This window comes from Mesorhizobium sp. WSM4808 (assembly GCF_055811675.1).
Window position 1 is genome coordinate 247,352 of record NZ_JBVVQX010000006.1, and the last position, 54,461, is coordinate 301,812.

Here is a 54,461-nt window from a genome sequence, read left to right on the forward strand (position 1 = left end):
ACCGGCTGGAACCGGATGCGGGCCGCGGCGTTCTGTCGGCTCAGTTTGTCGGTGCAATTGGGGGATGATGACATGGCGGACAGAAAGCCGATTGTGACCGCGCCGACAGACGGCTCCAAGGTCTCCGTCACGTGGAAGGATAGCGACGGCGTGATCAACGAATCCATCGCGCAATATCGCGACGATGGCTGGTGGGTCTATATCGACAGTCACACCCAAAAGAAGGTCGAGCCGACCAGCTGGCGCCCTGCCGCAAGCGACGATGACGACTAGAGCAGTTCACCGTTTCACGGAAACGGCGAGCTGCTCTAACTCTTTGTTTTGACGCAATTTTGGACGGAAAACCGCTTTACACTTTTCCTAGAATTGCTCTAGTGATGGCGCCGCTGGTGAGACCGGCCGCTTTCGAATAGCCTGAAGCCGTTGATATCGAGGCCGATTCGGAGCTTTCCGTTCCGCCGTCGCCCTCTTGCTCGGAGGAACTCTCTATGGGTGTCGAAAGCCTGCTCGTCTTCATCATCATCGGTGCCATCGCCGGCTGGCTCGCCGGTCTTATCGTTTCCGGTTTCGGCTTCGGCCTTATCGGCAACATCATCGTCGGCATCGTCGGCGCGTTCATCGCCGGCTGGCTGTTTCCGAGGATCGGATTTTCAATCGGCGGCGGCACTCTCGCCGCGATCATCCATGCCACAATCGGCGCCATTATCCTGCTGGTGCTGGTCAAGGTCCTGAAACGAGCCTGAGGCTCGACAACGCAAAGAGCGCGCCATGAAACAGAATACGCTCTATCTCATCATTGGCGCGCTCATAGTCGTGGTCATTGCGCTCGGCATCTACGTCTATCGCGAGCAGACCAAACCCAAGGGCGTCGAACTCAAGATCGACGACAAGGGCATTTCGATCCAGCAGAACTAGCCTGCACCGTGGGGCAGATGCAGGAGCGCGACATGGGGGCTTCCGACGCGCCGGAAGATGACGATCCGCCCAGAATTACCGTCGCGGAATGGGAGAGGCTGAACAGGCCGCCAAGGCGCGAGGCGCTGTTGCGTTATCATTGGCGGGTGTTTCGCTTCCTGAGAGCATCCGCGCCGGTCTTCGATCTGCAGGGGCAAGAGCAGGTATTTCGCGGTGGCATAGTCGCCACCGTGGCCTTCAACCGGCCAGACGTGATCGAATGGCAGATCCACCTGGTGCGCCGATACCTGGCCGAGCACGAAAGCTACATCGTTTTCGACAACAGCAACAAGGACGATGCAAGGGAAGCGATCCGCGATCTCTGCCGTCGCCAGCATGTCCCCTATGTCGCCTTGCCGAAGAACAGGCTGGTCGTCAGCAGATCGCACGGTCAAGCGCTCAACTGGATCGTGCGGAATTTCTTGCCTGGGTTCGGGCCGAAGCTTTTCGGCTTCATCGATCATGACATCTTTCCGACTGAGCCATTTTCGATCCGCGACCGGATGGAGGGCAAGAGCCTCTACGGCAGCGTGCGGCGCGATACGCCGACACCAGGCGGCTGGTTCTTGTGGCCCGGCTTCTGTTTTTTCGATGGAAGCCTGTTGCGGCGGCGGCTGGATTTCGCCCCGAGCTACAAGTTTCATATGGATTCCGGCGGCGGCAACTGGCCGGTGCTCTACAGGTCGATGGACCCGGCGATGGTTCGGTTCGCTGAAAACAAATCGCTTCGCTTCGGCGCGGGACATGACCCATCCGAGGATTTTTTCATGGTGGTCGATGGCTGGCTGCATGTGACGAACGCCTCCAACTGGAGACGACAGCAGGTTGACAGGGGCGAACACATTCTCGCGCTGTTGCGGCAAGCCGGCGGTCCTGACCAGCCGGATGTGAAGTTCGAGCCCATCTGAAATCAGGTCTGAGGCGGGTGGTGTTGACAGAAGACGCTGAGGGGCCTGTTGCATTGCGGCCTGAAATCCAGGGGCTGCGTGGCATTGCCGTTGCCCTGGTGGTGGTTTTCCACATCTGGCCCGCGGTTCTTCCTGGCGGGTATGTCGGGGTCGATGTGTTCTTCGTCATCTCGGGCTATCTCATCACCGGTCTGCTTGCCCGCATGGCGCTGCGCGACGGCCGCATCTCGCTGATGGCCTTTTATTCGCGGCGAGTGCGGCGACTGCTGCCGACTGCGATCCTGGCCCTTCTTGCCACGCTCGCCGGAACGCTGGTCTTCCTGTCCATGGCACGTTGGGAAGAGACGGCGATCCAGGTCGCCGCCAGTGCGCTCTATGTGCAGAACTGGCGGCTTGCCTGGCAGGCGGTCGACTATCTCGGCGCCGAGGAGGCGGCGAGCCCGGTGCAACATTACTGGTCTCTATCGATCGAGGAGCAGTTCTATATCGTCTGGCCATTGCTGATGGTGGCAGGCCTTTGGCTGGCGCGCCGTCTCGGGCGGCCAGCGAAAGACGTATTCCTCGTGGGGCTGACCGCGGTTTTTGCCGGGTCGCTGATCAGCTCGGTTGTCATCACCCGGAGCGATCCGGCCGCCGCTTATTTCGTAACCCATACCCGTCTGTGGGAGCTGGCGCTTGGTGGCCTGCTGGCGCTGACGGTCCATCGGTTCAGGGCAGGGCTGCCATTGCGCGCCGCAATGGCGATGACCGGTATTGGCGCCATCGGGTTTTCAGCGCTTTTCTTTTCCGCCTCGACGTCATTTCCTGGCGCTCTTGCGTTGCTGCCGACCCTGGGAACGGTGCTCATCATTGCCGCCGGCGGCATCAAACTGGGCCGGTTTCGCGGGCTTAACGCCAGCATCCTTTGCTATGTCGGCGACCGGTCGTATTCGATCTACCTCTGGCATTGGCCGCTGGTTGTTTTCTATTCGGCGCATCGCCCCGCCGCCGGGCTCCTTGCAGGTGTCGTGCTGATCGCCCTGACGCTGGCAATCTCGGATTTGTCCTACCGATATGTCGAACAGCGCTGCCGGCAGCCGCGGTCGGATACGGAACGGAAACCTCTGGCCTATGCCACTGCCGCCGTTGCCGTATGCGTGATGGTGTCGGGTGGGCTCGGCTATGCGCTCGACAGGCAAGACGTCGATATCAGCCTGATCGGAACACCGAATTATCCAGGGCCGGCAGCGCTGCTTGCCAACGCTTCGGTTCCGCGCGACGTGCAACTGCTGCCATCCCTCGGCAAACTCAGGCGTGACGTACCGATCGTCTATCGACTGAAATGCCATCAGGAGCAGGACAGCACGCAAGCTGTGGGCTGCCAGCTCGGCGATCCCCAGGGAACCAGGACCATTGTCGTCGCAGGCGATTCACACGCAGCACAATGGATCCCTGCCATCGACAAGATTGCCAGGGACCGCAAGTGGAAATTGGTCACCTTCACCAAGGCTGCATGCCCTTTCACCCTTGCCGCTGTGACGGATGACGGTAAGCCGTATGAGGCCTGCGCAACATGGCGCGACAACGTTCTCGCCGAGATCAGGAAATTGCGGCCAGACCTGATGTTCACCAGCCAGTCTCGCTATTCCGACACACCGGAGCCGGCAATGATCGACGGTTTGCGCAGCATCTGGAGCGACTTGAACAGTGCCGGCGTGCGCATTATCGCCATTCGTAACACGCCTTTCGTCAAGTTCGATCCCGGTGATTGCCTGGCCGCCGATCCCGACAAATGCGTCAACGCGCGACAGGAGGTGGAGACGAGTGATGTCTTCGCCCTCGCCGCGGGGACATTGCCGGGGGTCCGTGTCGTTGACATGAACGATGCCTTATGTGGCAAGGACAGCTGTTCGGCCGTGGTCGGCAACATCATCGTCTGGCGCGACCATCACCATATGACGGCCACCTATGCGCTGGCGCTGGCGCCCTATCTGGCGAAGGCGGCGGGTCTCTAGCGAGATATCAAGGCGTAGCGGCTTTTTCGCATCAACATCGTTGACCAACGCCAGGGCCGGCATTCGAACACGACTTAACCCGCCTTTAAACCGCCGCATCTACTCTTCAACCCGAACGCCATAGGCATCGGGGATATCAAGCACAGCGCATGGCGAACCGCAGGGACAGTCGCATCGAACCCAATTTCGAGGGGCCGCCGCAGGCGCGGTCCTCGGCGGGTCTTTCGGTGAACGAGGAGGATCGCGTCGTGCCGAGCAATCGCAAAGCCTCCGCAAAACGCAAGCCGGCCAAAGGGAAATCGTCGCGGGCCAAGCGCGGCAGAAGCCGGCGCGGCCTGTTCGGCGTGCTCGGCCGGCTGTTCTACTGGTGCTTCGTGTTCGCCATCTGGGGCGGCATCGCGGTGGCCGGCATCGTCGTCTACTATGGCGCCAAGATGCCGGCGGCGACGACCTGGTCGATTCCCGACCGCGCCCCCAACATCAAGATCGTCTCTGCCGACGGCCAATTGCTCGCCAATCGCGGCATGAGCGGCGGCGAGGCCGTCGGCCTGCATGAAATGTCGCCCTATATCCCGGAAGCCGTCATCGCCATTGAAGATCGGCGCTTCTACTCGCATTTCGGCATCGACCCGATCGGTCTGTCGCGCGCCATGGTCACCAATGTGCTGGGCGGGCGTTTCTCGCAGGGCGGTTCGACGCTGACCCAGCAATTGGCGAAGAACCTGTTCCTGACACCCGACCGCACGCTGGAACGCAAGGTGCAGGAAGTGCTGCTGGCGCTGTGGCTGGAGCACAAGCACACCAAGGACCAGATTCTCGAAATGTACCTGAATCGGGTGTATTTCGGTTCCGGCGCCTATGGCGTCGAGGCCGCCTCGCGCCGCTATTTCGGCAAGAGCGCGCGCGACGTCACCCTGTCGGAAGCCGCATTGCTTGCCGGCCTGTTGAAGGCGCCGTCGCGGCTGTCCCCGGCACGCGATCCGAAGGCCGCCGAGGAACGCTCGCAACTGGTGCTTGCCGCCATGCGTGACGAGGGAAAGATCAGCGCCAAGGAAATGACCTCGGCGATGAGCGCGCCGGCAACGCGCGCGCCGTCCTACTGGACCGGCTCGGAGAATTACGTCGCCGACACCATCATGGAGGAATTGCCCGACCTGATCGGCGACGTGCGCGGCGACATCGTCATCGACAGCACCGTCGACCTGAACCTGCAAAAGCTCGCCGAACAGTCGATCCGCAGACTGATCGACGAGAGCGGCAAGAAGCTCAACGTCACCCAGGGCGCGCTGGTGTCGATCGACGATTCCGGTGCGGTGCGTGCCATGGTCGGCGGCTACGACTATTCGACCAGCCAGTTCGACCGTGCTTCGGAGGCACGTCGCCAGCCGGGCTCGGCGTTCAAGCCGTTCGTCTATATGGCCGCGCTCGAAGCCGGTCGCACGCCCGACAGCATCCGCAACGATGCGCCGATCAAGATCGGCAACTGGACACCCGACAATTACGGCGGCAAGTATTTCGGCAAGGTGACGCTGGCCACCGCGCTGGCCAAGTCGCTGAACTCGGTGGCCGCGCAACTGACCATGGAGGTCGGGCCGAACGCGGTTGTCGAGGCGGCGCACCGCATGGGCATCCAGTCCGACCTGATAGCCAACACCTCGATCGCGCTCGGCACTTCGGAAGTGACGCCGCTGGAGCTGACCTCGGCCTATGTCCCCTTTGCCAATGGCGGCTACAAGCCGGACATCCATTTCATCCGGCGCGTGACGACCACCGAGGGCAAAGTGCTTTACGACAGCGGCGGCGGCAGCGCGCCGCGCGTCGTCAAGCCTGAGATCGTCGGCATGATGAACTCGATGATGACGGGCACGGTTGAGATCGGCACTGCCCGGAAAGCGGCTTTCGCCTGGCCATCGGCCGGCAAGACCGGCACCAGTCAAAATTCGCGCGACGCCTGGTTCGTCGGCTACACCGCCAACCTCACCACTGGTGTGTGGTTCGGCAATGATGATGGCAGCGCGATGAAGAAGGTCACCGGCGGCGCACTGCCGGCGCAGGCCTGGCACGAGTTCATGGTTGCGGCCCACGAGGGTGTGCCGGTGCGGCCGCTGCCCGGCACCTGGAAATCGACGCCGGCCGACACAATCGTCCCCGACGAGATACCCTCGGCGAACAACACGGCGCCGGTTCCGTCGACGTCGGTCGGTCAGCAGGCACCGGCGCGGCCAGCAGCGCCGGTTGCCCAAGCGCCGGTCCGCGCGGCCCGTCCCGCCCAAACTGTCGATGCCGACAGCCCCTCCATGCCGGAGGATGACGGCGCCACCGCGTCGGTCAAACATCCGGTGCCGCCAGGCGACGTCGGCGGTCCGCGCAAGAAGCGGCAGACCTCGATCCTCGACCTCCTTGGCGGCTGATCCGATCCGCTAATTCCGTGGCTTGGCGCTGCCCAACTTCTTGCTGTCAAAGGTCAGTTTGTCGCTGTGAATCTTGCCATCGCTGATGGTGAGGTGCTTGGCGCAGGAAAGCGCGCCGGACGACTTTGTCACCCAATCATACATCAGCAGCGCCTGATGATCGTCTCCGAAGGCCGCGATCATGCGCACACCGGTCACATCCTGTGATAGTTTGGTCAGGCCCTCGAGATAGGGTTTCTTGCCGGTCGATTGCTGCATCGGCCCATCAAAGACGACGTCGTCGGCGACCAAGGATGCTGCCTTTTCGAGGTCGTGGCTTGTCCACGCCTTGGTGAAGGCGGTGGCTATGTCGAGGGGTGCTGTCTGTGTCATGGCTCTGTCCCGATTGATTGATTCAGAACCCCGCGCCCTTTCCGCATTCACGGACCAACGGCGAGCGGGCCCGCCAGTTCCCTCATCGAGGCGAATGGTGACATTTCGGCCTCTCGCCACCTCGGCGGCGTTCGGCTACATCTGCCGGTCGGAGACCTTGAAATGACTGAGCTCGACACCCGAAAGACCATCGTGCTGACCGGCGCCAGCCGCGGCATTGGCCACGCCACCGTCAAGCGTTTTTCGCGCGAGGGCTGGCGCGTCATCACCTGCTCCAGGCAGGCTTTCGCCGAGGATTGCCCGTGGCCGGCCGGGCCGGAAGACCACATCAAGGTCGATCTCGCCGATCAGGAGGATGTCGGCATCGCCGTCTCCGAAATCCGCCACCGGCTGGAAGCGCATGGCGGCCAGTTGCATGCGCTGGTCAACAATGCCGGCATTTCGCCGAAGCTCAAGGACGGCAACAGCCGCATGGATTCGATCGACACGCCGATGCATGTCTGGCGCGACGTGTTCCAGGTCAATTTCTTCGCGCCGATCATGCTGGCGCGCGGCCTGTTCAAGGAGCTGGCGGCGGCCAAGGGCTCGATCGTCAACGTAACCTCGATCGCCGGAACCCGCGTGCATCCCTTCGCCGGCACGGCCTATGCCACATCGAAGGCGGCGCTCGGCTCGCTGACGCGCGAGATGGCACATGATTTCGGCCCGCACGGCATCCGCGTCAATGCCATTGCGCCCGGCGAGATCGACACAGCGATCCTGTCGCCGGGCACTGACAAGATCGTCGAGACCATTCCTCTCAGGCGCCTTGGCACCACGGCCGAAGTCGCCGACATCATCTTCTTCCTGTGTTCGCAGCAGGCGTCCTATGTGACGGGCTCGGAAATTCACATCAATGGCGGCCAGCACGTGTGACAAAACAGGATGCTCATCCTGTTATGGTGAGAACGGCCTTGCCGCTGAAGCTGCGCTGTCGCAGTGCGTCCAGCGCTTGGGCGATGTCTGTCCACGGCACGGTCAAGGCCACGCGCGTTTCGAGCCGGCCGGCCGCGACCAGAGCGAGCAGCGAGGCGATGTCCTCGCCAATGCCTGGACCGGACGTGTAGTACGCAAAAGTCTGAAGCCTTGCTCCCTCATGATCCGGAACGAACTGGCGGAACCCGACAGGCGTCAGTTCGCCGCTGCTCGAACCGAACATGACGATGGTCCCGCCAGGTGCGATGCGTTCGATCGCGTGTGCGAGGCTTTTGCCGCCCACCGACTCCGTGATCAGCGAAAACGGTCCCTCGGCCAGCTCGATCGCTTCGACAATCTGCTCGGCGCCGAGGCCGCGGAGATCCTCGGCGTGCCGGGCAGCGGCGATTGCCGTCACCGAGGCGCCCTGCTCGCGGGCAAGCTGGACCTGGAAACGACCGACCGCGCCGCTTGCGCCGGTGATCAAGACCTGCTGGCCGGCGAGGTCCCCGCCATGGCGTAGAGTCCTCAGCGCCGTCGTACCGGCGACAGGAAGCGTGGCTGCGGAAACGAAGCTGACGTCATCCGGCAGGACGGCGAGACGGTCCGTTGGGACTGCGATGCGTTCGGTCCAACCAGCCTCGTCGACCAACGCGACAACCCGGGCGCCGACGGTTGGCCCGGAACCATCGGCTGCTCTCCGTTCGACAATCCCCGCAATGTCCTGGCCGGGTATCCAGCCCTTGGGGCGTATGGCAAGCAGGCGCAGTTCGCCGCGATTCAACGAAGTGGCGTGGACCGAGACAAGCGCTTCATTCGAGGCCGGTTGAGGCTCGGCGACGTCGGCGAGCCTCAACCCGGTCGCACTTTCGGGAGAGATGACCAGGGCGAGCATGGCGTACCTTGTTGCTGGCTTGCCGGTGCCAGCTTGCGTTGGAAAGCACGGCAAGCTGAGTACCCATGTGGGTAGCGAGCCATACCGGCGACGGCGCGCAGCCTCACACGATCAACCCTGCGCGAACCGGAGCCTATCGACTTCCGCGGTTAAAGAATTTAGCTATCATGGCGGTTCATCGCTTATAACAGTCAATCATGAGACAGCCCCTCAGCTACCCCTGGCTTGATCTCGATGTGGATGACCCTTCCGCGTTGTCGATTGCCGTGCGCGTCGACATCCCCGACACCCGAGCGGAAGTCCCCGCCCACCGGCACCGCAAAGGCCAGCTCGTCTTCGCGCTCGGCGGCGGCGTCACATGCCGCGTCCCAAGCGGTCTATGGATGGTGCCGCCGCATTGCGGGGTGTGGATCCCCGGCGGCATGGAGCACAGCAATGTCGCGACCGCCAACGCCCGGATTTTTTTCGTCTACATAGAGCCGGGAGCCGCCGACCTGCCGGAGCGGTGCTGCACGCTTTCGATCTCGCCACTGCTGCGCGAATTGATCATCGAGCTTTCCGATCGGCTGCAGGACGACGAGGCGAGGGGCGAGCTCTTGACCAAGATACTGCTCACCGAATTGTCACGCATGCCTGTCCAGCAATTGCACCTGCCGATCTCATCCGAGCCGCGCTTGAACAGGATCGCCGAAGCGTTGGCGCAAGACCCTGCCGACCGCAGTACGCTGGCGGACTGGGCCAAGCGCATGGCGCTCAGCGAGAGCAGCCTCGCCCGCCTTGTGACAAAGGAGACAGGTCTAAGTTTCGGGCGCTGGCGCCAGCAATTGCACTTGATTGTTGCAATTCGGGAACTGGCTTCCGGCAAGAGTGTCCAGCAAGTCTCGGGCGATCTCGGCTATGGTTCGGTCACGGCCTTCATCACCATGTTCAAGAAGGCGCTTGGGAAGCCGCCGGCCAAATACCTCAGTGGTATCGCGCAAAATGGCGGCTCTGCATTCGTGGCGTAATGCTCACTTGAAGGCTGGGTCGAGCCGATCACGTTGCCAGCGCGCGAGAGTGCAGCTTGGGCTTGGGACTCAGGCCACCGATGGCTCGGCGGTTTCGCGCCTCAACTCCGGTTTGGAACCGAGAACTTCTTCCACAATCCCGCGCGCAATCTCGCGTTCACCCATGATCACCGTATCGGCGCCCAAACCCTTGAGATGTTCGACCTCGGCATCGGAATGGGCACGGGCGATGACGTTGATGCCAGGATTAGCGGCGCGGGCTCGGAGAACGATCTGACCGGCTTCGAAGGCATTGGGGATGGCAAGGATCAGCCGGCTGGCGCCTTCGGGATTGGCGGCGGCGAACACTTCGGCATTGGCCGCATTGCCGGCGACGGTCTCGATGCTGTCCGCTTTCAGCTTGGTCAGGGTCTTGTCGGCGTCCTCGATGACCAGGAAGGGCAGTGCCGCGTCTTTCAGCGCCGAGCCGACCAGGCCACCGACACGGCCGTAGCCGATGAGGATGGCATGGCCGGTGAGTGCCGTCTTTGGCGGCGGCCCGTCCTCCCTTTTCGCCGTTGTCGCGACAGAGGCCACCTGGCCCGGCTCCGTCGCCGGACCAACCGGTTTTGCTTCGACCGGCGGTGCCGTCCTGGCGGCGCGCCGTTCCAGCCACGGCTTCATCCAGTCGATGGCCAGGAACATCAGCGGGTTGAGGACGATCGACAGGATGGCGCCGGCCAGAATGAGGTCGCGACCTTGTTCGGGCAACAGTTTCAGCCCGACGCCGAGCTCGGCCAGGATGAAGGAGAATTCGCCGATCTGGGCAAGGCTTGCCGAAATCATCAATGCGGTGGCCAGGGGATAGCCGAAGGCAACGACGATGACGAACGCCGCCAGCGATTTGCCGATGACGATGATGGCCAGCGTTGCCAGGATCGGCCAGCCATTGCTGATCAGGCTGAACGGGTCGAACAGCATGCCGACCGAGACGAAGAACAACACGGAAAAGGCATCGCGCAGCGGCAAGGATTCTTCGGCGGCACGGTGACTGAGTTCGGATTCGCTCATGATCATGCCGGCGAAGAATGCGCCCAGCGCCAGTGAGACCCCAAACAGTTTGGCCGCGCCAAAGGCGACGCCGAGCGCTATGGCAAGCACCGCCAGCCGGAAGAGCTCGCGCGAGCCGGTGTGGGCGACATAGTGCAGGATCCAGGGGATGACCCGGCGGCCGACCACCAGCATGACGACGACGAAGGCGGCGACCTTGGCCAGCGTGATGCCGACGACGCCCCAGATGCCGTAGCTGGCCGGCAGCGACAGCAGCCCGCTCGCATGGGCGTCGGTCTGCTCCTGGCCGCCGAGCACGCCGGCCAGCGCCGGCAGCAGCACCAGCGCCAGCACCATGGCCAGGTCCTCGACGATCAGCCAGCCGACAGCGATGCGGCCGCGCTCGGTCTCAATCATCCGCCGCTCTTGCAGAGCGCGCAGCAGCACGACCGTCGAGGCGACCGATAGTGCCAGGCCGAACACCAGTCCCGCGCCCATCGACCAGCCGAGCATCCACGACAACCCGGCACCGAGTGCGGTGGCAAAGCCGATCTGGACGACGGCGCCCGGCACGGCTATGGCGCGCACCGACAGAAGATCCTTCAACGAGAAGTGCAACCCGACGCCGAACATCAGGAGGATGACCCCGATTTCGGCCAGTTCGTTGGCAAGGCCGGCATCGGCGACGAAGCCAGGCGTGTTCGGCCCGACCAGCACGCCGGCTACGAGATAACCGACCAGCGGCGGGATACGGAAGCGGTTGGCGAGAGCCCCGAAGATGAAAGCCAGCCCCAGACCGGCGACGATGGTGGCGATAAGGGGCGTGTCATGCGGCATTGTCTATGGAGCGCCTTTCAAAAACAGCGATGTTGGATGAGCGCCGCCCAAAGCCGCCGCCTGTTTTGCAATATGGTGGATGGTATGTCGGCGATGCAACCCGCGAAGCCGTGAAATCGACGGCGCCGCCGCAAAAATTTGACCGGCAGCTGAGAAGCTGCCGGCCGGATCGGAATTTGTGCGGTGCTATTCGTCTCGATCCGTCAGGGCCGATCGACAATATCAGCCTGCCCGCAGCAGGGCCTCGATTTCCGGTATGGCATGGTTGGTCAATGTCTTGGGAATTTCGGCGGTCACCTTGTCCTCGACCTCCTTGTGCAGCTTTTTGCGCATTGTCCCAAGCACCACTGGCGGTGCGACGAGCACGATCTCGTTGAATTCGCCGTCATGCGCGAGCTTGTAGAGCCGGGCGGCGATTTCATCGGCGAAACGCTCCTTGCCGATGCGGTGCCAGTCCGTATCCTCGACTGCGCTGCGGTGTACGGAGGGACCATCATTGTACCGGCCCGGGCTGTCACTGCCTTGCTCGCGGGTGGGCGGGTTGTCCTGCTGCATTTCCTGCACCACCTCGAGATTCGGATATTTGTTGTCGCCGGCGTTCCTGAGGAAAAGCGCCTTCTCGCCATCGGCCACCATGACCCAGATACCGTGCTTGAGTATGATTGTGTTCATGATGACAGGCTCCTTTTCAGCCGCGTGGTGGCCTTTCGTGGCGTTCCGCAGCCGGGGTTTCGATCCGATATGCAGGCCTTTTGAGAACGCGCCCCGAGCCACTAATGTTCCAGTCGGCCGCCGCGTCGGCGTTGGACATTCTGGCTATCCAGAGTTCGCGGCTTTAATCTACTAATTTGATAGAATTTAGAAAAAACAGTTTTGCGGCTTTTCTCCCCGGGCGCTAAAAGACCCGGAAAACAAGGCCTGCGACAGCAGCTTGAATCCGCTCCATCTGCAAACGAGAAATATTTTTCTCTTGGCTGGGATGCTTTCAGAAAAGCAATTGCATCCCGATAAGGGATGCGCGAGTGCGTGCCTTCTGGTTTCTCGCGCCCGCGCGTAGAACTGCAAGCTCATTCAGGATTCCGCTCGCGTCCATGTCGCACACTGCTCCCAAGCTCAGCGCCTTCCCCGTGTTCATGCGGGTCGAGGGCGAAGCCGTGGCCATCGTCGGCGGCGGCGAAGAGGCACTCGCCAAGGCGCGGCTGATCGGACAGTCAAGCGCGGTCCTGCGGATAATCGCGGAACACGCCGAGCCCGATCTGCTCGCCTTCATCGTCCAGGCCGGCGCGAGCCATTTTGCCGCCGCTTACGACGCATCGCAGCTCGAAGGCGCGATCATGGTGTTTGCCGCCAGCGGCGACGAGGAACTCGACCGTCGGGTGGCTGCGGATGCGCGCCGCCTCGGCATTCCGGTCAATGCCGTCGATCGGCCTGAGCTTTGCGATTTCTTCACCCCGGCGCTGGTCAACCGCGCGCCGGTCGCCATCGCCATCGGCACCGAGGGTGCAGGCCCGGTGCTTGCCCAGATGTTGCGCGGCCGCATCGACCGCATGCTGTCGCCGTCGCTCGGGCCGCTGGCAATTCTTGCGGCGTCGTTTCGCGGGGCTGCCGAGAAGCTGCTGCCGAAAGGCAATGCCCGCCGCCGCTTCTGGAATGATTTCTTCTCTGGCGCTCCTGCGCGCGCGGCCGAAGCCGGCCAGCTTTCGCAGGCGCATGAAGCTGCCGTCGATCTTCTGCTGTCGGACACGCCCGCTTGCGGTCACATCGCGCTGGTTGGCGCCGGTCCGGGCGCCGAGGATCTTTTGACCTTGCGGGCCCATCGTCTGCTGATGGAAGCCGATGTCATCGTCCATGACGCGCTGGTGCCCGAGGCGGTCGTTGCCATGGGGCGCCGCGATGCCGAGCGCCTGCCGGTCGGAAAACGTAAGGGCTGCCACACCAAGAGCCAGGCTGAGATCAATGCGCTGCTGGTCGAGCTTGGCCGTGAAGGCAAGCGTGTCGTGCGGCTGAAGTCAGGCGATCCGCTGGTGTTCGGCCGGGCGGGCGAAGAGATGGCTGCACTTCGTGATGCCGGAATCGCCTATGAGGTGGTTCCGGGCGTCACCGCGGCCTTTGCTGCCGCCGCCGATTTCGAACTGCCGCTGACCTTGCGCGGTGTCTCCTCGTCGATGGTGTTCACCACCGGCCACGACCTCAAGGGCAATTCGCTGCCCGACTGGGCCAAGCTCGCCATTTCCGGCGCCACCGTCGCCGTCTATATGGGCCGCTCGGTGGCCGCCGAGGTTGCCGGACGGCTGATCGAGGCCGGTCTGTCGCCGGACACCGCGGTGGCCGTGGTCGAGAATGCCAGCCTCGCCAACCGGCGTCGCTTCCACGGCACGCTTGCCGACCTGCCGTCGCTGGAAGCGCGCGCCGATCTTTCCGGCCCGGTCATGACCATCATCGGCGATGCGGTCGCCGGCGCCAACTTTGAGCGATCCGAGCCGCTGGCGGCACACAGGCATGAAGGCGCGTCCAGTTCGATCGCCGAAGGAGTTCAGCAATGAAGATACTGACCGCCAACCGCCTCACCGACGGCATTGCCGTCTGGTACGCCGATGGTGGCTGGGCCGAGACGGTGGACCATGCCGACCTCGCCCATGACAAGGCAGCCGAGGACAGGCTCGAGGCGATCGGCGCCAAGGCCTATGCCGCCAACGAAGTGGTCGACGTGAATTTGATCGATGCGGACGTCGTCAAGGGCGTCGTCGAGCCGGTGCGGTTGCGCGAGAAGATCCGCGCTGCAGGTCCGACCATCCGCAACGATCTCGGCAAGCAGGCTGCGCGGGCAGCATAACCAAGACACCAGGCATGGGCGGACGCGCCCTGAAAGACGAAGCATGTACCGTTACGATGAGTTCGACCACGATTTTGTCCAGGCCCGCGTCGCCGAGTTCAGCGACCAGGTCCAGCGCCGGCTGTCTGGCGAGATCACCGAGGACCAGTTCCGACCGCTCAGGCTGATGAACGGCGTCTATCTCCAGCTGCACGCCTATATGCTACGCATCGCGGTGCCTTATGGCACGCTGAACGGCAAGCAGTTGCGCATGCTTGGCCACATCGCCCGCAAATACGACAAGGGCTACGGCCATTTCACCACGCGCCAGAACATCCAGTTCAATTGGCCGGCGCTGTCGGACATTCCGGCGATCTTGGCCGATCTGGCAAGCGTCGAGATGCATGCCATCCAGACCAGCGGCAATTGCATCCGCAACGTCACCGCCGACCATTTCGCCGGTGCCGCGGCTGACGAGGTCGCCGATCCGCGGCCCTATGCGGAAATCCTGCGCCAGTGGTCGTCGGTGCATCCGGAATTCTCGTTCCTGCCGCGCAAGTTCAAGATCGCGGTGACGGGGGCCGAGCGCGACCGCGCCGCCATCCAGACCCACGACATCGGCCTGCACCTGAAGAAGAACGCCGCCGGCGAACTCGGTTTCGCCGTCTATGTCGGCGGCGGCCAGGGCCGCACGCCGATGGTTGCCCGCAAGATCCGCGACTTCCTGCCGGAAGCCGACCTCCTGTCCTACTGCACGGCGATCCTGCGCGTTTACAACCTCTATGGCCGCCGCGACAACAAGTACAAGGCGCGCATCAAGATCCTCGTCCATGAGACCGGCGTCGAGGAGATCACCCGCCAGGTCGAGGCCGAGTGGCTGGAGTTGAAGGACGCCGAGCTGAAGCTGCCGGAAGCCGACGTCCGCGCCATCGAGGCCTATTTCGCGCCACCGGTGCTCGCCGGACGGCCGGAAGGCGACCAAGCGGTCAAGCTGGCGCGGCTCGATTCCAAAGGGTTCTCGGAGTGGCTCGACCAGAATGTCGTGACGCACCGCCATCCCGACTATGCAGCGGTGACGATCTCGCTGAAGGGCATCGGCGAGGTGCCCGGGGACGCCTCGGACAGCCAGATGGAAGCGATCGCCGACATCGCCGAGAAATATGGCTTTGATGAACTGCGTGTCAGCCATGAGCAGAACCTGATCCTGCCGCATGTGGCCCGCGCCGACCTCAAGGCAGTCTATGATGCGCTGGTCGGCATCGGTCTGGCGACAGCCAATTCCAATTTGATATCGGACATCATCGCTTGCCCGGGCCTCGACTACTGTGCGCTGGCCACGGCGCGCTCGATCCCGATCGCGCAGGAAATCTCGCGCCGCTTCGCCTCGCTTGAGCGGCAGCGCGAGATCGGCGAACTGAAGCTCAAGATCTCCGGCTGCATCAACGCCTGCGGTCATCACCATGTCGGCCATATCGGCATCCTCGGGGTCGAGAAGAAGGGCTCTGAGCTCTATCAGGTGACGCTGGGCGGCTCGGCCGACGAAAACACCTCGGTCGGCGAGATCATCGGCCGCGGCTTCTCGTCGGAAGAGATCACCGACGCCATCGAGCAGATCGTCGAGACCTATCTCGGCCTCCGGCTCGGCCCACAAGAGAAATTCATCGACGCCTACCGCCGAGTCGGTCCCGCGCCGTTCAAGGAGGCGCTCTATGCTGGCGAAGCCAAGGCCGCTTGACCCTATTGGAGACGTCGATGACGGTATCGCCGCCAAAGCGGCGGGGCTCGATGCGCTCTATGGTCATCTGAAGCCGATCGAGATCATCGAACGCTCGGCCCGCGAACTGTTCCTCGACGAGATCGCGGCGGTGTCGTCGTTCGGCGCGGATTCGGCTGTGCTGCTGCACATGATCGCCAAGATCGACCGGACGCTGCCGGTCATTTTCCTCGACACCGGCAAGCATTTCGAGGAGACGCTCGGCTATCGCGACGCGCTCGCCGCCGATTTCGGGCTGACCAACATAAGGGTGATCAAACCCGAGGAAGCAGCACTCGAACGGATCGATCCGACGGGCAATCTGCATCAGAGCAACACCGACGCCTGCTGCGACGTGCGCAAGGTGGAGCCGCTGGCGCGCGGTGTCGCGCCATTTAGAGCCTGGCTCACCGGCCGCAAGCGTTTCCAGGCCGCGACGCGGGCAGCGCTGCCGGTGTTCGAGGCGGTCGGGCCGCGCATCCGCATCAATCCGCTGGCGCATTGGACGACATCGGACCAGGCGGACTACATGCGCGCGCATGCGCTGCGCGAAAATCCGCTGGTCGCCTATGGCTATCTGTCGATCGGCTGCTTCCCGTGCACGCAGCCGGTGCAGCCGGGCGAGGACGCGCGCAGCGGCCGCTGGGCCGGTCATGCCAAGACCGAGTGCGGCATTCACCTGTCGGGGCTGGAGAAGTCGCTGACCGACGCATCCCTTTAGGATATGCTGATATTCAGGTGAGGCTGGCTTGCAAACGGCAGCTTCCTGCGCTTCCGGTGCTCACGTACTTCAAGTACGCTCCGCTCCGGTTCTCGGAAGCCGCCATTTTCGACTCAGCCTGACCTGAATCTCAACACATCCTTGGTTCGTTTGACTATTTAGGAACTTTTTGATGACTGGACCGACGACACCGGAGACCCGACTCTGGACCCCTGCGGGTTTTCACGAGGATGAGTGGACGCATGGCGAAAGCGCCGATGCGCTGTCCGGCAACGGCCGCTTCATCCTGCCGTTGCAAGTCTTCCTCGATCTGGATCCGGAGGTGCGCCGCTCGGCCAAGGAACGGCTCGGCGTCCTGCTGCAGCCGGGTGATCAGCTCGAGAAGATTGCCGAGCTGCTCGACCAGCTGTCGCTGGTGGCATTGGCCTTCCCGGCCTTCAGCGACGGCCGCTCCTTCTCCAAGGGAGAACTGCTGCGCGGCCGCTACCATTTCGAAGGTGCCGTTCGCGCCACGGGCCAGGTGCTGGTGGACCAACTGCCGCATATGCTGCGGCTAGGCTTCGACGAGTTCGAGATTTCCAATGCGGTGCTGTTGAAGCGCCTGGAGGAGGGCCGCACCGGCGGATTGGGGCTCTACTACCAGCCAGCCGCCGTGCCGGAACCAAAAGGCCCGAAATACTCCTGGCGGCGCGTTCGCAGCAGCTGACGTTGCGGTAATTCCGCGCGTCTTTACATCAGCCGTGTTCAGGCCTTCTCTTGATCATCCGGATGGAAAATCCGTGGACGATCGGGGAGGGGTCTTCATGCGTTACGACTATGTCATAGCCGGCGGTGGGTCCGCCGGCTGTGCGCTTGCCGCACGGCTTTCGGAAGATCCCTCGAAAACGGTCTGCCTGATCGAAGCTGGCGGCGGGGGCAGGGATATGCTGATCCGTGCTCCGGCTGGCATTATCGGCATGCTTTCCGGCCGGCCCAGGATAAACAACTGGGCCTTCGAAACCGTGCCGCAGCAAGGTCTTGGCGGCCGCAAGGGCTACCAGCCGCGCGGCAAGGCGCTGGGCGGCTCCAGCGCCATCAATGCAATGCTCTATGTCAGGGGCCATCGCAGCGACTATGACGAATGGGCAAATCTGGGCTGCGAGGGCTGGTCGTGGGATGAGGTTCTGCCCTATTTCCGGCGCGCCGAGTGCAATGAGCGCGGCACCGATGCCTTGCATGGCGGGGACGGCCCGCTGAAAGTGTCGAACCAGCGCTCGCCGAGGCCGATCGCCAAGGCCTTCATAGAGGCTTGTGCCGAAAACCAGATTCGCGCCTCGGATGATTTCAACGGACCGGAACAAGAGGGCGCCGGCTATTTCCAGGTGACCCAGTTTGCCGGTGGCGCCCGTAATGGCGAGCGCTGTTCGACTGCCGCCGCCTATCTCCATCCGGTGATGCAGCGGACCAATCTGACTGTGATCACGCGGGCGCACGCCACAGGCATCGTCCTTGACGGCAAGCGCGCCACCGGTATCCGCTACCGGACACGCAAAGGCGAGGCCGTGGCACAGGCGTCGCGCGAGGTGATCCTCTGTGGCGGTGCCTTCGGTTCGCCGCAGCTTCTGTTGCTGTCGGGTATCGGCCCGGCGGCCGAACTTGCCGTGCACGGCGTTCCCGTCGTCCACGAATTGCCGGGCGTTGGCAAGAACCTGCAGGACCACCTCGATTTTATCGTCGGCTGGAGATCGAAGGACACCGATATGCTCGGTATGAGCCCGCGCGGCGCGTGGGGTTTCCTCAGGCACATCGCGCAGTGGCGGCGGGATGGGACCGGCCTGATCGCCTCGCCGTCGGCCGAGAGCGGCGCTTTCGTCAAATCCGACCCGGCGCTTGAGCGCCCTGACCTGCAGCTGCAATTCGTCATCGGCTTGGTCGAAAACCATGCGCGCACGCTGCACTACGGTTTCGGCTTCTCCTGTCATGTCTGCATATTGCGGCCGCACTCGCGTGGCGAGGTTGGGCTGGCCAGCGCCGATCCACTTGCCGCGCCACGCATCGATCCGCGCTTTCTCGGCGACCAGCGCGATGCGGAACTGCTGCTGAAAGGCGTGAGGATCACCCGGCAGGTGCTGGCTTCGCCGGCGCTGACGCGCTACCGGCACAAGGAAATGCACATCGCCGGCGAGCCGAGCGATGCCGATCTGATGACCCATATCCGTACCCGCGCCGACACGGTCTATCACCCGGTCGGCTCCTGTCGGATGGGGGTCGACGAGATGGCGGTGGTCGATCCGCAACTCAAGGTGCGCGGGCTTGAAGCCTTGCGTGTCGTGGACGCCTCGGTGATGCCGACACTGATTGGTGGCAACACCAATGCCCCAACCATCATGATCGCCGAAAAGGCCGCCGACATGATCAGGGCTGCCTGATCGGAGCTCCAGGCCGCGGCGCCCATGGCGCGGCGGTCTTTTTGTTGTGACGCAATTGCCCAGGGAAAACGCTACGCGTTTTCCCTGGAAAACCGTTCACATTTCTCCTGGAATTGCTTAAGCCGCCGCCCGTGCCTCGCGGAACGACACCAGCTTGCGGCGGTTTTCGTCCCACAATGCCAGTTTGACGCAGCGCAGGCTTTCGAGCAGCGTAACCCGGCCTATGTCGCGCAACTCGGGATAATCCCGCAGCACTTCCTGCAACCGGTAGCACGGCACCTTGGCCGAGAGGTGATGGACGTGATGGACACCGATGTTGCCGGTGAGCCAGTTCAGCACCGGCGGAAGGTCGTAATACGACGATCCGTGCAAGGCGGCGTGCTGGAATTCCCAGTCGGCATCCTTCGCCCATTCTGTTTCCTCGAACTGGTGCTGGACGTAGAACAGCCAGATGCCGGCCGAACCGGCGAGGATGACGATCGGCAGGTGAACCACCAGGAAAGCGCCCGGGCCGACGAACCAGATAAGGACGGCTGCTGCGACCGCGATGCCAAGGTTGGTGGTCATCGACGACACCCAAGGGGTCAGGCCGCCGCGCATCATGCCGACGGGTAGCCTCTGCTCGAAGATGAAAAGCCAGATCGGACCGAGCCCGAACATCACCAGCGGATGGCGATAGAGACGATAGGCGAGGCGGCCCCGCCACGACATCTGCCGGTATTCCGCAACGGTCAGCGTCCGGATGTCGCCCATGCCGCGTTCGTCAAGATTGCCGGCGCTGGCGTGGTGCGTCGCGTGGGCGCGCCGCCAGCAATCGTAGGGCGTCAGCGTCAGGATGCCGAGCGCGCGGCCAATCCAGTCGTCCGCGTAACGATTGGCGAAGAAGGAGCCGTGGCCGCAATCGTGCTGGATCATGAAGATGCGCACCAGAAACCCGGCCGCGGGGAGGATGAGGACCAGTCCCCACCAATGGCCATAGGCATAAGCCGCCGAAGACAGCCCCCAGAGTATGGCGAATGGAATGAGGGTGATGGCGAGCTCGACGGCGCTGCGCCGCCTGTCAGGCTTCTTGTAGCGGGCGAGAATCTTCAACCAGGCGCGCTTGCTGTTGGCGACCGCCTCAGGGGAAATCATGTTCATCAGGAAGCATAGGCGGGGTGCCTCGCCGCCGCAAGGCAACATCACGCAAAATTACTGTGCGTAATTGTCGCGTGGCTTGGCGATCGAGCCTGCCAACCCGCCAAATCGACCTGCTGATGGCTCTGAGCGTCGGTTTTCCGCTGGTCGATCGCTATTCGCGATCGAGGATAGGGCAGCCGCGCTCGGTGCCAAAAGTCACGCGCACGCGGTCGCCGCCCTGTCTGCCGCGGACCGTGATCTCCCGGCGGCCGACGGACTCTATCCTTGCGCGGCGGATGCCCATTCGGTCTGCCTTGTCGAGAGCCCGGTCTTCCGTGCAGCCTCGTTGACGGCGGTCGCGCCGATCGTCGCGACGGGGGCCTTCGCAATCGTCGTAGGCGGGGTCGCAATCTTCCATGAGCTTCAGCCGCGGGCCATGTTTGCCCAATTGCAGCTGAAGATTGTCTGCTTGTGCCGGAAAGGCCGCCAAGGTGATGGCGCCGAGGCCGACAAACGCTATCAGCGATGAGGTGATCGAAACCTTGCGCATTTACGTCCTCCATTGAACCACAACACATCTATCCTTAGATGGTTCGGCTCTCCCCGGCTATTGCCGATAGGAGGTTTGCTGCCAAGATCGATTGTTGCGTTACGGCCGGCGCCAGCCGATGTCACCGCGCTCCGCCCCATCGAGGCGGTCGAGCAGTTCTCTGAACCGATCGGGGATGTCGGCCTCGGTGCGGAAGGCCGGCAAGGTGCGCAGAAAGCGGGTCACCGCCTCGGCGCCGAACTGGCGCCTGATCTCGATGGCCAGCCCCTCTGCCTTTTCGCCCATGTTGCGGGTCATCATCTCAAAATCCTGTGTCGGCTTCGAAACTCCTGCAGCAAGAGAATGGTTCCCCCATCATGCCTGTATGGCAAGCAAAGCCCGCGGTTAAGGTAAAATTTGAATTAAAGTCGAAATGTCTTGCCTGTCATTGCCCGGCCTTGGCCGGCGGCTTCCATAGTCGCTTACCCCTTGATTTTTGGCCGCCAAACATCGATATCGGGCACAAAATCCACATCATTCGAGATTGACGGGAAACGGCGATGAGCGACCAGGCAAAAGACGAACGCGCGCCCGATGAAGTCGAGGCGACCGAGCCCGCAGCCGAGCGCACGGAAGGCAGCACCGACGGCGACTATGAAGCCCTTGTGCGGCTGCTGAAGGAAAATGAAGAGCTGAAGGACCGCGCGCTGCGCGTGGCGGCGGAGATGGAAAACCTGCGTCGCCGCACGGCGCGCGATGTGCACGATGCGCGCACCTACGCGGTCGCGAATTTCGCCCGCGACATGTTGTCGGTGTCGGACAATCTGCGCCGCGCGCTGGATGCGATTCCCGCCGAGGCCAAGGCATCGGGTGACGCCGGCTTCAAGGCGCTGATCGAAGGCGTCGACCTCACCGAGCGCGCCATGCTGTCGGCGCTGGAACGGCATGGGGTCAAGAAGCTCGCGCCTGAAGGCGAGAAGTTCGATCCCAATTTCCACCAGGCGATGTTCGAAGTGCCCAATCCGGATGTCCCGGCCAACACCGTGGTCCAGGTCGTGCAGCCGGGGTATTCGATCGGCGACCGCGTGCTGCGCCCGGCCATGGTCGGCGTCGCCAAGGGTGGTCCGAAGTTCGCCGCCGCTGAAGCACCGGTTGAGCCGGGGCCGGTGAACGAGCAGGCTGAGAAGGATGCGTAGTTAGGGCAGTAAGGGAGTAAGGGAGTAAGGGAGCGTACCAACGGTGCGGCTTTGTGATAAACATACTCTCCTATTCTCCTCTTCCCTTACTCCCCTGGTCTGCATGAATGCCATCGCGCTTCTCGACTATGCCGGTGTCGCCGTCTTCGCGGCGACCGGGGCGCTGGCGGCTTCGCGTAAGCAGCTCGACATCATCGGCTTCCTGTTCCTGGCCAGCGTCACCGGGATAGGCGGTGGCACGCTTCGCGACGTTATCCTCAACCTGCCGGTTTTCTGGGTCGCCAACTCCGGCTATGTGCTGGTCTGCGCCGCGGTTGCGGTGCTGGTCTTCTTCAGCGCGCATCGTGTCGAATCGCGCTGGAAGTGGCTGCTCTGGCTCGACGCCATCGGGCTCGCCGCCTTTTCGGTGATGGGCGCGGCCAAGGGGCTTGCGATTACCGGCTCGCCGGTCGTGTCCGTCATCACCGGCGTGCTCACCGCCACTTTCGGCGGCATTTTGCGCGATCTCCTGGCCGGCGAGCCATCGGTGCTGCTCAGGCCCGAAATCTACGTCACGGCGGCCCTTGCAGGTGCCGGGCTTTACACGCTTGGCGATCTTGCCGGACTGCCGCCGCTCGCCTCGAACCTTGCCGGCTTTGCGGCGGCGTTCCTCGTGCGCGGTGGTGCGCTCAAATTCGGCTGGTCGTTTCCGTCCTACAAGAGCCGACCCGGCAGGCGGCCGGAGGATATTTTGTGAAAGGAAGCGAATAGCGAATAGCGAGTAGCGAATAGGGGTTGAGCGAGATAGCTCCCGCTATTCGCTATTCGCTATTCGCCAGCGTCACGCAGCGAAGCGCTGGGCTTCGCCGCCATAATAGTTGACGTAGCGTGCGCCGATCTCCTTGACCGGCATCACGACGAATACATCGACCGTCGAGAATTCGCGATCGATGACGCAACCATCGCCGATACGGGCACCGACGCGCAGATAGCCCTTGACCAAAGGCGGCATCGCGGCGATCGCCGCCTTGGCATTGACGGCCTCGATCGGCATCAGATCCATCGAGCAATAGCGCCCGGACACCGCGCGCACGTCCCAGGCCGAATTCGTCCGGCAGTGGTGGGCGAGATAGGTGAGCGCTTCGGCATGCGCCGCCGGCACGGTGCCGTGAAAGGACGCGCAGCCGGTCATCACACCGATTTCGTAATGATTGATGTAAGCCCAGATGCCTTGCCACAACGCCTCGATGGTGCGCTTCGAGCGGTATTCCGGCAAAACGCAGGAGCGGCCGAGTTCAAGGAAACGCTGGCCGGGGTGGCGGGCGATGAGCTTGGTCAGCTCGAATTCACCTTCGGAATAGAAGCCACCGGCCGTGGCCGCGATTTCTTGCCGCAGCAGCCGATATGTGCCGACGATGCGGCGATGTTCGGGACCGGAAAGCGTGGTGTCCAAAACCAGCAGATGGTCGCAGAGCGGATCGAACCGATCGGCGTCCCGGCGGTCATGGGCCTGGAACAGGTCCTTCCTGGCGCCAAGTTCGTCGTAGAACACCCGGTAGCGCACTTCCTGCGCGGCCGCGATCTCGGCCTCGTTGCGAGCGAGCCGCACTTCAAGATTGCCTATACGGCCCAGCGCAGCGCCCTTTATGACGGAATCGACGTTACGTCCGGCAAGCAAGGCGCTGCTGGCGTTCGGCCGAGTGTCACATTCCGGCATAACTGTATGCACGAGTGATTCTCCTTCGAGCCATCCCTCTTGGCACGGGGATACGGTGTAGGTGCAACAGGATTGTGACAGTACCGTGATACGACGTCATGGGCAATACTTCGTCGGCTGGCGAATACGATCAACCGGCTACGTTTAAGTGATCGCCTGTGCCGAATGGCGGTGGAAAGCTCAGGCCGCGACGACCTGCCCCTCGACGGCATTGACCAGCGCTTCGGGGTCGAGCGGTTTGGTGACAAAGCCGCTGGCGCCATGGGCCAACACCGCATGACGGGTCTTTTCCTGGCTGTCGGCCGACAGCACCATGATCGGCACCGGCCGCACGGCACTTTCTTCCTCATGGCGGCGGATGGCGGCGATCGCGTCCAGCCCGTCCATGACCGGCATGTGCAGATCCATCAAGACCACGTCGAAGCGGTCCTTGTGCGCGGCGCCGGTGACAGCCTCGACGGCGGCCTTGCCGTTGCCGACCACCTTGACGCGATGCCCGGCCTTCAGCAGCGTGGCGCGGGCCAGCATGGCGTTGATGTCATTGTCCTCGGCGATCAGCACTGACAGGCCGCGCTGGCGGTTGCCGACGGCCCGCAGCGACGGTGCGCCGCGCTTTTCCGGCGGCGGCGGGCCGAGGCTCGGAGCATGGCTGCTCAGCAGAACACGCAGAAGTGTTCCGCCACGCACCGGCCTGGCCAGGAAGGTTGCGTAGCCGCTGGCACGGAACTCGCCAAGCATGCCGCGATCGGTCGGCGCGATCAGCGTGATCGCCTCACAGTCGGAGAAACCGCTCTGGCGCAGGCGCTTGAGCAGCCTTCCGTCGCCTTCTTCCATCGCTGCATCGACCAGGATCGCATCGCAGCCGGCGGCGAAAGGCGCGGCCTGTGCTGCAGTGGTGGCGATGTCGACCGCTCCGCCATTGGCGCGGATGGTGCGGGCGATGGCGTCGGCCTCGACGGCGTTCTTCGACAGGATCACCGCGCGTCTGCCCGAGAGAGCATTCTGGTGGCCCTGCGGCGCTTCGGTGGCAGCTGTCGCAGGGATTTCGAAGACGAATTCGGATCCCTGGCCGAGCCGGCTGGATACCGAGATCGTGCCGCCCATGGCGGCCACCAGGCGCCTGGAGATGGCAAGGCCGAGGCCGGCCCCGCCATGGGTGCGTGTCGACGTGCCGTCGGCCTGCTCGAATTCCTCGAAAATGCGCTCCAGGTCGGCGTCACGCAGGCCCGGACCGGTATCGGCGATGGTGAAGCATATGCGGTCGCTGGTTTCGGTGCGTGCGCGTGCTATGCTCACCAGCACGCCGCCGCTGTCGGTGAACTTGATGGCGTTGCCGATGAGGTTGAGAAGCACCTGCCTGACCTTGCCCGGATCGGCGGTGATCAATTGCGGCACGTCGGGTTCGACATGGCAACCCAGTCCGATATCCTTGGCGAAGGCGCGCGCTGCCAGCAATTCGATGATGTTGTCGGCGATCTCGCGCACCGACATCGGCTGCGGCTCGGGGTCGAAACGCCCGGCTTCGATCTTGGAATAGTCGAGAAGATCCTCGATCAAGGCAAGCAATGCGCTGGCCGAGGTCGAGACGGCGCCGACATAGGTCTGCTGCTCCGGCGACAGGCTGGTGTCGGCGAGCAACCTGGCCATGCCCATGATGCCGTTCATCGGGGTGCGGATTTCATGGCTGACGGTGGCGAGGAAGCGCGATTTGGCCTGGCTGGCATATTCGGCCCGTTCGCGTGCGGTGATCAGCGACGATTCGGCGCGTTTGCGGGCGGTGATGTCGCGGGCGATGGCGCGGTGTGAAACGGCGCCGCTGTCCTTGTCGCGCACCGACAGTTCGATCCAAGAGAACCAGCGCTGCCCGCTCGGCGTGCTGATGGAGACATCGGTGGAACTCAGACACTCATGGTCGGAAAAGGCGGCATCGGGAACCATGCCGACCTCGATGCCCAGTTCTGCCAGGGTCTTGCCGGCAAGGTCGCGCTGGTCGACCTCGACGAGATCGGCGAAGACCTTGTTGGCATAGACGATGTAGCCGTCGCGGTCGCGATGGATGACGAGATCGCCAAGCGCGTCGATCAGGCCGCGAAAGCGCTCGTCGCTCTCCTGCATCTCCCACATGCGGTCGGCCAGCGTCTCGATCTCGGCGCGGCTGCGGGCAGTGGTTTCGTCAAGAAGGGCGGAGGTGCGATGTTCGCTCCGCCTGGCGCGCAGATGCAAGGCAAGGCCGGCAAGGCCGGTTGCCAGCAATGCTACGCTGATGAAGATCGGTGCCCCGGTCAGATGCGCCAGCCCGGCCACCAACACGATGGCGACGAATGTCAGAAAGGGCAGGCTTTCGCGCCTGGAGAATTCCGGCTCGGGCACCAGCGGCGGCGCGGCGACAAAGCGCCGCGTCGACGCCGGCGGGGGCACCGCATCGACGTCGTCGCCAGTGTCCGCCTGTTGGCTGCCGGATTCCGCGATCATGCGAAATCCTTGCCAGACAGAGATTATGGAAAATTGCGGCGGATCGTTCGAATTTTAGCGGATGAGCGCTTTTTGCCGAGGCGCGGCGGGTTTGCCACCAGATCTGGCGATTCCATCCCTTCCGGCAGTTGGGCGGAGTCACATATCCACGACGACGCGGCCGCGGATCTTGCCGTCGACGATGTCGCGCGCGGCATCGACGATGCCGTCGAATCCGATGGTGCTGGACAGGCTGGTGAGCTTCCGCAGATCGAGGTCGGTGCCGATGCGGCGCCATGCCTCGAGGCGGACTGCTTTCGGCGCCATCACTGAATCGATGCCGAGCAATGAGACGCCGCGCAGGATGAAGGGCGCGACGCTGGTCGGCAGGTCCATGCCGCCGGCCAGGCCGCAGGCGGCGACCGCACCGCCATAGGAGGTCATCGACAGCACATTGGCCAGCGTGTGGCTACCGACTGCGTCGATGCCGCCGGCCCAGCGCTCCTTGGCCAGCGGCTTGGCCGGCTGGGCAAGCTCGTCGCGCGATATCACTTCGGCGGCGCCAAGGTCGATCAGAAAGGGGCTTTCGGCATTGCGGCCGGTGGAAGCAATGACATGGTAGCCGAGGCTGGACAGGATCGAGACCGCTACCGAGCCGACGCCGCCGGCCGCCCCCGTCACCACCACCGGGCCGCGATCGGGCAGGATGCCGTGCCGTTCCAGGGCCATGACGCAGAGCATGGCGGTGTAGCCTGCGGTGCCGACGGCCATCGCGTCATGCGGGCTGATGCCTTGCGGCAGCGGCACCAGCCAGTCGCCCTTGACGCGGGCACGGCCTGCATAGGCGCCGAAATGGGTTTCGCCGACGCCCCAGCCGTTCAGAATGACCTTGTCTCCGGTGCGCCAGTCGGGATGCGAGGACGAGACGACGGTGCCGGCGAAATCGATGCCCGGCACCAGCGGCCAGTGGCGGATCACCGGCGCCTTGCCCGTGATCGCCAGGCCATCCTTGTAGTTCACCGTCGTTGCCTCGATCGCGACGGTGACATCGCCTTCCATCAGGTCGGCCTCGGTGAGATCGGTTACGTTGACCGACTGCTTTTTCTCGGCGTCACGCGAAACGAGGATGGCTTTGAAGGTTTCGGACATGTCTTTCTCCGAGATCTTGTTTGGCGACATGAACTGTGCGGCGATGGCCGCACGGGGTCAATCCTTGGAAGGCCTGGCTTTGGGTTCGCGTCCCCAGCCGAACAGCTCGTCGAAGACGACCAGTGCCGCGCCCACCGAAATGAAGGCGTCGGCAAGGTTGAAGACGGCGAAGGACCACACCGGCGTGTGGAACAGGATGTAGTCGATGACGTGGCCGTAGACGGCGCGGTCGATCAGATTGCCCAGAGCGCCACCGACGATCAGCGCAAAGCCGGTGCGGGCAAGGATCTGGGACGGCGCGATCCGCGTCGCCAGAAACAGCACGAAGGCAACGACGACAAGCGAGATGACGATCAACCCGGTGTCGCCGAAGGACGAGAACATCGAGAAGGCGATGCCGGTGTTGTAGGTGCGGAACAGCGCCAGGAAGGGCAGCAGATCAACCTTCTCCTGAAAAGGCAGATCGGCCTCGACCAGGTATTTTATCCACTGGTCGAGCGCGATGGCCGCGACGACGAGCAGTGCGTAGGGAGACCATGATCTCACGGGCGGGCAACCTTCATTGCTGGTCCAGGATTGGCTCGAGCTTGAGCGCGCCGCGCCGAATCTCGAACAGCATGATGCCGGTGGCAACGGCCAGATTGAGCGAATCGGCACGACCGGCTTGCGGAATCCTGAGCAGCCTGTCGCAGCTCGCAGCCAGGCTTTCGGGCAGTCCCTGCTGCTCGTTGCCCATCATCAGCAGCACGGGCCCGCGTGAAAAATCGACCGAGCGGTAGTCGACGGCGCCTTTCAGGTGGGTGCCAGCGACGAGCCCTGAGAAGCCGCCTCGCCAGGCAAGGAAAGCCTCGGTTGTCGCCTTGGCCACCGGCACGGCAAAGATCGAACCCATGGTGGCGCGCACCGTTTCCACGGAGAACGGATCAGTGGTATCGCCGACCAGGATGACGCCTTTGGCGCCGACGGCATCGACGGTGCGGATGACGGTGCCGAGATTGCCGGGATCGCGCACCCGGTCGAGCGCCACCCAGACGTCGCCATTGTCGGCGCGGACATCCTTCAAGGCGAGGAATTTTTGGGAAAAGACGCCCACCACCATTTGGGGATTGTCGCGACGGGTGATGGCCACCAGCACCTTTTCCGACACTTCGAGCACCATGCCGCCGGCGGCAACCGTGCGTGCGGCCACCTTCTCCACCGCCGCGTTGCCACGCCCGGCCTTGGCGAAAACCAATGTCCTGATCTGCCAGCCGAGATCGAGCGCATCGATAACCAGCTTCAACCCTTCGGCCATGAAGGCGTTCTGCTGGTCGCGGAATTTCTTCTGAGCGAGCGCCTTGATGTCCTTGACCAGCGGATTGGCGAGGCTGGTGACCTCCTTCACCTGGCCAGGTGCGCCTGCATGCCGCTCGTTCATTCAGCCACCCAACGCGAAAACAATGAAGTCGAGAGCGCCCGGCCGGCGGACTTTTCACGGATGATCAGCTCACCCGATTCAATCTTGCCGCCCATGCCGGCAAAGGTATCGCGCATCAGGGCGTGGATGGCGAAGAAGGAGGCGCGGATCGAATAGGCGGTCAGCACCACGGCAAGCGGCTTCGGCGTCAGGATCGCCCGGCAGAGATCGGTCAAATCGGGCAGGTCCTCGAACAATTGCCAGACCTCGCCCTTGGGGCCACGGCCATAGGCCGGCGGGTCGAACAGGATGATGTCGTAGCGGCTGCCGCGGCGCTCCTCGCGCTCGGCGAATTTGACCGCGTCGTCGACGATCCAGCGGATCGGCTTGCTGCCGAGGCCGGCCATCTCCTGGTTTTCACGGGCCCAGCCGATCGCTTTCTTCGAGGCATCGACATGGGTGACCTCGGCGCCGGCGCGAGCCGCCACCAATGAGGCGAGACCGGTATAGCCGAACAGGTTCAGCACCTTGACCGGCCGCTTCGCCGCCGCGATCAGCCCGGCCATGTGATCCCAATGGGAGGCCTGCTCGGGAAAGACGCCGACATGACGAAACGAGGTGAAACGGCCGAGATAGTCGATGCCGTCATGCTTCATCGGCCAGGTCTCGCCGAGCGGCAGCTTGGGAAAACGCCAGCGGCCGATACCCTCCTCGTCCGTGTCGCCGGTGAAGACGGCGTCGGCGCGCTCCCATTCCTTTGTCGGCAAGGCCTTTTGCCAGATCGCCTGGCCCTCGGGCCGCACGATACGGTAGGGGCCATATTGTTCGAGCTTTTGGCCGGTGCCGCTGTCGAGCAGCGCATAATCGGCATTGGGCGCCACTTCCAGGATCACGGGAAGATGTTCGGTGGGCAGGGCGCCTTCGCGGCGGGCCAGGATGCGCGGGGCCGAGTTCGGTTCGGAACGACTTTCCGTCTTCGACTCATGGCGCTCGCGCGGTGGTGCTTCCGGTCTGGCAGGAGCCTGGCCGGGACGCGGACGTGACACGTCCGCCGCACCCTTCGCGGATGGATGTGGACGGTTGTCGCGGCGTTTGTCGCGAAAAGACTTCAAGCGGGGGCAACTCCGAACGGCGTGGCCGCTTTTGACATAGGGCAACCGGCTTCGCAACCAACTCCGACAGGTCGGCCTCTCCGGTTCAGGTTGGCCGTGGTGGACCAATGTCAAGGAAACAGGCAAATCTAGCGGATGTCCCGCTCCGAACGCCTACTCGACCTCATACAGTGCTTGCGCCGGCATCGCCGGCCGGTGAGCGGGCACATGCTCGCCGACGAGATGGGCGTTTCGATCCGCACGCTCTACCGCGATATCGCGACGCTGCAGGGCCAGGGCGCGCCGATCGAGGGCGAGGCGGGTGTCGGTTATGTGCTCAAGCCCGGCTTCATGCTGCCGCCGCTGATGTTCAGCGACCAGGAGATCGAAGCCATCGTGCTCGGCTCGCGCTGGGTCGCCAAGCAGCCCGACCAGCGTCTCTCTGCCGCCGCGGCCAACGCGTTGGCCAAGATCGCGGCGGTCCTGCCGGACGATCTGCGCGAGGATCTCGACGCGAGCACACTGCTGGTCGGCCCTCCCGCCACGGCCATCGAGACCATCGACCTTGGCCTCGTACGGCAAGCCATCCGCAACGAGCGCAAGCTCGGCTTTCTTTACCGCGCCCCCGGCGGCGCTGCGTCCGAGCGTGTCGTGTGGCCATTTGCGCTGGGCTTCTTCGACAAGGTGCGGGTGGTGGTGGCGTGGTGCGAGATGCGGCACGATTTCCGGCATTTTCGCGCCGATCGCATCGCCGAACTCCAAGCAACGGACACGCGCTATCCGCGTCGTCGCCAGGCGCTGCTCAAGGAATGGCGGGCAACGCTCGACAAGCCGCGTGGTTCGAGATGACTGCTGCCATAATCTGACAGTAGCCCATCTTATGGTCGCCAAGTCGAAGCACCGAACCTTGGAGAGCAGATATGGCCATCCCGAATTTCGTCATCCTCTATGTCGACCAGCCGCTTGAGAGCGGCGCCTTCTACAGCGCGCTGCTCGGCCGTGAGCCGGTTGAAAGTTCGCCGACCTTCGTGCTGTTCGTGCTCGATGCCGGCTTCAAGTTCGGCCTGTGGTCGCGCCATACGGTGGAGCCGGCAGCCGCCATGTCAGGCGGTGGCGCCGAAATCGTCTTTGCGCTGGATACGCCCGATGCGGTCGATGCCACCCATGCCGACTGGTCCGGGCGCGGGCTGACAATTCTGCAGACGCCAACCGACATGGATTTCGGCCGTACTTTTGTCGCGCTCGATCCCGACAATCATCGCCTGCGCGTCTATTGGCTGTCCGATGGCGAACAGGCCAATGGTGACCAGAAATGAGCGCGTACTGGATCGCGGTGGCATCGGCCGAACATGTCCGGCGGGGTCGCGCAGCCGGCTTCATGCAGGTCAACCACGGCAAGGCGGCACCGCTGCGTCGCGTCAAGCCAGGCGATGGCATCGTCTACTACTCGCCGAACACTGTTTTGGGCGAGAAAGATGGCCTGCGGGCCTTCACCGCGATCGGCATCGTGCGGGAAGGCGAGCCCTATCAGGGCGATATGGGCGCCGGCTTCACGCCCTTCCGCCGCGATGTGGCGTGGGCCAAGGCCGAGGAAGCGCCGATCAAGCCGCTGCTCGACAGGCTGGACTTCACCATGGCCAAGTCGAACTGGGGTTATCAGCTTCGCTTTGGCCTTTTCGAAATCGGGGATCACGATTTTCGTGTGATCGCCGACGCGATGAGCGCCAAAATGGCTGTACCGGCGAACTAGGCCGTGAGCGCCTTGTAGACGGCAATGCCGGCGGCAAGATCCTCGAGCGCCGCGCCGACCGACTTGAACAGCGTGATCTCCCCAGCGCTCCCGCGACCCTTCTTCTGGCCGCGCGCTAATTCGTGCAGATCGGCGACGATGGTTTCCGGCTTCAGCACGCCGGAGGCCAGCGGTTGGACGATGTCGCCGGCTTCCTTGGTGGCGCCGGCGCGGGTGTCGACATAGACGCGGGCAAGCCTGATCGCGTCGTCGTCGCTCTCGCGCATCGTCGGCGTAAAGCCTCCGACCAGGTCGACATGGGTTCCCGGCCGCAACAATGCGCCCTTGATCAGCGGCGTCGTCGTGATCGTCGCCGAGGAGACGATGTCGGCCTGCCCAAGCTCGGCATCGAGATCGCTCGCCGCGCTGGCTGCAAAACCCTCGGCGCGCAGGTCGGCGGCGACTTTCTCGGCATTGGCCGGGGTGCGGTTCCAGATGCGGATGGTCTTGATCGGCCGTACGGCCGAGTGCGCCTTGGCGAGGAAGGGCGACAGCGCGCCGGCGCCGACCACCAGCAGCCGCGAGGCATCGTCGCGGGCGAGATAGGAGGCCGCGAGCGCCGAAGCGCAGGCGGTCCGCCACTGTGTCAGCCGCTGGCCGTCGATCAAGGCTTCAGGTTCGCCGGTGGCGCCGTTAAGCAGAAGGTAGAGTCCCATCACCGCCGGCTTGCCGATGGCGTTGTTGTCGGGGGACACGGTGACGATCTTGACGCCGACGTGACCGCCGGTCGATGTGCCCGCCGCGTTGAGATCGGTCCAGGCCGGCATCAAAAGCAGTGTGGAGGCGGCACCATCTGGCCGCTCGATCGTATGATGATGCCTGACCGGCTGCACCGCACCGTCGCGAAACGCCGTGCGCAGCGTCTCGACCAGCCCGGCAAAGCTCAGCGCATGGTCGACCTCTGCGGCCGAAATGGTCAGCATGAAAAACTCCATGGGGACAAAACCGCCGACGGGCGGCTCAAGCGGTCGGCTTCGGCAATGCGGACCCTTGGGCGGACCCTTGGGCGGAGCCTGGGGCCTGGCTTTGCGGTACCGCCGGCGCACGGCTGACCGCCTGGCGCAGGTTCTCGGCTTCGACGCCGCGCTGGCGCGCCAGCTTGCGATAGCGGCCCTGCTTGACCCAGGTTGCCAGGCTGCCGATGATCATGCCGATGGCGAGTGCCAGGAACAGGAAGATGAACAGCGGCAAAGTCAGGGTCAGCTTCGGATTGCCGGGGTTGAACGGATCGAGCGTGAAGGCGACCAGTTCGCGGTTGGCAACGGCGAGTGCGATCAGGATGATCGCCAGGGGCACGAAGATCGCGATGAGCATGAAGCGATTGAACATGATGTTTTCCGTCGGAAGCTGGCCTGTCCGAAAGGCCGTCAGGCGCTGACGTCGCGCCTACTTGCCGCCGTTCAGCCTTTCACGCAGTTCCTTGCCGGTCTTGAAGAACGGCACCCATTTCTCCTCGACCTCGACGGATTCGCCGGTGCGCGGATTGCGACCGGTGCGGGCGGGACGATTCTTCACCGAAAAAGCGCCGAAGCCTCGCAACTCGACCCGGTTGCCTTCGGCAAGGGCGTCGGTGATTTCATCGAAGATGGCGCCGACGATGTTTTCGACGTCGCGCAGGAAAAGATGCGGATTGCGCGTGGCAATAATCTGCACAAGTTCGGACTTGATCATGAGACGGGTCCCCGTGAAAGCAGTGCGGTCAAAATTATGAGGATGATTTTATTTGCTTTTTTCACTTGCCCCAAACGGCGTCTCAAGGGTGCCAGACGGAAACGAGACCGTCAAGAAACAAGCGGTCGGCTCCGAGTTCATGGATGACGTCGCCGCTGTAGGCGGGCAGGCCGAGCGCACTGCCGATGGTTTGCGCCATCGCTTTCGAGAACAGGAAGCCGCCGCGCTGTTCGGTATCCTTCCACTCGACGACCTTGAGCTTGGCATCGACGCCCTTGGTCGCCAGCCAGTCGACCGCTACCGCCTCGCCGCCGACGGCGTCGATCAGCCCGTTGGCAACGCCCTGGCGCCCGGTGAATATCGAGCCGTCGGCAAGCGCCAGCGCTTGTTCGCGGGTCATCTTGCGGCGTTCGGCGACGATGTCGACGAACCAGTTATAACTGTCGAGGATGAGTTTGCGAACCATGGCACGCTCGTCGTCATTGGTCGGCTTGAAGGGAGAGGGTGCGGCTTTCAGCGGCGAGGATTTCACCTCCTCCAGCTTGACGCCGAGTTTGTCCATCAGGCCGCTGACGTCGGGATACTGGATCAGCACGCCGATCGAGCCGACGATCGAGGTCTTGCGGGCAACGATGTGATCGGCGGCACTGGCGATCATATAGCCGGCCGATGCGGCGAGCGTGCCGACTTCCGCCACCACCGGCTTGTCGGCGGCCAGCTTGCGCACTTCTTCATAGATCGATTCACCACCGACGGTGGTGCCGCCAGGCGAATCGATCGACAGGATCACGCCTTTCACCTTCGATGAAAGACGGATGGTTTCCAGCCGCTTGATCAGTTCCTCGTCCTCGGTGATCGTGCCTTCGATCTTGACCTTGGCAATATGGTCGACCGTCGAGCCACCGAAATCGTCGCCATAGAACCAGGTTGAAAGCGCAATCACCCCAAGGGCTACGATGCCTATGGCGACGACGCGCCAGAATGTCAGCTTGCGCCGCAAACGGCGGCGGTCGATCAGGTCGTCGGCTCTCAGTGCCATGGTCAGCCTTTCAGTCGGCGGGAGGAGACGCTTTTAGACCATGATCCGCCCATCTGGAAGCAGTTCTCTTTTGCGTATGGCGAGACAAGTCAGCACCTGGACGTGAGGTGGCCATCTCCGTCGACAGTCGACCGGCCCGGGCTGGGCGCTCTACAAGTATTGGTCTGCTCACATGTTTGTGCAATCGCCCCAGGTCGGCGACGAGACCGACGGCGGATAAATTTTACGCCGCGTGTCTGTTTCTGCTATGGAGAACACGCAGTTGTGCGGACCTCGTTTTCGTCTGTACAAAGGCGGCTGTCACATTTTTGCAGTTTTCGTGCGCTTGTGCTTGCTTGAAAGCGCCGGCGTCCCACCTATAGGCGGTGCTCAAGGGTGGGCAGGGTTAAAGAAAGCAGTGAATGTTAGCGCGACCGATTGAACCGACCAACGCCGAGGCGGTGTTGGCTCCCCCGGCGGACGGCCGGACGCGCGGCGACGCTTTCGACCGTGCACAGCGTCATTCGCGCCGCGTGCGCGTTCTCAAATTTGCCGTGCCGGTGGCCGCGGCACTGATAGCGGTCGCTTTCCCGGTCTATTCCTATCTCGCCGCACCCGTCGCCGTGAAGGTTCAGGCGGAAGGCACTGCCTTTTCCAACGGCAAGCTGGTGATGGCCAATCCCAAGCTCAACGGTTTCACCAAGCAGAAGCAGCCTTATTCGATGACGGCGCTGCGTGCCATTCAGGATGTCAGCACGCAAGGCATCATCGAGCTGGAAGGCATCGACGCCAAGGTGCCGATCGCGCCCGACAATGTGGCGGCGGTCAAGGCCTCGCACGGCACCTACGATCGCGACGGCAATACGATGAACCTGACCAGCGACGTGACGATCACCACGACCGACGGCATGCAGGCCAAGTTCAAATCGGTCTTCCTCGACATGGGCAAAGGCACTATGAAGACGGGAGATCCCGTCGATGTCAGCCGTGGCGGGTCGCGGATCACAGCGGATACGATGTCGGTCCAGGACAATGGCAAGGTTCTGGTTTTCGAGAACAAAGTGCGCGTCAACATCGATTCCACCGCCTTGAAGGCGGCACAGGGAAACAGCGGAGAGACCAATGCGGCTCAGTAGTTCGACGCGGCTCGCGGCTGCAACTTCAGCGTTGCTGCTGCTCGGACTCGTGCCGTCATGGGCGCAGACGACCAGTCAATCAGGCCTCAAACTGTCCGGCGACAAGCCCATCCAGATCGAGAGCGACAAGCTGGAAGTCCGCCAGGCCGACAGTGTCGCCATCTTCACGGGCAATGTCAGCGTCGTCCAGGGGCCGACATTGATGAAGGCCGGCAAGATGACGGTCTACTACGTCAAGGACCCCAACGCCGCTGCCAAGGGCACGGAGGCCGCGGGTGCGGCGATGACGGGCTCGGCCAACATCGATCACCTGGAGATCTCCGACAAGGTTTACATCAAGTCGGATGCGCAGGTCGCGACAGGCGATCAAGGCAGCTTCGATATGAAGAGCCAGGTGCTGGTGCTTTCGGGCAAAAAGGTCGTTCTGTCGCAAAACGACAACGTTCTGGTGGGCTGCAAGCTTACCGTGCAGATGAAAAGCGGGCTGGCTCAGGTGGATCCATGCGCTGGGCAACGCGTCCAGATGTCGATCACCCCGCCGCCGAAATCGGGAGCGACGAACCCCTGATGGCCAGCCTGTCGTCGCTGACGGCGCGTCTTCCGGGGCGGGCCGCCGGCAAGCTTTCGGCGCCGGCCACGGTGACCGTCGATGCGGGAAAGTTCAAGGGAACCCTGATCGCCAAGGGGCTGACCAAGAGCTACAAGGGCCGCAAGGTCGTCAGCGGCGTCACCATCGGCGTGCGCGCTGGCGAAGCCGTTGGGCTGCTCGGCCCCAACGGCGCCGGCAAGACGACCTGTTTCTACATGGTTACCGGCCTCGTGCCGGTGGATGAAGGCACGATCGAGATCGACGGCTTCGATGTCACGTCGATGCCGATGTACCGTCGCGCACGCCTCGGCATCGGCTATCTGCCGCAGGAAGCTTCGATCTTCCGCGGCCTCAATGTCGAGCAGAATATCCGCGCGGTGCTGGAAGTGGTCGAAAAGGACCGCAAGGTGCGCGAGCGCAATCTCGACGAACTGCTCGAGGAGTTCCACATCAGCCATCTGCGCAAGGCGCCATCCATGTCGCTTTCGGGCGGCGAGCGGCGACGCCTGGAAATCGCGCGAGCGCTGGCGACACGTCCGGCCTACATGCTGCTCGACGAGCCTTTCGCAGGCATCGATCCGATCGCCGTCGCGGATATCCAGCAACTGGTGCGCCACCTGACGGCGCGCGGCATCGGCGTCCTCATCACCGATCACAATGTGCGCGAAACGCTCGGCCTCATCGACCGCGCCTACATCATCCATGCCGGCCAGGTGCTGACCCATGGAAGGGCCGACGAGGTGGTGGCAAACCCCGATGTGCGGCGACTTTACCTCGGCGAGGGTTTCACGCTCTGAACGGTTCGTCGTTTCACGGAAAACGCCAATCCGCTCCGTCTTTTCGTCTTGACGCAATTCGCGAGGGAGCGCCATGCGCTTTTCCCGGGAAAGCCGTCTCTCACTTTTCCTGGAATTGCTCTGAGCGTGAAATTTGTTTCCTGACACGATTTTTGCGGTTCGCGTGGCGTTTTTTTCTCGATTTTGCTCCGGGATAACGCTCCGGTAAGCGCGTTTTGCTACCAATTGCCTTGACAAGCAAAAGCCGGGCCAGTTTTTATGGCCGGCTGCAAAATTCTTGCCCGGTAGTCGGGATGCGTAGACGAGGCGTTTGAAACCGAACCATGGCGTTGGCGGCCAAACTACAGCTACGACAATCGCAGTCGCTGGTGATGACGCCGCAGCTGATGCAGTCGATTCGGCTGCTGCAGTTCACCCATGTCGAGCTTGAGCATTTCATCGACGATGAAATCGAGCGCAATCCGCTGCTGGAGCGCGCCGAGCCGCAGGACGATGCCGCCAGCGACCAGGCGCAGAAGATCGAGCCGGAGCCGCAAGCCACCGCCGAAGGCGACTGGTTCGAAAACGAGACGCAGTGGAGCGCCGAGGCGATCTCGGACAAGCTCGACACGTCGCTGGAAAACCTGTTCCCCGACGACCCGGGCACCAGCGAGCGGCTCGGCCCCGACCTGACGGCACAATGGAAATCGGCTTCGGGCAATGGCGCGGGTTCCTCATCCGAGTGGTTTGATGCGGGCGATATGGCGACTGCTGCGATCACGCTGCGCGACCATGTCGGTGAGCAGGTGGCGCTAGCCTTCGCCGATCCGGCTGCACGGCTGATCGCCGCCGAACTCGCCGACGGCCTTGACGAGACCGGCTATCTGCGTGCCGACCTGGCCGAGATCGCCGCTCGTCTCGGTGCGGATGCCGCTGCCGTGGCGAAGGTGCTGGCGGTGTGTCAGACCTTCGAGCCGGCTGGCCTGTTTGCCCGCGACCTAGCCGAATGCCTGTCGCTGCAACTTGCGGTGCGCAACCGGCTCGATCCGGCGATGAAGGCGTTGGTCGCCAATCTCGAACTCCTGGCACGACGTGACTTTCATGCATTGAAACGGATATGCGGTGTCGACGAGGAGGATCTGCTCGACATGCTGGCGGAGATCCGGGCGCTCGATCCCCGACCGGGCATGGCGTTTTCGGGCGGCGCCAGCGACGCGATCGTCGCCGATGTCGAGGTGCGCGCGGCCAATGACGGCAGTTGGACGGTCGAACTCAATGCCGAAACGCTGCCGCGGGTTTTGGTCGACCATATCTATTTCGCCCAGGTCTCACCGCAGGCCAAGAACCAGGCGGAAAAGGATTTTCTGGCCGAATGCCTGCAGAATGCAAACTGGCTGACGCGCAGCCTCGACCAGCGGGCAAAGACCATCCTCAAGGTCGCCTCGGAAATCGTTCGCCAGCAGGATGCCTTCCTCGTCCATGGCGTGCGCCAGCTGAAGCCGCTCAATCTGCGCACGGTGGCCGACGCCATCGGCATGCACGAATCGACGGTCAGCCGGGTCACAGCCAACAAATATATGCTGACGCCGCGCGGCGTGTTCGAGCTTCGCTACTTCTTCACCGCCTCGATCGCCGCGTCGGGCGGCGGCGATGCGCATTCCTCGGAAGCCGTGCGTGACCGCATCAAGCAGTTGATCGACGAGGAAAAACCCGTCGACGTGCTTTCCGACGACGCGATCGTCGACATGTTGCGCGAAAGTGGCGTCGACATTGCAAGACGTACGGTCGCCAAGTACCGGGAAGGCATGAATATCCCCTCTTCGGTGCAGCGCCGACGCGAGAAACGGGCGATGGCCAGCGCCGGGCGCTGAGGCGGGTCGATTTCCACAGGCCGGCACTTCATTGACAAGCCGCGGTGAAGTGGCTAGAAGCCCGCCCGCATGAGAAGGGCTAGAAGCCTGCATGCGGATGGTCCGTCACGACGTTGGCCTCGGGACGGTCAAAGGGCGGCTTGTGATCAACCGGAAAGTTTGGATTTAAAATCGGCGCAAGTGACGCCGCAAAGCTTGTGCGCACGGATCACGAGTATAAACTCGGGCCAGTTTGAAGCCTGAGCAAGGAAGGTCAGTTTTCAGATGAATCTGCGCATATCGGGAAAACACATGGACATCGGCGATGCGTTTCGGACACGCATCAATGATCGCGTCGGCGAAGCGATCGGCAAATATTTCGATCGCGGCTTTGCCGGACATGTCACGGTCATCAAATCGGGCTCGCGCTATTCGGCGGACTGCATGATCCGGCTGGATTCCGGCGCTTCGCTGCAGGCCACCGGCGATGCCCAGGATCCGACGCTTGCCTTCGAGGCGGCGGCGGACCGTCTGGAAACCCGCCTGAGGCGCTACAAGCGCAGGCTGAAATCGCACAATTCGGGCGCCGCCAACGGCCAGCCGACGGACATCGCCTACACGGTGATGGCGCCGCTTGCCGATGACGACGAGGACATTCCGGAGAATTTCGCGCCCGCCATCGTCGCCGAATCAACCATGACGCTGAAGACCATGTCGGTGGCGTCGGCGGTCATCGAGCTCGACACCAAGGACAGCCCGGTCGTTGTCTTCCGCAATGCGGGAACCGACCATCTCAACATCGTCTATCGCCGACCCGATGGAAATATCGGCTGGATCGACCCGTCGACGACCAAGGTCGCGCAAGCGTGACGACAAAGGTCGCACGGTGACGACAAGGGTCGCACGGTGACGACAAGGGTCGCACGGCAATAAGAGCCGGCCGCACGAGGGGTGGGGACTGGTGACGGCAGGCGAACAAGGGATTTTCTAGCATGGATCTGAGCGATCTTATCAACGTTCCGGCGATACTGCCGGCGTTGAAGGCGAACTCCAAGAAGCAGCTGCTGCAACTGCTGTCCGAACGGGCAGCGGCGATTTCCGACATTCCGGAGCGGGAGGTGTTCGACACCATCCTGCAGCGTGAGCGCCTGGGTTCGACCGGCGTCGGCAACGGCATCGCCATCCCGCACGGCAAGCTGGCCGGCGTGAAGCGCATTGCAGGTGTTTTCGCCCGGCTGGAGACGCCTGTCGATTTCGAATCGCTGGACGATCAGCCCGTCGATCTGGTGTTTCTGCTGCTGGCGCCGGAAGGGGCGGGCGCCGACCACCTCAAGGCACTGTCGCGCATCGCGCGGGTCCTGCGCGATGCCGACACGGTGGCCAAGATCAGGGGTACGCGCGACGCCGCCGCTATCCACGCGCTTCTATCGGACACCCAGGCTTCGCACGCGGCCTGAACTTCGAGGATGATATCGCCACAGGGCCGCCATGGGCGGCCCTTTTCCGTTTCAGCCGGAATCGCTCTCAGTGAATGGCGACCGTGGTCAGGTCGTTTTCCATGGCGCCGGCCAGAGCGCGGTCACGCGCATCGGAAAGCAGGATCGGCTGGCCATTGGCGGCAAACAAGGCCCACAGTTCCATGCCGGGGGCGATTTCGCCAAGATTGGGGAAACGGCCGAGCAATTCGTCGCTCGAGACCTTTCTGAGATAAGCGACCGAGCCTTCGCCGAGATGAGCGAATTCGCCATTGGTCATGGTGATGTTTTCAGTTCTGGTCATTTCAAAGCCTCCTTGGCGCGAGGACGCCGCTCAAGGCCATCCCGCATGAGAGCCATTTCAATTTGCTGCATCGTGCTTTCGGAAAGTCGGAGCCGATTTCCGGCCGATGCAGTGGTAAAGATCAGTCTTTCACCGATATGTTTATTTTCCGTACCAGCCGTTCGGACTCAGGCCGATCGAGGTCGATCGACAAAAGACCGTTCTTCAACTCCGCCGCGATCACCCGCATGCCGTCGGCCAGCACGAAACAGCGCTGGAACTGGCGTGCGGCGATGCCGCGATGAAGAAATTCGCGCTCGGTGTCGTCGGTCTGACGGCCGCGCACGACCAACTGGTTTTCCTCCGTGGTGACATCGAGATCGCTTTCGGCGAAACCGGCGACCGCCAATGTGATGCGCAACCTTTCGGTCTTGCCGTCGGCGCCGCTGAGGCGTTCGATGTTGTAGGGAGGGTAGCTGTCGCCGGATTTCGCCAGGCGTTCCAGGGTCTTTTCCATGGCGTCGAAACCAAGGAGAAGCGGGCTGGAAAAGGGCGTCATTCGGCTCATGTTACACTGTCCTCTCAAGAGCGACATAAAGTGGAAAAACCCAGATGGCATTTTTCCCGATGGCCTTGATATGGTCCGCCCCGCGACCAAGTTCAAGCCGTCAACAGACCCGCTCAAAAAGACCAGGCGTGGACTCACAGGAATGACCCACATGGCGCTTGAAACGGCGAGCAGATGCAAGGAGAAGCGCGCAGGTCGGGAATTGTCTTTCCCGGTCGAGCGGTTCGACATGGCAGTTCGCGACCGCTTCGGCGTCATTTGGATGTTTCGATCGGATCGGTTCAAGCCCACGACCTCGCCAAACAAGGAATTGAAATGCCTCAATCACGCAAGATCATCATCGACACGGATCCCGGTCAGGATGATGCCGTCGCCATATTGCTGGCGCTCGGCAGCTCCGAACTGGAGATCGTCGGCATATCAGCCGTTGCCGGAAACGTGCCGCTGAAGCTTACCGAAAAGAATGCCCGAAAGATCTGCGAGTTGGCTGGCCGCCCGGACATCAAGGTCTATGCCGGCGCCATCCGGCCCCTGATGCGCGAATTGGTCACCGCCGAGGAAGTGCATGGCAAGACCGGCCTCAACGGACCGCAATTGCCCGAACCGACGATGAAGCTGCAGGACCAGTACGCGGTCGATTTCATCGTCGAGACGCTGATGGGGGAAGAAAGCGGCACGATCACGCTTTGTGCGCTCGGCCCGCTCACCAACATTGCGCTGGCGCTGATCCGCGAGCCGCGCATTGCACCGCGCATCAAGGAAATCGTGCTGATGGGCGGCGGCTTCTTCGAGGGCGGCAATGTCACCCCGACCGCGGAATTCAACATCTATGTCGATCCGCAGGCCGCCGATGTCGTGCTCAAATCCGGTATTCCGATCGTGATGATGCCCCTCGATGTCACCCATAAGGCGCTGACCACCGCCAAGCGCACGCAAACCTTCCGCGCGCTCGGCACCAAGGTCGGCACCGCCACCGCCGAGATGCTGGAATTCTTCGAGCGCTTCGACGAGGAGAAATACGGCACCGACGGTGGCCCGCTGCACGACCCTTGCGTCATCGCCTATCTGTTGAAGCCTGACCTGTTCAAGGGCCGCAACTGCAACGTCAGCGTGGAAACCGCCTCGGAACTGACCATGGGCATGACCGTGATCGACTGGTGGGGCGTCACCAAGCGGCCGAAGAACGCCATGGTGATGCGCGACATCGACCATGACGGATTTTTCGCATTGCTGCTGGAGAGGCTGGGGCGGCTTAACTGATCGTCAGAACAGAACTGAACTTGTGAGCACGCGTCTTCACCGATTGAGAAACCGAAAGGTGTCTCCGCCGCGCTTATGATGTTGCCGCTCGATGGGGATGACCGAACCGACGAGGTGCGGCATCCCCACTTCATCGTCGATGGATGTCACCGCGTTGCTGCCATCAAGGCGGACGTCGTATGTGTAATACAGCCCACGCCCGGCGGCCATCTTCGGATTGATGGGCATTAACCTGACATACTCGACGGTGCCCATCACACGCTGAGTTGCCACAACCGGATTGTCCTGTTTCATCGCAATTGGGATCAGCGCCGCCAGAGGCAGTGTGCAGAAGAAAGTGACACCAATAACCGCATCGCGGTATTCTGCCTGAAACAGAAGCAGGCGGTTTTTGAGAGAAAATGCTGTCGCCATGGTTCAATTCACGAATCGGTAGAAAACGAAGCCATTGTCGCGCGTGAGGCGTTCAATGCTTGTGCGCGAGCCGATCAGATGCGGGCGACCGTCATCGATAAGGACAGACGAAGCGTTCTCGATAGAAACCAGATATATGCCGCGGCCATGGTCCAACTGGACACTTTCGACGTTTGCTTCGAATGTGTCGACCGATCGGATCGGGCTGGCGTCGTTGGCCCATTTATTTGCCGCCGACATGATCATAATCGCAAAGCACCGATAAAGAGTATCACGCCAGGCGCGTTCCTCTTCAAACCATTCCAAGTCCAAAAGACAGACATGAGTCCCTCAACACATATTCATGTGGTGGTGAGAGAGCACACTTTCAATCTGTTGCCATTCCAAGGCGCTGCAACTCTTTTCGTCCCGGCTCTCGGCGAGCTGTTACTTCGCCTTAGAAAACGCCAGCCACAGACCGCCGCCGACCATGAAGCTGCCGCTGATCCTCGACAGGAGTTTGATGCGGCCGGCCGACAGCAGGCGCCCGGCGCGGCCGGCGGCCAGCGCGTAGGTCGAATCAGAAAAAGCGGCGAAGATCATCGCGGTCAGGCCCATGATGGCGATCTGCAGCGAATAATTGCCTTGCGGCGAAATGAACTGCGGAAAGAAGGCGCCGAAGAAAATCAGCGTCTTGGGATTGCTGAGCGCCACCAGCAAGCCCTGCAGGAAGAAGCCGCCGCGTGGCTTTCTCGCTGTTCCATCGGGATTCAACGTGCCCTTGGAACGGAACATCTGCACACCCATCCAGATCAGATAGGCGGCGCCGATCAGCCTGACCCACTCGAACCAGTGGCCCATGCCTGCGATCAGCGTGTTGAGGCCGATGCCGACGATGGCGATCATCACGGCAAGCCCGGCCTGCGTGCCGGCGACATTGGCGAGGCCGGCGCGGGAGCCATGGCGAATGCTGTTGGCGATGATCAGCGTGACCGTTGGGCCGGGCACCAGGATGATGACGATGCAAGCCAGGACATAGGCGGCGTAGAGTTCGAGCGACATGACTTTTCCCCAGGAATGCCGCCGATGCGGCGCAACCGATGATAATCATGCATAGCAGCGATAGCGTTGCAAGCCGGTGCGCGAAGCGTGGGGACCAGGCCAGTGGATCCGGCTCAGGCGCCGGCTTGCCACGGCAGCGTCGCCTCATAAGCGGCCGCCGCCTTCAGCACGGCAAGATCGCCGCGTGGCCGGCCGATCAGCTGCATGCCCATCGGCCGCCCTCTATCGTCGAAGCCGACCGGCACGTTGGCCGCCGGGCAGCCGCCCAAGGTCGCGAAGGCGGAAACCTGCATCCAGCGGTGATAGCTGTCCATTGCGCGTCCGGCGACCTCACGCGGCCAATGCGTATCGACATCGAAGGGGAAGACCTGCGCGGTCGGCAGCGCGACGAGATCATAGCGGTCGAAGATCGACAGCAGCGTGCGATGCCAGGATGTACGGGTCACGGAGGCGGCGCGGATCTGCGGCGCCGTCAGCCGCATGGCGTTCTCCACTTCCCAGATGGCTTCCGGCTTGAGCAGGCGGCGCTTCGCGGGATCGTCATAGTGGGTCTTGAGCGCACAGCCGCTGCTGGCCTGGCGCAGCGTCACGAAGGCCTGCCACAGCGCTTCGAAATCGAAATCCGGCAGCAGGGGTTCGCTAGGGAAGGATGCATCCGCAAAGCGGCCAAGTGCTGCCTCGCACAGTCCGAGGATGCCGGGTTCGACCGGCAGATGACCGCCGAGGTCACCGAGCCAGGCGATGCGGCCAGCAGTTGCCGGTATTCCAAGCCCTTCGAGGAACGAGCCGGGTTTCTCGTAGGACAATGGCGCGTGCGGGTGGTAACCGGCCTGCACATCGAGCAGCAGCGCCATGTCACGGACGTTGCGGCCCATCGGCCCGTCGACGCCCATCTGCGCATGGAAGACTTCAAAATCGGGTCCGCCGGGAACAAGTCCTTGCGACGGGCGGAAGCCAAAAACATTGTTCCAGGCGGCCGGGTTGCGCAGCGAGCCGCCGAAGTCGCTGCCATCGGCGACGGGCACCATGTCGAGCGCCAGGGCCACCGCCGCGCCGCCGCTCGAGCCGCCGGCGGTCAGGGCCGGATCGAAGGCGTTCAGCGTCGGCCCGAACACGGCGTTGTAGGTGTTGGAGCCGAGCCCGAATTCGGGGACGTTGGTCTTGCCGATGATGATGGCGCCGGCATTGCGAATGCGCTCGACGAAGAAATCGTCTTCCTGCGGCACGAAATCGGCGAAGATCGGCGAGCCGAAGGAGGTCCTGAGGCCGGTGGTCGAGGCGAGATCCTTGATGGCGATCGGCATGCCGAAGAGCGGACCCGCCGCTTCGGCTCGCGACAGGCTGGCATCGGCCGCATTGGCTTCGCGCAGGATATCGGCGCGATCGCGCAAGGAGACGATGGCGTTGACCAGCGGATTGACCGCCTCGATGCGATCGAGGAATGCCGCCACCACCTCGCGCACGGAAAGCTCTCTCTCCCGGATCGCGCCGGCGAGTTCGACAGCGGACAGGCGGCAGATGTCGCTTGCCGGCGGCACGGCATGTTTCGTTTGCGGACGCAGCATTTTAACGGGTTTCCTGCAGCGCCTGATCGACGTCTTTGGCGAGCGGGATCGCCGGTTGGGCGCCAGGCTTCAGGCAGGCCAGCGAACCGGCCGCGCCAGCGCGCGCCAGCGCCTGTTCGAGCGTGAGGCCCGACGACAGGCTGGCGGCGAAATAGCCGCAGAACGTATCGCCGGCGCCGACCGTGTCGACAGGGGTGATCTTGCGTGCCGGAACGGTGAGGAATTCGCTCGGCGTTGCCGCCATCACGCCGTCGCCGCCGAGCGTGACGACGACGGTGCGGCCGGTCTTTCCGGCAAAGTCGCGCATACGGGCCGCCCGGTCGCGGCCTTGCAGCGACAGCGCTTCGCCATAGAGGTCGAACTCGGTTTCGTTGGCGGCGACATAGTCCGCCTTGCCGAGAAAGCCGGCTGCCTGCCCCTGGAAAGGCGCCGTGTTGAGCACGGTGATGGCGCCGGCCGCCCTTGCCTGGTCGAGGGCGGCATCGACGGTGGCCAGCGGAATCTCATTTTGCAGCAGCACGACGTCGCCTTTTTTCAGAAATGCCTTGGAGAGATCGCCTGGCACCACGGAAGCGTTGGCGCCCGGCACCACGGCGATGATGTTCTCGCCGTCGTCGGCGACCATGATCAGTGCCGTGCCGGTCGAGGCATGAGTCTCGGCAACGCCGGACAGGTCGACCTTGCCGTCGCGCAGCAATGCCAGTGCCTCGGCGGCGAAGCTGTCCCTGCCGACGGCGCCGACCATGCGCACCGAGGCTCCGGCGCGTGCGGCGGCCAGTGCCTGGTTGGCGCCCTTGCCCCCAGGCGCGGTGGTGAACGCCGAGCCGCCCACCGTCTCGCCGGGGCTCGGCAGGCGGTCGACCTTGGCGATAAGGTCGAGGTTGATCGAGCCGATGACGATAATCAAGCAGGGCCTCCTGGCAACGCAGATTCAAAATGTCGGAGCGTCTTCGTGCGTCCGGGCGGACGCAGATCGTTCCGATTGCGTGGAAGCTAACCTGTATGGCCGCGGCTTGCCAGACCACGCGCATGGTCCAGTCCGATTTGAGGCGTTGTGGCCTATTCGCAGCGCACGGTGACCGTGCCCTGATAGTTGCCGGCGGGAAAGATGCCGCTCGACTTGGTGGCGGTGAGGTCGACCTGCATCGCGTGGGTGCCGTTGGCAACCCTCTGCGGCACACTTCCGTTGACATCGACCCCCGAGCCATCGAGGCGGAAGACTGAAGCGAAGGTCACGTTGGTGCCGCCGCCGCTCGGTGCGGAGGAGAATGCGGCAGGCGCCGGCGCCGAAACCGAATAGCAGTCAAGCAAGTTAAGTATCGAGCACAACAGGGAACTTGCCACCACGGTGGCGCTGGCGCTCGATCCGCCTGCCTGTTTAGAGCCCAGTATGTTGATGGCGGGATTGGCCTTCATCGTTCCGGACGCCCCGACCATGATGGTGCAGGTGCCGATGATCGCTGCCTGCACCGGAAGGCAGGAACCGGCAAGTGCAGCCATCGCAAACAGCGCGCGGCTACTGCTTCTTCTTTTTCTTGCCATCGCCATTTCCGGTCCTGATGCTCCAGCCTTCGTTGGCCCACCCCGGTGATGCGGCTGCGGGAGCGGTGGCGGCTACGCTGGCCGTCTGGCCGTCGGCGCCGAGGCCCATTTTGAGAAGTTTCAGTTCCAGATGCAGGCGCTCGACCTCAAGCTCGTAGAGGCGGCTGCAATCGACGCGCTTCGGCGTACGCCCGATCGGGATCACCACCCGGCCGTAAGTGGCGACATCATTGTCGGACTGGCTGTTGCCTCTGATAACGCCGAGATCGACATAGGCCCCGGAGCCGGAGACGGCGGAACGGCATGTGGTGCCGTCCGCGGCACGGACCTCGTCCTGGCCCTGAGGCAAGGTGACACCGGGCAGGTTGAAGCCGCTCTCATTCTGGTTGAGGTTATAGACGTCCTCGGCCCCGGCCGGCGAGGCACCCGCCCAAGCAGCCGCGAGCGCCAGTGTCAGGACTTGCGGCGCCCGAAGAACTTTCCGCATATCTGTGCCCTTATCTGCGTTTGTTGATTGGGAAAGGGAATGCTTTCGGTACAGATACGCACTTTACGCTCGCCGGCGCCATCAAAGGGCACGACCACAAGGACAGAACGGGAAGCCTGGGAAGCCAGCTGGAAGACATTTGGAGAGATTCTGGCATCTACCGGCTGAAAATCCTGATCGTAGACGTGGATTTCGACCCGGATCTTCCTGTCGTAGGGATTGGCAGGGAAGATGCGGACCGCGAAGACGTCGGTGAAGCTGTTGATCTCGCCACGCATCGGCGACATCGATTGTGCCTTGACGGCAATGGGCGCCAATCCGATGGCCAGTGCCGTCGCCAGGATTCGAACATGTTTCAACGACCCCTCCTTCGCTGCGCGTCATTCGCAGCGCAGCGTTACCGTTGCCTGATAATTGCCGTTGGCGAAGCGATTGCTGCCGCCTTTGATTCCGGCGAGGTGAACCGAGACGAGATCGGCGCCGGGTGTGGTGATGCTGGTTGCCGAGCCGGTCTCGACGATGGCATGCGCGCCGGTGGCGGAGTAGGTCGGCGTCCAGGTCGTCGACGTGCTGTCTGCCGATGGCACCGTCATGGTGGTGACCGGATCGACGCTGAGCGACACACCTCCGGTCGTCGTCAGCGTCACGGTCCCAGCCGAGCCGCCGCTGTTGTGGGAACTGAGGGACTGGAGATCGGGACTGGCCGTCATCGTGCCGTTGGTGGCAACGACAAGCGTGCAGGTGGGCGCGATCGTGCCATTGAAGATGACATTCTGCGTCGCGGCCAACGCGGCCTCGTCGATGCTGGCAACCAGCAGAGCTGCGCCGCAGGCGGCGCGAAACAATGTCATCGGGACCTCCTATCAAGCCGGATCGTCCGGATTAATATGAGGGCATCATCACTTTATCGTGGTTAATTTAGAGTTACCTAAAATAACGGCTTAAAATAACAATTACAGGAACCGGAGGTTGCTCTCGGTTGCAAAGGCGGAAACCACAGTGGAAATTGCGCTTATACTTAATAACGCCGATATACCTATGTTTTTCTTCAAAATTTCGAGAAAAATCGATATTACGATACCTGCCCGGCTTCCCAGCCCAGAATGGCGCGCTTGCGGGTCAGGCCCCAGTGATAGCCGGTGAGGTCGCCTGATTTACCGATGGCGCGGTGACAAGGCACCACGAAAGAGAGCGGATTGGCGCCGTTGGCCGCACCGACCGCACGGCTGGCGGACGGTGCGCCGATGCTGGCCGCGATCGAGGAATAGGTGCGGGCCTTACCCATCGGGATCTTGAGCAGCGCCTCCCAGACGCGAACCTGGAAGTCGGTGCCGATCATGACGACATGCAGCGGCTGGTCGGGGCGCCACAACGTTGGGTCGAAGATACGGGCGGCATAGGGACCGGTAGCAGTCATGTCCTCGACGTAGACGGCGTTCGGCCAGCGGCTGGACATGTCGGCGAAGGCGGCGCGTTCCTCGCCGGGGTCGCTGAAGGCCAGGCCTGCAAGCCCGCGCTCGGTGGCCATGATCAGGGCGGTGCCGAACGGCGAGGAATGGAAGCCGTAGCGGATGGCGAGCCCGGCGCCGCGTGTCTTGTAGTCGCCCGGCGACATCGCCTCATGCGTGACGAACAGGTCATGCAGCCTGCCCGGGCCGGACATGCCCAGTTCGAACGAGGTCTCGAGCAGCGGCATGCCGGAATCGAGCAACCTGCGCGCATGGTCCAGCGTCACCGCCTGCAGGAAGGCTTTGGGCGACAGGCCGGCCCAGCGGGTGAAGAGTTTTTGCAAGCCGGTCGGCGTCTCGCCGACCTCCTCGGCCAGCTCTTCAAGGGAAGGCTGGTCACGATAGTCGAGACTGATCTTCTCGATGGCACGGCGCACGATCTCGTAGTCGCTGCCTTCAGGCGTGATATCCTTTTTGAGGACCGCGGTGTGTGTGCTCATGGAACTGTCTCCTTGAGCCGGAATATCGCCCCTCGGGGCGTCGATCGCCACCCGAAACTTGCCTTCCTGCGGCGCATACCCAGATGGACACGGAATTCGAGCCCAGGAACCGCTCGTGGCAGGCTCAGCGTGCCTTGGCGGTCGCCAGCGCCCGCGAAAAGGCGGTGGCAAAGCTCTCGCGGGAATCGGGGTCCAGGAACGATCCGATCGGCACGTTCTGCCCTTGGCCTTCCACCGTCATCCCTGTGATGCCGATCTCGGCGTGACGGGCCACCGAAAACCGCGCCCAGAACGGATTGAAGCGATGCGCTTCCGATTTCCCCGAGGGGGCGGTCTTGCGGATGTCGAGGCTGGTGCGCGAGACCGAGACTTCCTCGCGTGCGCGAGCGGCACGATAGTTGATGCGAAAGGCGATGTAGACGGCGACCACGTCGAGGCCGAAGAAGCCGAACACCGGCCAGGCGCCGCGCGACAGGAAAAACGCGCCTGTCACCAGCCAGCCGAACAGCAGCGCGCCCATCAGGATGAAGAAGCCTGTCCGGCCCAGCGACCGGTGCGGGGTCAGTAGCGCCTGAAAGAATGGCTCGTCGGCCTGAAACGAGGCGTTTGTGTCGCTCATGGCGGGATATTATAGGAGGGAAATGGCGAGCCCCAAGTCCAAAGATTCTTCCATGTCCAAAAAAGAGCTGTTGCCCGCACGGCGCGATGGGTCGAACGCCAAGCCACGCCCGCGGCCGGTGCGGCGCACCTCGCGCTACAGCCCGGCCGAAGTGCACGAGATATTCCGGCGCTTTTCCGTCCAGAGGCCCGAGCCGAAGGGCGAACTCGAACATGTCAACGCCTTCACGCTGCTGGTGGCGGTGGTGCTGTCGGCGCAAGCGACGGATGCCGGCGTCAACAAGGCGACGCGGGCGCTGTTCAAGGCCGCCGATACGCCTCACAAGATGCTGCCACTGGGGGAGGCAAGGGTCGGCGAATATATCCGCACCATCGGGCTGTGGCGCAACAAGGCGAAGAATGTGATTGCTCTGTCGCAGGCGCTGATCCGCGACCATGGCGGCGAGGTACCCGACAGTCGCGATGAATTGGTCAAGCTGCCCGGGGTCGGGCGCAAGACTGCCAATGTCGTGCTCAACATGGCCTTCGGCCAGCACACGATGGCTGTCGACACGCATATTTTCCGCATCGGCAACCGGCTCGGGCTGGCGCCCGGCAAGACGCCGGAACAGGTCGAGCAAGGATTGTTGAAGATCATTCCGGACGAATATATGCGCCATGCACATCACTGGCTGATCCTGCATGGCCGCTACGTCTGCAAGGCGCGCAAGCCGGATTGCCCGGCCTGCGTCATCGCCGACATCTGCAAGGCCGAGGTCAAGACGACCGATGTGCCGGCACCGCTGGTGCCGATCGCACCGCTCGACCCTGTCGAAGAGATTCAGGACCGAAGCGGAGCGACGGCGTAATTCAACTCTCCTCCACAAACACCTCTTCGCGCTTTTTCTTGACCGCCGGCAGGAAGACGATGACGAGCACGGCGAGCGCGATGAGCAGCAGGCCGGCGCTGATCGGTCTGGTCACGAAGGTGCTCGGGTCGCCGCGCGAGAGGATCATGGCGCGGCGCAGGTTTTCCTCGAGCAGCGGGCCGAGCACGAAGCCGAGCAGCAGCGGCGCCGGTTCGCAGCGCAGCTTGGTCAGGAGATAGCCGAGGAAGCCGAAGAAGGCGACGGCATAGAGGTCGTAGACGTTGCTGTTGACGCTGTAGACGCCGATCGAGCAGAACGCCATGATGATCGGGAAAAGCACGTAATAGGGGATCGTCAGCAGCTTCACCCAAAGCCCGATCAGCGGCAGGTTGAGGACGATCAGCATCAGATTGCCGATCCACATCGAGGCGATTATACCCCAGAACAGCGCCGGCTGTTCGGTAGCGACATTGGGGCCGGGCACGATGCCCTGGATGATCATGGCGCCGATCATCAGCGCCATGACCGGGTTGGCTGGAATGCCGAGCGTCAGCATCGGGATGAAGGAGGTCTGCGCACCGGCATTGTTGGCCGATTCCGGTCCGGCGACGCCTTCGATGGCGCCCTTGCCGAACTCCTGCGGGTTTTTCGAGACGCGTTTTTCGACCGTGTAGGACGCAAAAGCTGCCAGGATCGCGCCGCCTCCCGGCAGGATGCCGAGCGCCGAACCGATGATCGTTCCGCGCACGATGGGCGCTGCCATGCGCCGAAAGTCCTCGCGGGTCGGCATAAGGCCCGTGACCTTGCGGATCATCACGGAGCGCTCATCCTCGTTTTCGAGGTTGCGCAGGATCTCGGCGACGCCAAAGACGCCGACCGCCACCGCAACGAAATTCAAGCCGTCGGCATATTCCCGGATTCCAAGCGTGAAGCGCGGCGTGCCGGTGTAGATGTCGGTGCCGACAATGCCGAGCAGCAGGCCGAGCACGACCATGGCCAGCGCCTTGACGATAGAGCCGTGGGCGAGCGCGACGGACGAAACCAAGCCGACGATCATCAGCGAAAAATACTCGGCCGCGCCGAATTTCAGCGCGATCGCCGTCAGCGGCGGGGCAAAGATGGCGACGAGGAACGTCGACACCGTGCCGGCAAAGAACGAGCCGATGGCCGCGATCGCGAGAGCCGCTCCGGCGCGGCCGTTCCTGGCCATCTGGTAGCCGTCGATCGCGGTCACGGCGGACGAGGATTCGCCCGGCATGTTGATGAGAATGGCGGTGGTCGAGCCGCCATATTGCGCACCGTAATAGATGCCGGCGAGCATGATGAGGGAGGAGACCGGGTCGCCGATCTGGAAGGTGATGGGCAGAAGCATGGCGATGGTCGCGGTGGCGCCGATGCCGGGCAGGACGCCGATCAGCGTGCCGAGAAGGACGCCGATCAGGCAGAAACCGAGGTTGGTCAACGACGTCGCCGTCGAAAAGCCGAGCGCGAGGTTGTCGAGGAGATCCATGCTCATCGCCTCACGATGCCGACCCTGGGGCCAGCCACGGGCCGAAGCGGCGGAACGGCAGGCCGAGCGCGTAGCTGAAGACGAGGAAGGCAAACAACGTCAGGCCGGCCGACAGCACGAGCGCGGTCAATGGCTTCATGCGGCGGCTGGCAAACGACGCGATCAGCGCCGTCAGGAAGATCGACGGGATGAATCCGAGGCCGCGCACTGTCAGGCCGAAGAAGATCGGAGCAGGCAGGATGAGCAGCATGCCGCGCCACGCAATGTGCCCGATCGCTTCGCCCTCGACGCGTACGGCCTGGACGAGAATGACGGCGCCAAGCAGGATTAGTACGATCGCCAGGACCAGCGGAAAATAGCCTGGCCCCATGCGCAAGGCGGTGCCGATTTCGAGACCGAGCGATTGCAGCGCGAACCATGCGCCGAAACCGATGAACAGGGCGGCGCACAGGCCGTTGGCCCTGTCGATCGCGAAAGGTTTCATGATGGTTCTCCCAAGCCCGCAGTGTGTAGCGGATGCCGAGCGGAATAGGGGCGCTGGTGGCGCCCCTATTCAAACCTCAGTCGGCGTACTGGCCGGCGGCTTCGATGATCGGCTTCCAGCGCGCGATCTCGCTTTCCAGCTTGGCCTTCAGTGCGGCGGGCGTCGCATCGGCCTCGGGCGACGGCTTGGTGCCGAGTTCGGCGAAGCGGGCCGCGACGTTCTGGTCCTTCAGCGCGACCTGCAGCGATTTCGACAGGCGTTCGGTGATCCCGGCCGGCGTGCCCTTGGGTGCATAGAGGCCATGCCAGATGCCGACCTGCACATCGGGAAGGCCGGCTTCCACCGTCGTCGGCACGTCCTTCAGCACATCGAGGCGCTCCGGCGAGGTGACGGCATAGGCCTTGATGGTGCCGCCCTGGATCTGCTTGGTGGTGTTGGTCGTCTGGTCGCACATGATGTCGACCTGGCCGCCGAGCAGATCCGTCATGGCCGGGCCGGTGCCCTTGTAGGGCACGGTGACCAGCGGCGTCTTGATGGCGCTCATGAACAGCATGCCGCATAGATGCGAGGCCGCACCGATGCCGGCATTGGCGACGGTAATGGAATCCTTGTTGGCCTTGGCGTACTCCACCAACCCCTTGAGATCGGTCGGCTCCAGGTCCTTGCGGCCGACGATGGTCATCGGCACCTCGGTGACGAGGCCGACATATTCGAAGGCGTTCAGCGTGTCGTAGGCGAGCTTTCTGTACAGCGTCGCACTTGTCGCCATGCCGATATGATGGAGCAGCAGCGTATAGCCGTCAGGCTCGGCGTTGGCGACGCGACCGGCACCCAGCGTGCCGCCGGCGCCACCGACATTTTCGACGATGACCTGCTGGCCGAGATCCTTCGACATCGCTTCCGCGACGAGGCGCGTGACCGTGTCGGTCGGGCCGCCGGCTGCAAACGGCACCACAACGGTGATGGTGCGTTCAGGATAGGTCTGCGCGCCGGCAGTGAACCCATAAAGCGCGACGGCCGCGGCAGCAGCCAGAGTGGCGACAAATCTTCTCATCGTGATCTCCTCCCGGGATATGAATCTCCAACCGCTGCGCGGAACTCCTCTCAACACCGGCTGCGCATGAAGCAACAACTAGGGCAAGCTAGCAAATAGCAACCGGGCTCAAACGGCAAACTGCCGATATCCGCAGATATCCGCACTCAAAAGGTTCTCAGAGTTTGGGTTCACAAAGCTGGCGATTGATCGCGAGATGCGCCTGCAATTTCATGCGGCATCCCATCGCCCTCTCGACAATCGGCTGGGCGTCGCCTCCTGGCCTGCGGAACGTACCGAAGCCGAGGCGTGGGATCACAACGCCCTGTGTGGTGATGATTCCATGATGGTGTCCTTTCGCGGATGTGGCGGCGGGGCTACACGCGCGCCCCGCCGCTTCGCGCCGCCGCTGGTTCGGGAGTCCATGCGGTAAGTCGTGATCCCATCAGGCGGCTGTCTTGCCTTGGCACGCCCTGACGAGTTCGACGATGACGCTTTCAAGTGTCGTGGTGCCCTTCACCGCTGATCGGCCGTGGTCGCTGAACTCGATCCAGCCCTCGTTGAAGCCGTCAAGCATCCGGATCCGGGGTGACGGATTTTGCGTGCCCTGGGAACGGAAGATCTCCTCCCAGCTTTCACGCAGCACTGTCTCGACCCTGACCGGGCGCTCCAGCACCGTGGCGAAGGCGCGGGCGAGATCGTTGGGTGAGACGCGTGCGGACCCTTCCAGCTCGACGACCCGCGTCCCGCTCCAGTCCTCACGGAGGAGCATGGCGGCCTGGCGCCCGACATCTTGCGTCGCAACCATCGGGAACGGTCTGTCAGCCGGCTGCAGGAAGCTGCGCAACACGCCTTCATCGCGCGCCGAGGGAAC

61 protein-coding genes (1 of these 61 cut by a window edge) are annotated in these 54,461 nt (G+C 63.0%); 27 read left to right on the top strand and 34 right to left on the bottom strand.

Going from position 1 to position 54,461, the window contains the following annotated elements:
• Positions 1-72: 72 nt before the first annotated feature.
• The 6 genes from AC0L2U_RS13565 to AC0L2U_RS13590 all read left to right on the top strand — a co-directional run bounded on the left by AC0L2U_RS13565 (position 73) and on the right by AC0L2U_RS13590 (position 6,267).
• Positions 73-273, top strand: a complete 201-nt coding sequence (locus tag AC0L2U_RS13565) for a hypothetical protein (protein WP_128288056.1) — start codon at positions 73-75, stop codon at positions 271-273.
• Positions 274-488: 215 nt separating this feature from the next.
• Positions 489-743 (top strand): GlsB/YeaQ/YmgE family stress response membrane protein, encoded by a 255-nt coding sequence (locus AC0L2U_RS13570; RefSeq protein ID WP_013529551.1) that lies wholly within the window; start codon positions 489-491, stop codon positions 741-743.
• A 25-nt stretch (positions 744-768) separates the two neighbouring features.
• Positions 769-915 (top strand): hypothetical protein, encoded by a 147-nt coding sequence (locus AC0L2U_RS13575; RefSeq protein WP_127322522.1) that lies wholly within the window; start codon positions 769-771, stop codon positions 913-915.
• Between the two features lie 32 nt (positions 916-947).
• On the top strand, positions 948-1,862 hold the full coding sequence (locus tag AC0L2U_RS13580; protein WP_128364026.1) for a hypothetical protein: 915 nt from the start codon (positions 948-950) through the stop codon (positions 1,860-1,862).
• A 23-nt stretch (positions 1,863-1,885) separates the two neighbouring features.
• Complete coding sequence (locus AC0L2U_RS13585; protein ID WP_473602028.1) at positions 1,886-3,856, top strand: acyltransferase family protein; 1,971 nt, start codon at positions 1,886-1,888, stop codon at positions 3,854-3,856.
• Between the two features lie 149 nt (positions 3,857-4,005).
• On the top strand, positions 4,006-6,267 hold the full coding sequence (locus AC0L2U_RS13590; RefSeq protein WP_473602029.1) for a transglycosylase domain-containing protein: 2,262 nt from the start codon (positions 4,006-4,008) through the stop codon (positions 6,265-6,267).
• 9 nt (positions 6,268-6,276) lie between these two features.
• Here AC0L2U_RS13590 and AC0L2U_RS13595 read toward each other — a convergent pair whose 3' ends face one another.
• Positions 6,277-6,639, bottom strand: coding sequence for a nuclear transport factor 2 family protein (locus AC0L2U_RS13595; protein WP_473602030.1), 363 nt, complete (start codon positions 6,637-6,639; stop codon positions 6,277-6,279).
• 162 nt (positions 6,640-6,801) lie between these two features.
• Between AC0L2U_RS13595 and AC0L2U_RS13600 the strand changes: the two genes are divergently transcribed.
• A complete protein-coding gene (locus AC0L2U_RS13600) occupies positions 6,802-7,554 on the top strand; it encodes an SDR family NAD(P)-dependent oxidoreductase (protein ID WP_023812510.1) in 753 nt (250 codons plus the stop codon).
• Between the two features lie 13 nt (positions 7,555-7,567).
• Here the strand turns inward: AC0L2U_RS13600 and AC0L2U_RS13605 are convergent, their stop codons facing one another.
• On the bottom strand, positions 7,568-8,488 hold the full coding sequence (locus tag AC0L2U_RS13605) for a zinc-binding dehydrogenase (RefSeq protein WP_473602031.1): 921 nt from the start codon (positions 8,486-8,488) through the stop codon (positions 7,568-7,570).
• Positions 8,489-8,685: 197 nt separating this feature from the next.
• Between AC0L2U_RS13605 and AC0L2U_RS13610 the strand changes: the two genes are divergently transcribed.
• Entirely contained in the window at positions 8,686-9,495 is an 810-nt protein-coding gene (locus AC0L2U_RS13610) for an AraC family transcriptional regulator (RefSeq protein WP_127809301.1), read from the top strand.
• 69 nt (positions 9,496-9,564) lie between these two features.
• Here AC0L2U_RS13610 and AC0L2U_RS13615 read toward each other — a convergent pair whose 3' ends face one another.
• Positions 9,565-11,361 (bottom strand): cation:proton antiporter domain-containing protein, encoded by a 1,797-nt coding sequence (locus tag AC0L2U_RS13615; RefSeq protein ID WP_473602032.1) that lies wholly within the window; start codon positions 11,359-11,361, stop codon positions 9,565-9,567.
• 222 nt (positions 11,362-11,583) lie between these two features.
• On the bottom strand, positions 11,584-12,033 hold the full coding sequence (locus AC0L2U_RS13620) for a baeRF12 domain-containing protein (protein ID WP_292455270.1): 450 nt from the start codon (positions 12,031-12,033) through the stop codon (positions 11,584-11,586).
• Positions 12,034-12,452: 419 nt separating this feature from the next.
• On the opposite strand from AC0L2U_RS13620, the gene cysG reads away from it, so the two are divergent.
• From cysG to AC0L2U_RS13650, 6 genes are all read left to right on the top strand, one after another.
• Entirely contained in the window at positions 12,453-13,904 is a 1,452-nt protein-coding gene (gene cysG, locus AC0L2U_RS13625; protein WP_473602033.1) for a siroheme synthase CysG, read from the top strand.
• On the top strand, positions 13,901-14,194 hold the full coding sequence (locus AC0L2U_RS13630; RefSeq protein WP_473602034.1) for a DUF2849 domain-containing protein: 294 nt from the start codon (positions 13,901-13,903) through the stop codon (positions 14,192-14,194). The genes cysG and AC0L2U_RS13630 overlap by 4 nt, the downstream gene beginning before the upstream one ends.
• Positions 14,195-14,237: 43 nt before the next feature.
• Positions 14,238-15,908, top strand: coding sequence for a nitrite/sulfite reductase (locus tag AC0L2U_RS13635; protein ID WP_473602035.1), 1,671 nt, complete (start codon positions 14,238-14,240; stop codon positions 15,906-15,908).
• Positions 15,883-16,647 (top strand): phosphoadenylyl-sulfate reductase, encoded by a 765-nt coding sequence (locus AC0L2U_RS13640; protein ID WP_127397818.1) that lies wholly within the window; start codon positions 15,883-15,885, stop codon positions 16,645-16,647. The genes AC0L2U_RS13635 and AC0L2U_RS13640 overlap by 26 nt, the downstream gene beginning before the upstream one ends.
• 172 nt (positions 16,648-16,819) lie before the next feature.
• Positions 16,820-17,353 (top strand): DUF934 domain-containing protein, encoded by a 534-nt coding sequence (locus tag AC0L2U_RS13645; RefSeq protein ID WP_128288036.1) that lies wholly within the window; start codon positions 16,820-16,822, stop codon positions 17,351-17,353.
• Positions 17,354-17,450: 97 nt separating this feature from the next.
• Entirely contained in the window at positions 17,451-19,055 is a 1,605-nt protein-coding gene (locus AC0L2U_RS13650; RefSeq protein ID WP_128288035.1) for a GMC family oxidoreductase, read from the top strand.
• 117 nt (positions 19,056-19,172) lie between these two features.
• Here AC0L2U_RS13650 and AC0L2U_RS13655 read toward each other — a convergent pair whose 3' ends face one another.
• From AC0L2U_RS13655 to AC0L2U_RS13665, 3 genes are all read right to left on the bottom strand, one after another.
• Positions 19,173-20,195, bottom strand: coding sequence for a fatty acid desaturase (locus AC0L2U_RS13655; RefSeq protein WP_127273297.1), 1,023 nt, complete (start codon positions 20,193-20,195; stop codon positions 19,173-19,175).
• A 151-nt stretch (positions 20,196-20,346) separates the two neighbouring features.
• Entirely contained in the window at positions 20,347-20,724 is a 378-nt protein-coding gene (locus tag AC0L2U_RS13660) for a hypothetical protein (RefSeq protein ID WP_127269664.1), read from the bottom strand.
• A 99-nt stretch (positions 20,725-20,823) separates the two neighbouring features.
• The gene (locus AC0L2U_RS13665; RefSeq protein WP_127319283.1) at positions 20,824-21,024 is read right to left on the bottom strand and encodes a hypothetical protein; all 201 of its coding nucleotides are present in this window, start codon (positions 21,022-21,024) and stop codon (positions 20,824-20,826) included.
• Between the two features lie 239 nt (positions 21,025-21,263).
• On the opposite strand from AC0L2U_RS13665, the gene grpE reads away from it, so the two are divergent.
• Together grpE and AC0L2U_RS13675 are read left to right on the top strand one after the other, a co-directional pair.
• On the top strand, positions 21,264-21,899 hold the full coding sequence (grpE, locus tag AC0L2U_RS13670; RefSeq protein ID WP_027161324.1) for a nucleotide exchange factor GrpE: 636 nt from the start codon (positions 21,264-21,266) through the stop codon (positions 21,897-21,899).
• Positions 21,900-22,002: 103 nt separating this feature from the next.
• Positions 22,003-22,635 carry a trimeric intracellular cation channel family protein gene (locus tag AC0L2U_RS13675; RefSeq protein WP_127319279.1) on the top strand — a complete coding sequence of 211 codons (633 nt, stop codon included), beginning with the start codon at positions 22,003-22,005 and terminating at the stop codon, positions 22,633-22,635.
• A gap of 84 nt (positions 22,636-22,719) precedes the next feature.
• On the opposite strand, the gene olsB is transcribed toward AC0L2U_RS13675, so the two are convergent.
• From olsB to AC0L2U_RS13705, 6 genes are all read right to left on the bottom strand, one after another.
• A complete protein-coding gene (gene olsB, locus AC0L2U_RS13680; RefSeq protein ID WP_023812526.1) occupies positions 22,720-23,595 on the bottom strand; it encodes a l-ornithine N(alpha)-acyltransferase in 876 nt (291 codons plus the stop codon).
• Positions 23,596-23,775: 180 nt separating this feature from the next.
• Positions 23,776-26,067: a hybrid sensor histidine kinase/response regulator gene (locus tag AC0L2U_RS13685; protein ID WP_473602036.1), complete on the bottom strand. Its 2,292-nt coding sequence runs from the start codon at positions 26,065-26,067 to the stop codon at positions 23,776-23,778.
• 138 nt (positions 26,068-26,205) lie between these two features.
• On the bottom strand, positions 26,206-27,195 hold the full coding sequence (acuI, locus tag AC0L2U_RS13690) for an acrylyl-CoA reductase (NADPH) (protein ID WP_128288033.1): 990 nt from the start codon (positions 27,193-27,195) through the stop codon (positions 26,206-26,208).
• 57 nt (positions 27,196-27,252) lie between these two features.
• On the bottom strand, positions 27,253-27,741 hold the full coding sequence (gene lspA / locus AC0L2U_RS13695) for a signal peptidase II (protein ID WP_127269341.1): 489 nt from the start codon (positions 27,739-27,741) through the stop codon (positions 27,253-27,255).
• A gap of 13 nt (positions 27,742-27,754) precedes the next feature.
• Positions 27,755-28,612, bottom strand: coding sequence for a TrmH family RNA methyltransferase (locus tag AC0L2U_RS13700; protein WP_013529576.1), 858 nt, complete (start codon positions 28,610-28,612; stop codon positions 27,755-27,757).
• Positions 28,609-29,703, bottom strand: a complete 1,095-nt coding sequence (locus AC0L2U_RS13705; protein ID WP_292139361.1) for an RsmD family RNA methyltransferase — start codon at positions 29,701-29,703, stop codon at positions 28,609-28,611. The genes AC0L2U_RS13700 and AC0L2U_RS13705 overlap by 4 nt, the downstream gene beginning before the upstream one ends.
• 135 nt (positions 29,704-29,838) lie before the next feature.
• Here AC0L2U_RS13705 and AC0L2U_RS13710 point away from each other — a divergent pair, with 135 nt between their 5' ends.
• The 3 genes from AC0L2U_RS13710 to AC0L2U_RS13720 all read left to right on the top strand — a co-directional run bounded on the left by AC0L2U_RS13710 (position 29,839) and on the right by AC0L2U_RS13720 (position 31,432).
• Positions 29,839-30,531 carry a helix-turn-helix transcriptional regulator gene (locus AC0L2U_RS13710; RefSeq protein ID WP_473602038.1) on the top strand — a complete coding sequence of 231 codons (693 nt, stop codon included), beginning with the start codon at positions 29,839-29,841 and terminating at the stop codon, positions 30,529-30,531.
• A 71-nt stretch (positions 30,532-30,602) separates the two neighbouring features.
• Entirely contained in the window at positions 30,603-30,998 is a 396-nt protein-coding gene (locus tag AC0L2U_RS13715) for a VOC family protein (protein WP_127809313.1), read from the top strand.
• A complete protein-coding gene (locus AC0L2U_RS13720) occupies positions 30,995-31,432 on the top strand; it encodes an EVE domain-containing protein (RefSeq protein ID WP_127271652.1) in 438 nt (145 codons plus the stop codon). Before AC0L2U_RS13715 ends, AC0L2U_RS13720 begins: the two co-directional genes overlap by 4 nt.
• On the opposite strand, the gene lhpI is transcribed toward AC0L2U_RS13720, so the two are convergent.
• From lhpI to sppA, 4 genes are all read right to left on the bottom strand, one after another.
• On the bottom strand, positions 31,429-32,394 hold the full coding sequence (gene lhpI, locus AC0L2U_RS13725; RefSeq protein ID WP_473602039.1) for a bifunctional Delta(1)-pyrroline-2-carboxylate/Delta(1)-piperideine-2-carboxylate reductase: 966 nt from the start codon (positions 32,392-32,394) through the stop codon (positions 31,429-31,431). The genes AC0L2U_RS13720 and lhpI overlap by 4 nt on opposite strands.
• Positions 32,395-32,431: 37 nt before the next feature.
• Positions 32,432-32,800, bottom strand: coding sequence for a LapA family protein (locus tag AC0L2U_RS13730; RefSeq protein WP_127809315.1), 369 nt, complete (start codon positions 32,798-32,800; stop codon positions 32,432-32,434).
• 57 nt (positions 32,801-32,857) lie between these two features.
• Positions 32,858-33,142, bottom strand: a complete 285-nt coding sequence (locus AC0L2U_RS13735; protein WP_006200394.1) for an integration host factor subunit beta — start codon at positions 33,140-33,142, stop codon at positions 32,858-32,860.
• Between the two features lie 82 nt (positions 33,143-33,224).
• The gene (sppA, locus tag AC0L2U_RS13740; protein WP_127269998.1) at positions 33,225-34,181 is read right to left on the bottom strand and encodes a signal peptide peptidase SppA; all 957 of its coding nucleotides are present in this window, start codon (positions 34,179-34,181) and stop codon (positions 33,225-33,227) included.
• Between the two features lie 401 nt (positions 34,182-34,582).
• Between sppA and lptC the strand changes: the two genes are divergently transcribed.
• From lptC to ptsN, 6 genes are all read left to right on the top strand, one after another.
• Positions 34,583-35,296, top strand: coding sequence for an LPS export ABC transporter periplasmic protein LptC (gene lptC / locus AC0L2U_RS13745; RefSeq protein ID WP_127269996.1), 714 nt, complete (start codon positions 34,583-34,585; stop codon positions 35,294-35,296).
• A complete protein-coding gene (locus AC0L2U_RS13750) occupies positions 35,283-35,864 on the top strand; it encodes an LptA/OstA family protein (RefSeq protein WP_023812537.1) in 582 nt (193 codons plus the stop codon). The genes lptC and AC0L2U_RS13750 overlap by 14 nt, the downstream gene beginning before the upstream one ends.
• On the top strand, positions 35,864-36,682 hold the full coding sequence (gene lptB / locus AC0L2U_RS13755; RefSeq protein ID WP_013529586.1) for an LPS export ABC transporter ATP-binding protein: 819 nt from the start codon (positions 35,864-35,866) through the stop codon (positions 36,680-36,682). The genes AC0L2U_RS13750 and lptB overlap by 1 nt, the downstream gene beginning before the upstream one ends.
• 323 nt (positions 36,683-37,005) lie before the next feature.
• Entirely contained in the window at positions 37,006-38,532 is a 1,527-nt protein-coding gene (gene rpoN, locus AC0L2U_RS13760) for an RNA polymerase factor sigma-54 (RefSeq protein ID WP_473602040.1), read from the top strand.
• Positions 38,533-38,796: 264 nt separating this feature from the next.
• The gene (hpf, locus tag AC0L2U_RS13765) at positions 38,797-39,381 is read left to right on the top strand and encodes a ribosome hibernation-promoting factor, HPF/YfiA family (RefSeq protein ID WP_128364206.1); all 585 of its coding nucleotides are present in this window, start codon (positions 38,797-38,799) and stop codon (positions 39,379-39,381) included.
• A gap of 122 nt (positions 39,382-39,503) precedes the next feature.
• The gene (gene ptsN, locus AC0L2U_RS13770) at positions 39,504-39,968 is read left to right on the top strand and encodes a PTS IIA-like nitrogen regulatory protein PtsN (RefSeq protein ID WP_128364205.1); all 465 of its coding nucleotides are present in this window, start codon (positions 39,504-39,506) and stop codon (positions 39,966-39,968) included.
• A gap of 67 nt (positions 39,969-40,035) precedes the next feature.
• Here the strand turns inward: ptsN and AC0L2U_RS13775 are convergent, their stop codons facing one another.
• Both AC0L2U_RS13775 and AC0L2U_RS13780 read right to left on the bottom strand, forming a co-directional pair.
• A complete protein-coding gene (locus AC0L2U_RS13775; protein ID WP_023760740.1) occupies positions 40,036-40,290 on the bottom strand; it encodes a BQ00720 family protein in 255 nt (84 codons plus the stop codon).
• 121 nt (positions 40,291-40,411) lie between these two features.
• Positions 40,412-40,837, bottom strand: a complete 426-nt coding sequence (locus tag AC0L2U_RS13780; protein WP_023760739.1) for an Hsp20 family protein — start codon at positions 40,835-40,837, stop codon at positions 40,412-40,414.
• Positions 40,838-41,152: 315 nt separating this feature from the next.
• Between AC0L2U_RS13780 and AC0L2U_RS13785 the strand changes: the two genes are divergently transcribed.
• Positions 41,153-42,097 (top strand): nucleoside hydrolase, encoded by a 945-nt coding sequence (locus AC0L2U_RS13785; RefSeq protein WP_292695723.1) that lies wholly within the window; start codon positions 41,153-41,155, stop codon positions 42,095-42,097.
• Between the two features lie 36 nt (positions 42,098-42,133).
• Here the strand turns inward: AC0L2U_RS13785 and AC0L2U_RS13790 are convergent, their stop codons facing one another.
• The 11 genes from AC0L2U_RS13790 to AC0L2U_RS13840 all read right to left on the bottom strand — a co-directional run bounded on the left by AC0L2U_RS13790 (position 42,134) and on the right by AC0L2U_RS13840 (position 49,713).
• Positions 42,134-42,511 carry a hypothetical protein gene (locus AC0L2U_RS13790; protein ID WP_128288022.1) on the bottom strand — a complete coding sequence of 126 codons (378 nt, stop codon included), beginning with the start codon at positions 42,509-42,511 and terminating at the stop codon, positions 42,134-42,136.
• Between the two features lie 3 nt (positions 42,512-42,514).
• Entirely contained in the window at positions 42,515-42,817 is a 303-nt protein-coding gene (locus AC0L2U_RS13795; protein ID WP_473602041.1) for a hypothetical protein, read from the bottom strand.
• A gap of 120 nt (positions 42,818-42,937) precedes the next feature.
• A complete protein-coding gene (locus AC0L2U_RS13800; protein WP_128288021.1) occupies positions 42,938-43,552 on the bottom strand; it encodes a LysE family translocator in 615 nt (204 codons plus the stop codon).
• Positions 43,553-43,665: 113 nt separating this feature from the next.
• Positions 43,666-45,117 (bottom strand): amidase, encoded by a 1,452-nt coding sequence (locus AC0L2U_RS13805; protein WP_473602042.1) that lies wholly within the window; start codon positions 45,115-45,117, stop codon positions 43,666-43,668.
• A 1-nt stretch (position 45,118) separates the two neighbouring features.
• Complete coding sequence (locus tag AC0L2U_RS13810) at positions 45,119-46,024, bottom strand: ribokinase (protein ID WP_292633970.1); 906 nt, start codon at positions 46,022-46,024, stop codon at positions 45,119-45,121.
• A gap of 152 nt (positions 46,025-46,176) precedes the next feature.
• Entirely contained in the window at positions 46,177-46,659 is a 483-nt protein-coding gene (locus tag AC0L2U_RS13815; protein WP_164895597.1) for a hypothetical protein, read from the bottom strand.
• Positions 46,634-47,146, bottom strand: a complete 513-nt coding sequence (locus AC0L2U_RS13820; RefSeq protein WP_127809322.1) for a hypothetical protein — start codon at positions 47,144-47,146, stop codon at positions 46,634-46,636. The genes AC0L2U_RS13815 and AC0L2U_RS13820 overlap by 26 nt, the downstream gene beginning before the upstream one ends.
• Positions 47,113-47,505 carry a hypothetical protein gene (locus tag AC0L2U_RS13825; RefSeq protein ID WP_127322477.1) on the bottom strand — a complete coding sequence of 131 codons (393 nt, stop codon included), beginning with the start codon at positions 47,503-47,505 and terminating at the stop codon, positions 47,113-47,115. The genes AC0L2U_RS13820 and AC0L2U_RS13825 overlap by 34 nt, the downstream gene beginning before the upstream one ends.
• A 21-nt stretch (positions 47,506-47,526) precedes the next feature.
• Positions 47,527-47,997 (bottom strand): hypothetical protein, encoded by a 471-nt coding sequence (locus AC0L2U_RS13830; RefSeq protein ID WP_127809323.1) that lies wholly within the window; start codon positions 47,995-47,997, stop codon positions 47,527-47,529.
• A 221-nt stretch (positions 47,998-48,218) separates the two neighbouring features.
• Positions 48,219-49,094 carry a methylated-DNA--[protein]-cysteine S-methyltransferase gene (locus AC0L2U_RS13835; protein ID WP_127809324.1) on the bottom strand — a complete coding sequence of 292 codons (876 nt, stop codon included), beginning with the start codon at positions 49,092-49,094 and terminating at the stop codon, positions 48,219-48,221.
• A gap of 124 nt (positions 49,095-49,218) precedes the next feature.
• A complete protein-coding gene (locus tag AC0L2U_RS13840; RefSeq protein WP_127397029.1) occupies positions 49,219-49,713 on the bottom strand; it encodes a DUF2244 domain-containing protein in 495 nt (164 codons plus the stop codon).
• Positions 49,714-49,735: 22 nt separating this feature from the next.
• Between AC0L2U_RS13840 and nth the strand changes: the two genes are divergently transcribed.
• A complete protein-coding gene (nth, locus tag AC0L2U_RS13845; protein ID WP_127397028.1) occupies positions 49,736-50,560 on the top strand; it encodes an endonuclease III in 825 nt (274 codons plus the stop codon).
• Position 50,561: 1 nt separating this feature from the next.
• Here the strand turns inward: nth and AC0L2U_RS13850 are convergent, their stop codons facing one another.
• The 4 genes from AC0L2U_RS13850 to AC0L2U_RS13865 all read right to left on the bottom strand — a co-directional run.
• The gene (locus AC0L2U_RS13850; protein WP_127397027.1) at positions 50,562-52,070 is read right to left on the bottom strand and encodes a tripartite tricarboxylate transporter permease; all 1,509 of its coding nucleotides are present in this window, start codon (positions 52,068-52,070) and stop codon (positions 50,562-50,564) included.
• 10 nt (positions 52,071-52,080) lie between these two features.
• Positions 52,081-52,554 (bottom strand): tripartite tricarboxylate transporter TctB family protein, encoded by a 474-nt coding sequence (locus AC0L2U_RS13855; RefSeq protein WP_127271254.1) that lies wholly within the window; start codon positions 52,552-52,554, stop codon positions 52,081-52,083.
• 76 nt (positions 52,555-52,630) lie between these two features.
• A complete protein-coding gene (locus AC0L2U_RS13860) occupies positions 52,631-53,608 on the bottom strand; it encodes a tripartite tricarboxylate transporter substrate-binding protein (RefSeq protein ID WP_127809326.1) in 978 nt (325 codons plus the stop codon).
• Between the two features lie 424 nt (positions 53,609-54,032).
• A protein-coding gene (locus AC0L2U_RS13865; RefSeq protein WP_127809327.1) for an NmrA family NAD(P)-binding protein crosses the window boundary here: on the bottom strand, positions 54,033-54,461 show its 3' portion. The gene runs 453 nt beyond the window's last position; 429 of the gene's 882 nt are visible here — the last part of the coding sequence; its start codon lies off the right edge, out of view; its stop codon occupies positions 54,033-54,035.

What these genes read in the sequence shown, in the direction of transcription:
- AC0L2U_RS13565 (WP_128288056.1), top strand. Translation starts at nt 73, where the DNA reads ATGGCGGACAGAAAGCCGATTGTGACCGCGCCGACAGACGGCTCCAAG.
- AC0L2U_RS13570 (WP_013529551.1), top strand. Translation starts at nt 489, where the DNA reads ATGGGTGTCGAAAGCCTGCTCGTCTTCATCATCATCGGTGCCATCGCC.
- AC0L2U_RS13575 (WP_127322522.1), top strand. Translation starts at nt 769, where the DNA reads ATGAAACAGAATACGCTCTATCTCATCATTGGCGCGCTCATAGTCGTG.
- AC0L2U_RS13580 (WP_128364026.1), top strand. Translation starts at nt 948, where the DNA reads ATGGGGGCTTCCGACGCGCCGGAAGATGACGATCCGCCCAGAATTACC.
- AC0L2U_RS13590 (WP_473602029.1), top strand. Translation starts at nt 4,006, where the DNA reads ATGGCGAACCGCAGGGACAGTCGCATCGAACCCAATTTCGAGGGGCCG.
- AC0L2U_RS13595 (WP_473602030.1), bottom strand. Translation starts at nt 6,639, where the DNA reads ATGACACAGACAGCACCCCTCGACATAGCCACCGCCTTCACCAAGGCG.
- AC0L2U_RS13600 (WP_023812510.1), top strand. Translation starts at nt 6,802, where the DNA reads ATGACTGAGCTCGACACCCGAAAGACCATCGTGCTGACCGGCGCCAGC.
- AC0L2U_RS13605 (WP_473602031.1), bottom strand. Translation starts at nt 8,488, where the DNA reads ATGCTCGCCCTGGTCATCTCTCCCGAAAGTGCGACCGGGTTGAGGCTC.
- AC0L2U_RS13610 (WP_127809301.1), top strand. Translation starts at nt 8,686, where the DNA reads ATGAGACAGCCCCTCAGCTACCCCTGGCTTGATCTCGATGTGGATGAC.
- AC0L2U_RS13615 (WP_473602032.1), bottom strand. Translation starts at nt 11,361, where the DNA reads ATGCCGCATGACACGCCCCTTATCGCCACCATCGTCGCCGGTCTGGGG.
- AC0L2U_RS13620 (WP_292455270.1), bottom strand. Translation starts at nt 12,033, where the DNA reads ATGAACACAATCATACTCAAGCACGGTATCTGGGTCATGGTGGCCGAT.
- cysG (WP_473602033.1), top strand. Translation starts at nt 12,453, where the DNA reads ATGTCGCACACTGCTCCCAAGCTCAGCGCCTTCCCCGTGTTCATGCGG.
- AC0L2U_RS13630 (WP_473602034.1), top strand. Translation starts at nt 13,901, where the DNA reads ATGAAGATACTGACCGCCAACCGCCTCACCGACGGCATTGCCGTCTGG.
- AC0L2U_RS13635 (WP_473602035.1), top strand. Translation starts at nt 14,238, where the DNA reads ATGTACCGTTACGATGAGTTCGACCACGATTTTGTCCAGGCCCGCGTC.
- AC0L2U_RS13640 (WP_127397818.1), top strand. Translation starts at nt 15,883, where the DNA reads ATGCTGGCGAAGCCAAGGCCGCTTGACCCTATTGGAGACGTCGATGAC.
- AC0L2U_RS13645 (WP_128288036.1), top strand. Translation starts at nt 16,820, where the DNA reads ATGACTGGACCGACGACACCGGAGACCCGACTCTGGACCCCTGCGGGT.
- AC0L2U_RS13650 (WP_128288035.1), top strand. Translation starts at nt 17,451, where the DNA reads ATGCGTTACGACTATGTCATAGCCGGCGGTGGGTCCGCCGGCTGTGCG.
- AC0L2U_RS13655 (WP_127273297.1), bottom strand. Translation starts at nt 20,195, where the DNA reads ATGAACATGATTTCCCCTGAGGCGGTCGCCAACAGCAAGCGCGCCTGG.
- AC0L2U_RS13660 (WP_127269664.1), bottom strand. Translation starts at nt 20,724, where the DNA reads ATGCGCAAGGTTTCGATCACCTCATCGCTGATAGCGTTTGTCGGCCTC.
- AC0L2U_RS13665 (WP_127319283.1), bottom strand. Translation starts at nt 21,024, where the DNA reads ATGATGACCCGCAACATGGGCGAAAAGGCAGAGGGGCTGGCCATCGAG.
- grpE (WP_027161324.1), top strand. Translation starts at nt 21,264, where the DNA reads ATGAGCGACCAGGCAAAAGACGAACGCGCGCCCGATGAAGTCGAGGCG.
- AC0L2U_RS13675 (WP_127319279.1), top strand. Translation starts at nt 22,003, where the DNA reads ATGAATGCCATCGCGCTTCTCGACTATGCCGGTGTCGCCGTCTTCGCG.
- olsB (WP_023812526.1), bottom strand. Translation starts at nt 23,595, where the DNA reads ATGCCGGAATGTGACACTCGGCCGAACGCCAGCAGCGCCTTGCTTGCC.
- AC0L2U_RS13685 (WP_473602036.1), bottom strand. Translation starts at nt 26,067, where the DNA reads ATGATCGCGGAATCCGGCAGCCAACAGGCGGACACTGGCGACGACGTC.
- acuI (WP_128288033.1), bottom strand. Translation starts at nt 27,195, where the DNA reads ATGTCCGAAACCTTCAAAGCCATCCTCGTTTCGCGTGACGCCGAGAAA.
- AC0L2U_RS13700 (WP_013529576.1), bottom strand. Translation starts at nt 28,612, where the DNA reads ATGAACGAGCGGCATGCAGGCGCACCTGGCCAGGTGAAGGAGGTCACC.
- AC0L2U_RS13710 (WP_473602038.1), top strand. Translation starts at nt 29,839, where the DNA reads ATGTCCCGCTCCGAACGCCTACTCGACCTCATACAGTGCTTGCGCCGG.
- AC0L2U_RS13715 (WP_127809313.1), top strand. Translation starts at nt 30,603, where the DNA reads ATGGCCATCCCGAATTTCGTCATCCTCTATGTCGACCAGCCGCTTGAG.
- AC0L2U_RS13720 (WP_127271652.1), top strand. Translation starts at nt 30,995, where the DNA reads ATGAGCGCGTACTGGATCGCGGTGGCATCGGCCGAACATGTCCGGCGG.
- lhpI (WP_473602039.1), bottom strand. Translation starts at nt 32,394, where the DNA reads ATGCTGACCATTTCGGCCGCAGAGGTCGACCATGCGCTGAGCTTTGCC.
- AC0L2U_RS13730 (WP_127809315.1), bottom strand. Translation starts at nt 32,800, where the DNA reads ATGTTCAATCGCTTCATGCTCATCGCGATCTTCGTGCCCCTGGCGATC.
- AC0L2U_RS13735 (WP_006200394.1), bottom strand. Translation starts at nt 33,142, where the DNA reads ATGATCAAGTCCGAACTTGTGCAGATTATTGCCACGCGCAATCCGCAT.
- sppA (WP_127269998.1), bottom strand. Translation starts at nt 34,181, where the DNA reads ATGGCACTGAGAGCCGACGACCTGATCGACCGCCGCCGTTTGCGGCGC.
- lptC (WP_127269996.1), top strand. Translation starts at nt 34,583, where the DNA reads ATGTTAGCGCGACCGATTGAACCGACCAACGCCGAGGCGGTGTTGGCT.
- AC0L2U_RS13750 (WP_023812537.1), top strand. Translation starts at nt 35,283, where the DNA reads ATGCGGCTCAGTAGTTCGACGCGGCTCGCGGCTGCAACTTCAGCGTTG.
- lptB (WP_013529586.1), top strand. Translation starts at nt 35,864, where the DNA reads ATGGCCAGCCTGTCGTCGCTGACGGCGCGTCTTCCGGGGCGGGCCGCC.
- rpoN (WP_473602040.1), top strand. Translation starts at nt 37,006, where the DNA reads ATGGCGTTGGCGGCCAAACTACAGCTACGACAATCGCAGTCGCTGGTG.
- hpf (WP_128364206.1), top strand. Translation starts at nt 38,797, where the DNA reads ATGAATCTGCGCATATCGGGAAAACACATGGACATCGGCGATGCGTTT.
- ptsN (WP_128364205.1), top strand. Translation starts at nt 39,504, where the DNA reads ATGGATCTGAGCGATCTTATCAACGTTCCGGCGATACTGCCGGCGTTG.
- AC0L2U_RS13775 (WP_023760740.1), bottom strand. Translation starts at nt 40,290, where the DNA reads ATGACCAGAACTGAAAACATCACCATGACCAATGGCGAATTCGCTCAT.
- AC0L2U_RS13780 (WP_023760739.1), bottom strand. Translation starts at nt 40,837, where the DNA reads ATGAGCCGAATGACGCCCTTTTCCAGCCCGCTTCTCCTTGGTTTCGAC.
- AC0L2U_RS13785 (WP_292695723.1), top strand. Translation starts at nt 41,153, where the DNA reads ATGCCTCAATCACGCAAGATCATCATCGACACGGATCCCGGTCAGGAT.
- AC0L2U_RS13790 (WP_128288022.1), bottom strand. Translation starts at nt 42,511, where the DNA reads ATGGCGACAGCATTTTCTCTCAAAAACCGCCTGCTTCTGTTTCAGGCA.
- AC0L2U_RS13800 (WP_128288021.1), bottom strand. Translation starts at nt 43,552, where the DNA reads ATGTCGCTCGAACTCTACGCCGCCTATGTCCTGGCTTGCATCGTCATC.
- AC0L2U_RS13805 (WP_473602042.1), bottom strand. Translation starts at nt 45,117, where the DNA reads ATGCTGCGTCCGCAAACGAAACATGCCGTGCCGCCGGCAAGCGACATC.
- AC0L2U_RS13815 (WP_164895597.1), bottom strand. Translation starts at nt 46,659, where the DNA reads ATGGCAAGAAAAAGAAGAAGCAGTAGCCGCGCGCTGTTTGCGATGGCT.
- AC0L2U_RS13820 (WP_127809322.1), bottom strand. Translation starts at nt 47,146, where the DNA reads ATGCGGAAAGTTCTTCGGGCGCCGCAAGTCCTGACACTGGCGCTCGCG.
- AC0L2U_RS13830 (WP_127809323.1), bottom strand. Translation starts at nt 47,997, where the DNA reads ATGACATTGTTTCGCGCCGCCTGCGGCGCAGCTCTGCTGGTTGCCAGC.
- AC0L2U_RS13835 (WP_127809324.1), bottom strand. Translation starts at nt 49,094, where the DNA reads ATGAGCACACACACCGCGGTCCTCAAAAAGGATATCACGCCTGAAGGC.
- AC0L2U_RS13840 (WP_127397029.1), bottom strand. Translation starts at nt 49,713, where the DNA reads ATGAGCGACACAAACGCCTCGTTTCAGGCCGACGAGCCATTCTTTCAG.
- nth (WP_127397028.1), top strand. Translation starts at nt 49,736, where the DNA reads ATGGCGAGCCCCAAGTCCAAAGATTCTTCCATGTCCAAAAAAGAGCTG.
- AC0L2U_RS13850 (WP_127397027.1), bottom strand. Translation starts at nt 52,070, where the DNA reads ATGGATCTCCTCGACAACCTCGCGCTCGGCTTTTCGACGGCGACGTCG.
- AC0L2U_RS13855 (WP_127271254.1), bottom strand. Translation starts at nt 52,554, where the DNA reads ATGAAACCTTTCGCGATCGACAGGGCCAACGGCCTGTGCGCCGCCCTG.
- AC0L2U_RS13860 (WP_127809326.1), bottom strand. Translation starts at nt 53,608, where the DNA reads ATGAGAAGATTTGTCGCCACTCTGGCTGCTGCCGCGGCCGTCGCGCTT.